The sequence below is a fragment of the Propionibacterium ruminifibrarum genome (genome assembly GCF_900289195.1).
GTDB lineage: Bacteria > Actinomycetota > Actinomycetes > Propionibacteriales > Propionibacteriaceae > Propionibacterium > Propionibacterium ruminifibrarum.
Map to the genome: position 1 here is coordinate 1 of NZ_OMOH01000008.1, position 56303 is coordinate 56303.

The following is a 56303-nucleotide window of genomic DNA, read 5'->3' on the forward strand; positions in this document are numbered from 1 at the left end:
TACCGGGTGGTGCCGGGGAGTGCCTTCAGGGCTCGGCTCCGGGCATCTGCGCCTCGGGGCTGCCACGCCCCGAGGCGCAGCGGGCGGGAAGGCACTCCCCAGCAGCACCCGGTCGTTGCAGCACCACCCGGGCACCCCGCCTCCGGCCCAGAGGCGACCGCGCGATACTGCGGGACCACAGCAGGACTTCCACCCTGGCAAGGGGGTCCGTCATGAGTGAGGTCTTCGTGGGGGCGCCGCGCATGCCCGTCAGGCGGCAGGTGCCCACCGGCCGCGCCCAGCGGCAGACCGTCGAGATGGCCTGCTCGCTGCTGCTGGACTACCCGTCCGACGAGCTCGCTGTCCAGATCGGTGCGGTCCGCGCCGAGCTGGACGGGCTGCCCGCGCCGGTCGCCGGGCACCTCGAGGCCTTCTGCGCCCGCGCCGAGGCGCTCGGGCTGCGGGCCCTGCGCGAGCACTACGTCGAGACCTTCGACCAGCGCCGCCGATGCGCGCTGTACCTGAGCTACTACGCCGAGGGCGACACCCGCGGGCGGGGCCAGGCCATCTTGGCCTTCCGCGAGATCATGCGGGCCGCCGGCTTCGAGCAGCAGCGCGAGGAGCTGACCGACTACCTGCCGGTCGTCCTCGAGTTCGCCGCTCTCGACGAGCAGGGCATGGGCGAGGAGCTGCTCCAGACCCACCGCGAGGGCCTGGAGGTCATCCGGGCCGCCCTGGTCGACGCCGGATCGCCCTACGCCGAACTGCTGGAGGCGCTCGTGGCGACCCTGCCCGAGCCCGACGCCGCGACCACCGCCGCGTACCACAAACTGATCAGTCAGGGCCCGCCGACCGAGCTCGTGGGCCTGTCCGCGGGTCCGCCGGGCGGCATCGCCGCCCCGCCCGGGCCCCGACCCGACCCGCTCGCCGCGCCTCCGGCCACCGGTGCGGGCGGCGTCCCGTCCGAGTCAGCGACGTTCCCGAAGGAGGGCTAACACCATGTCCGCCGCCTCGATCCTGGCCTGGGTCGTTCTGCCGTATCTGTCGATCATCCTGCTCGTCGTGGGGCTCGTCTGGCGTTTCCGCACCGACCAGTTCGGGTGGACGAGCAAGTCGAGCCAGTGGCAGGAGAGCGCGATCCTGCGCTGGAGCTCACCGCTGTTCCACCTGGGCATCCTGTTCGTCGCCCTCGGTCACGTCATGGGCCTGGTGGTCCCCCAGAGCCTGACCGATGCGCTGGGCGTATCGCACCACCTCTACCACCTCGTCGCGACGATCCCCGGCTCCATCGCCGGCGCCGCCACCGTCGTCGGCCTGTGCGGGCTGCTGTACCGCCGCATCGTCGTGAAGTCGGTACGCCTCAACACCTCGAGGGTCGACATCCTCACCTACGTGCTGCTGACTATCCCGATCGTGCTGGGCGCCGCGGCCACCTTCAGCACCCAGGTCTTCGGGGCTCCCGGCGGCTACAACTACCGGGAGACGATCTCGGTCTGGTTCCGTTCCATCCCGATGCTGCACCCGCAGCCCGAGCTCATGGCCGACGTGCCGATGGTCTTCAAGCTGCACGTCATCGCCGGCATGCTGCTGTTCTGCATCTGGCCGTTCACCAAGCTCGTCCACGTCGTCTCGGCGCCGGTCGGCTACGTGACACGCCCGAACGTCGTCTACCGATCCCGCGAGGGCGGCCGGGTCGCCTCGTCCCCGGCGGCACGCGGGTGGGACCGTCCCTTCGAGAGGACCGGCACCGGCAGGAAGGGGCGCTGAACCAGCCGTCCGGTAGCGGTCGGGCCGTGCGCGTGGTACATGTCATTCACGGCCCGCTCTTACCGCCCCAATCTAGAATCGGAGCAGCCGACAGCAACGAAGGGCCCCAATCCATGGCTACTGACTATCGCGCCCCCGAGGACTGCGCGTGCGGTCATGACGAACACCAGCACGAATCGAGCATGCCCGATCTGAGCAGGACCCTCAGGATGATGGCCCAGCTGACCTCCGCCCAGCAGACCCTGCTGCGCCGCATCGCCTCCCACGCCGAACCCGTCACCGTCACCCAGCTGGCGAACGAGTCGAGGCTGCACCCGAACTCCGTGCGCGAGACACTCGACGCGCTCGTCCACCTCGGCCTGGTCACCTGCGAGCAGATGCCGATCAAGGGGCGGGGCCGCCCGGCCCTGGGCTACCAGAGCTACACCCCGGCCGACCCGGCCTTCCCCGCCCGGATGCTCGCCCAGGTCAGCCATTCGATGTTCACCTGGCTCACCGACCATGTGGACGACCCCCGCCAGGCGGCCCACGAGATGGGCCGCTACTGGGCCGACGACGCACTGGCCATGATGCACGTGCCCGACCACTCGCGCATGCGGCCCCCCAAGGACTTCACCCTGTCGGGGCACCTCAACAAGATGCGGCTGTTCCTCACCTCGCTCGGCTTCGCGGCCCAGCCGCACCCGCGGATCGACACCGGGCTGGTGCTCCTCGGCTGCCCATTCGGCTGCACCGACGAGTCGTGCCCGGACTCGCTCGCCCTCGAGATGCGCACCGGCATGGTCGAGCGGATCATCGAACGCACCGCGGGCGCCATGGCGGACGCCCAGATCATGGTCGACGTCAACCATCCGCTGCGCTGCGAGATCATCTTCACCGTCAAGGGCGAACTGGCCCGGAACGAACAACAGGCCACCGACGACGCAAAGGACGCAAAGGAACCGTCCACGAGGGCCGAGGCCTCATGACCTTGGCCGGGGCGGGGACAGTGCAGGAAGAGGACCGATGATCACGGTACGTTACTTCGGCGGCGCGGCTGAGGCGGCCGGCGCCGAGACCGAGCAGTGCCCCCAGGTGCCCCGTCTCGACGAGCTGACCGGCGCCTTGGCCGACGCACACCCCGCCCTGGGCGCCGTGCTTGCCGTGTGCAGTTTCATGGTGAACGAACAGTCCGCCACGTCCGACGCGCCACTGCCCGAGGACGCGCTCGTCGACGTCCTGCCGCCCTTCGCCGGCGGATGAGGCCGGCAAGCACCACGCATCATTTCAACCCGTCCACGTACCCGGCCCGCAGGCCCGGGTGCCCGAAGGCATGACATGAGTTCTGTTCAGTCCGGCATCACCGCCGAGGTACTCGACCCGGCCGCGCTGTGCGCGCGGGTCGGCGACGACAGGGCCGGGGCGGTCGCGAGTTTCGTCGGCGTCGTCCGCAACCACGACGCGGGAAGCCCCGTGACGGCCATCGACTACTCGGCCCACCCGGCGGCAGGCCGGATCCTCGACGGCATCTGTCGGCGCATCGGCGAACGCGAGGGCGTCCACGCGGTCGCGGCCTGGCACCGCACCGGCAGGCTCGTCGTCGGCGACGCCGCGCTGGTCGTGGCCGTCGCGGCCGAGCATCGCGGGCAGGCCTTCACGGCCGCCGGCGACCTGGTCGACCTCGTCAAGGCCGAGCTGCCGGCCTGGAAGTGCCAGTGGCTGCCCGACGGCTCTCACGTCTGGTCCGGCATCGCATGAGCGCACGCGTCGAGCTGCACAACCCGGTCGAGCCGCTCGACGACGCCGCGCTGGCCCGGCACCGCCGCACCTGGCTCGTGCAGGGCATCGGCGAGCGGGGGCAGGCCCGGCTGGCGGCGGCGCGCGTGCTCGTCATCGGCGCCGGCGGCCTGGGATCCCCCGTGCTGGCCTACCTTGCCGCGGCGGGCGTCGGGACGCTCGGCGTGTGCGACTCCGACGTCGTCGAGCTCTCCAACCTGCAACGCCAGCTGCTGCACCGCGAGGCCGACGTCGGCGTCCCCAAGCCCGCCAGTGCCGCGGCCCGGCTGGGCGAGCTCAACTCCGCGGTGCGTGTCGAGCAGTACCCGCATGCGACGAGGGGTTTCCTCGACGAGCACGGCGCCGACTGGGACGTCGTCGTGGACTGCACCGACAGCTTCACCGCCAAGTACCTGGTGGCCGACTGGGCGGCCGAGGCCGGGACCCCGCTCGTCTGGGGCACCGTGGTGGGAACGTCCTTCCAGCTGGCGGTGTTCTGGTCCAGGCCGCCGGCCGGTCTGCCGGCGACGAGCCTGCGCAGCCTGCACCCGGTGATGCCCGAACCGGGCACAACACCGACGAGCAGCAGGGTGGGTGTGCTGGGACCGGTCGTCGGACAGGCCGGCACGGCGATGGCCACCGAGGTCATCAAGCTGATCACGGGCACCGGCAGCCCGCTCATCGGGCAGGTGCTCGTCGGCGACGCAGCGCAGAATCGTTACCAGACGCTTCGTTTCGCGCGCTGACGGCACGGACGGACGGATCCACGGAAGGCAGACCATGAGCGAGCCGCTGAGCATCGACGAGCACCGGGCACTCATCGAGGCACGGATACCGGCGCCGGCCACATCCACCCGGCCCCTCGACGAGTGCCTGGGGCTGGTCCTGGCCGAAGATGTGGCCGCGCGCCTGCCCGTGCCGCCGTTCACGAACTCCGCGATGGACGGCTTCGCGGTGCGCCACGCCGACGTCGCCGGCGCCTGCGCGGAGCGCCCGGTGCGGCTGCCCGTCATCGCCGACGTGCCCGCCGGCGACCCGGCCGCGACGCCGCTGCGGGCCGGTACCGCCGAGCGCATCATGACCGGCGCGCCGATGCCACCCGGGGCCGACACCGTCGTCCGCGTCGAGGACACGGACCACCGCGTCGGCACCACCCGGGCACCGGCCGCGGTCACGGTCCATGCCGCCCCGGCACCGGGCGCGAACGTGCGGCACGCCGGTGAGGACGTCGGGGTCGGCGACCCGGTGCTGAGCGCCGGCGCCGTGCTCGACGCGGCGGGTCTCGCCGCCGCGGCCTCGGTCGGCCACGCCGCGCTACCGGTGCACCCGCGCCCCCGGGTCGGCGTGCTGGCCACCGGTTCGGAGCTGAGGGGGGCCGGTGAGCCGCTCGGCCCTGGCCAGATCCCCGACTCGAACTCGCTCCTGCTGGCCGGCCTGGTCCGCGAGGCCGGCGGCGACCCCGTCGTGACCGCCCGGGTGCCCGACGACCCGGACGGGCTGGCCGGCCTGCTCGCCGGCTGGCCGCCCCTCGACCTGGTCGTCACCGCCGGCGGGATCTCCGAGGGCGCCTACGAAGTGGTGCGCCAGGCGCTCACCGGCGCCGACGCCCGCTTCCACCACGTCGCCCAGCAGCCGGGCGGCCCGCAGGGCATCGCCACGGCGCACGTGGGCGGCCGGCCCACCCCGGTGCTGTGCCTGCCGGGCAACCCGGTGAGCGTCTGGGTCAGTTTCCACGTCTACGCCGCCGGTGTGCTGCGGGTGCTCGCCGGGCGCGCCGGCACGACCGCCCCGGCGACCAGCCGCGTCGTGGCCGACGCGCCGTGGCCGGGGCCGGCGCGGAAGGTGCAGTTCATCCCGGTCGTCCGCACCGGCGACCTGGTCCGCCCGGTGCACCCGCTCGGCTCCAAATCGCACCTGGTGGCGTCCCTGCCCCGCGCGGACGGGCTCGCCGTCGTCCCCATCGGTGTCGGCGAGGTGGGCCGCGGCATGGAGCTTGACTTCATCGCCGCCCTGGCGCATGGTGACCGCTGACCGGCGGTTCCACCCGGCCGGCGGAGCGGGAGGCAGGCATGAGTGACGAACCGGTGCGGCTGCCGCACCTGCGCGGTGACGGCACCGCCTTCATGGTCGACGTGACCGGCAAGACGCCGAGTGTGCGCGAGGCCACGGCCGTCGCCGAGGTCGGCTGCTCGGAGCGGGTCATGGCGGCGCTGCGCGAGGGCACCGTGCCGAAGGGCGACGTGCTGGCCGTGGCACGGGTCGCAGGGATCATGGCGGCCAAGCGCACGCCCGACCTGCTGCCGCTGGCGCACCGCATCGGGGTGCACGGCTGCGAGCTCGACCTGTCCCTGGCCGACGACCACGTCGCCCTCAGCGCAACGGTCCGCACCGCCGACCGCACCGGCGTCGAGATGGAGGCGCTGACCGCCGTGACGGTGGCCGCGCTGGCCGTCGTCGACATGGTCAAGGGCGTCGACCGTTCGGCCGTCATCCGCCGGGCGCGGATCACCCACAAGTCCGGCGGGCGTTCCGGCGACTGGACCCGCCCCGCCGAGACCTGACCGCTCCCGCCCGTTCCCTACCGGGGTGACCCCCACCGGCCCCTGACGGATGCGGGAGCAGCGGCCGCCGGAGGGTTTCGCCGTGCGATGGTGGTGGCCGGGAGGTTCGTTATGGGTTATGGCACGGTGGTCTTCATCGCGGTCATCGCGATCCTCCTCGGCTGGGCCCTGAGCGCGGCGGCCAAGGACCGACGCGACGAGAAGGCCGCGCAGGCCGCCGACGAGACCGGCCTGCGGTTCATCGGCGACGACCCGGAGCTCGGCGCCACGGTGGCAGAGCTGATCGGCATCTGGGAGCGGGCCAACGCCGAGCAGGTCGTCGCCCTCAGCGGCGTCCGCTACGGGAACCTGACCTGGACGACCAGCGAGCGCTCCGGGGACCAGCATTACGTCCACAACCACGTCAAGAGCTTCATGGTCCATCCGGTGCTGGCCAGTTTCCCCGCGACACGCATCCGCCGCGAGGGGCTGCTGAGCCTGCCGTTCAATGACATCAACACCGAGGACGAGGCCTTCAACCGCGAGTGGGACGTCACGGGCGACGACGAGACGTTCGCCCTGGCCCTGCTCACCCCGCAGGTGCGGGCCTGGGTCACCGCGATGCCCTTCAACCAGCTGTACCTGACGACGTCCGGGCAGGTCGTCGGCTACGACGCCGGCCGCTACGACGCCCACCGCTTCGGCGCGCTGCGCGACGCGCTGGAGGAGTTCATCTCACTCATCCCCGCCGAGCTGCTGCACCGTTGAGCAGCACCCGCCCCACGGTTCCGCCGCGGGATGCCCGACGCACCGCGGGTCGGGGCCGCGGCGGTCAGCGGGCGGGGTGGTCGCCGCCGCCGAGCTGGTCGAGGACGTGCCCGACCAGGGGCGCGAGGACGGCGACGGCGTCACGCACCCCGCCGGGCGAGCCGGGCGCGTTGACCACGAGCGCGGCGCCGGGGCCGCGCGAGGTGATGCCGACGAGTCCGCGGCTGAGGGCGGCGGCCGGGGCGGCTGCCTCGCCGCGGCGCCGGATGGCCTCGGCCAGCCCGTCGAGACGGGCGGCGAGCAGGGGCTCGGTGGCCTCGGGGGTCAGGTCGCGGGGGCCGATGCCGGTGCCCCCGGTGGTCAGGACGACGCGGCAGCCGTCGTCGAGTGCCGCCGTGATGGCGGCCCGGACCGGTTCGATGCCGTCGGGCACGACGACGGCCGGGCCGGCCGCGATGCCGGCCTCGGCGAGCAGCCGGACGGCGAGGGGGCCCGACAGGTCCTCGCGTTCACCGCTCGCGCAGCGGTCGGAGACGGTGATGACCCGGGCGGCGCAACCCTCCGGCGTGGCCCGGCCGCCGGTGGAGGAGGCGATCATCAGGCCAGCGCCGTCGAGCCGAGCTCGGCCGGTACGGCGGCGCCGTGGCCGAGGTCGCGCAGCGCGGCACGCACCTTCTCGGTGGCGGCGTCGAGTTCGGCGCCGGGCACCTCGCTCCTGGCGTTTGCGAAGCTCAGCTCGGACTCCCCCCAGGCGGGCAGGACGTGCAGGTGCAGGTGGGGGATCTCGAAGCCGGCGACGAGCAGGGCGGCCCGCGGGGAGTCGAAGGCCCGTTCGACGGCCTGGCCGACCGTCTTCGCCACGCGCATGAGGTGGGCCAGCAGTTCGTCGTCGGCGCTGGTGAACTTGGCCACCTCCGCGCGCGGCACGACGAGCATGTGGCCGTCGGTGATCGGGTTGATGGAGGCGAAGACGACGCACACATCGTCCGCCCAGGCGAAACGGCCGGGGATCTCGCCCTCAATGATCTTCGTGAAGACAGTGCTCATGGCCCCATCGTGGCACGCCGGAGCCGCGCGCGGGCCGGGCGCACCCAGACCCTTGCGCTCGGGCCCGGTCGGCGTCAGGATTGCTGGCACGGTCGGCGCATCGGCGCCACCCGCAACACCACCGCAGGAGGTCAGTCATGGTGCCGAGACGAACCGGTTGGTTCACGGCGGTCGTCGCCGCCCTGCTCGGGCTGGCCCACCTGCACCGCCAGCGCGAGGAACGACACGAGGCCGAGCTGTGGGCCGAGATCGGCCGCCGCTTCGAGCCCTGACCGGGCATCCTGGTTCCTACGGCCGCGTCACGGCGGCTGGTCCTCGCAGACGGGGCGGCGTCCTTGTGCGACCACCGGCTCAGCCGTCCCCGACCGCTCTCCCAGCCCGGTTACAGCACCCCGTTGTGCTTCATACACTTCACCCATGAGCTTCGTCCCCATGCTCCACCGCGGCACACGCCGGGAGCTCACCGCCGACGCGGCACTGGCCGCGGGGCTCACCGCGGCCACCTGCTTCTGGGGCGATGTCACCTTCCCCTACCACGATTCCCATCTGGCGACGCTGCTCACGAGCCTGCCGCTGACGGTGCCGGTCGTCCTGCGCCGCAAGCAGCCGCTCATCATGCTCGCCGTCGCCACCGTCGGCGGCCTGCTGCAGTGCGTCGTTCTCGAGGCGCCGTCGCCCTCGCTCATCGCGGTGCCGATCATCACCTACTCGGTGGCCCGCTGGGTGCCGGGCCGTGACTCGCGGCTGGCGCTGCTGGCTGGTTTCATCGGCGCGATCGTCGGCCCCTACCGCTGGTCGCACACCGCCGACCCGTGGATCGCCACACCGAACCCGCACAACGTCTTCTACCTGCTGTTCCTGATCTGCGCGGCGATGGTGCTCGTGCCCTACCAGATCGGGCGTCGCACGCGGGAGAACGACGAGGCCGAGCTGGAACGCGAGCTGGCCGCCGAGGCCCAGTACGAGGCCCAGCTCGCCGCCCAGGCCGAACGCGCGCGCAGCATCGAGGCCCGCACCCGCAACGAGATCGCCCGGGAGCTGCACGACGTCGTCGCCCACTCGCTGAGCGTCATCACCGTGCAGGCCCAGGGCGGCAAGGCCCTCGCCGCGAAGAACCCCGACGCGGCCGCCCAGGTGCTCGACACGATCGCGGACACCAGCCGCGAGGCACTCGTCGAGATGCGGCGCATCGTCGGGGTGCTGCGCGAGGGCCCGGCCGAGTATCGTCCGCAGCCGACGCTGTGCGACATCCCGGCCATGACCGAGCGTGCCGGGGAGCGCGTGCACCTGGAGGTCACCGGCACGGCGCCGATCGTGCCGCCTACGCTGGGGCTGGCCGCCTACCGCATCTGCCAGGAGGCGGTGACGAACTTCCTCAAGCACGCCGGCGACCAGGCCACGTGCTGGATGCGGCTGGACTACGAACCCGACCGCATCGTCATCGACGTCACGGACGATGGCGCGGGCGCCGCCGTGGTGGACGACGGCGCGGGCAACGGGCTCCGCGGCATGTCCGAGCGCGCCGCGGCGATGGGCGGCACGGCGCGCGCCGGACCCCGCCCCGAGGGAGGGTTCGGGGTGCACGCCGAACTCCCGCTGGCCCAGGCGGACCGGTAGACCCGCCCGGCTCAGTCCCAGGAGTGGGGCCTGCCCCGCAGCCTGGAGCCCGCCGGCCCTTCGCCGTGTGCGGCCTGTGAACGGCACGGCGCTACCCGGCGCGGCGGGCGGCGGTGGCTACCGTGGGGTTACGCCGACGCGGGACGCCCGGTACGAGCCGGGCACGAGTGCAGGAGGAATCATGGCCGAGCCCATCACGGTGCTTCTCGTCGACGACCAGGAACTGGTGCGCAGCGGGTTCCGCATGCTCATCGACGCCCAGGACGACATGCATGTCGTCGGCGAGGCCGCTGACGGTGCCGAGGGGATCGCGCAACTGGACGATCTGACCCCCGACGTGGTGCTCATGGACATCCGGATGCCGGTCATGGATGGTGTCGAGGCGACCCGACGCATCGTGGAGTCCGGCGTCGACACCCGGGTCCTGGTACTCACCACCTTCGACCTGGACGAGTACGTCTTCTCGGCCCTCAAGGCCGGGGCCTCGGGCTTCATGCTCAAGGACGCCCGCCCCGAGGAGCTGCTGTCGGCCATCCGCACCGTCGCCTCCGGTGACGCCGTCGTCGCCCCGAGCGCAACGCGCCGCCTGCTCGAACACGTCGCGCCCACGCTGCCCGACCACGTCGGTGAGGAGGACAACCGGCTGTCGGTGCTCACCGAACGCGAACTCGAGGTGCTCGGCGAGGTGGCGCGCGGTGCGACGAACGCCGAGATCGCCGAGCACCTGTTCATGGCCGAGGGCACCGTCAAGACCCACATCGGGCGGCTGCTGTCAAAGCTCGAGGCGCGTGATCGCGTCGGCCTGGTCCTCATCGCCTACGAGACCGGTCTCGTCCACCCCTGAGCCGGACCCGACCCGCGAGAAGACCCCGGTGCCCTGCCCGGTCGGCCCGCGGTTGCCACTGCTTGCCCCAATTCCCCTGGCAAACAGCGAACATGGACCTCATATGTTCTGACAAGGGAAGTCGTGTCGGATGGAACGGCACGGCGCCATGCCTTTCCGGACCGGGAGCAGCCATATTTTGGGCGCGATTGGCCCCTTAGGGGCTGTCCGTGTATAAAATTCAGGGCAGTAACAGATGCTCTGCTCATGCTGATCGCATCGCCCGATGACGCAGCCGATCGCAGACATGCAGAGCCCAGGGCATCCGCCGCATTCGCGGCCCGCAGACGCCCAGGGGGCTGTTGGGGGTGACCAGCAGCCCCCTGGTGCCCTTCAACTGCGCAACGGCGCGTATGGACCGGGTGACATTCCCTTCTCTCGACACGGCGATTCACCGCCGCCCTTCCGGCGTCGCACGGCGCCGAGCACTGGCGGCGGGGCAGCACATCCGGGCCGGTTAAACTCCGGATGACCGCGGGAGGGGGATGCGCGTGGAATTCACCCGGAGACTGAGCAGCCTGTGCAGGCATCGCAACTTCCGTCGCCTCGTGCTCGTCCGCCTGTGCGGGCAGTCCGGTGACGGCACCGCCCAGGTGGGCATGGCCTCGTACCTGCTGTTCAGCCCCCAGAGCCAGACGAGCGCGTGGGCGGTGGCCGGGGTGCTCGCCCTCACGATGCTCCCCTACTCGCTGTTCGGCCCCTTCGTCTCGGTCCTGCTCGACCGCTTCCCCCGCCAGCGCATCTCGATGGTCGTCGATGTCACGCGCACCCTCTGCAGTGCCGGGCTGGCGGCGATGATCGCCTCGCACCGGACCGGCGGTGCCGCGAACCTCGTCCTCGCGGTCCTGCTGCTGGTCATGCTGAGCCTCAACCGTTTCACCCTGGCCGGGCTCCAGGCCGGGCTGGCGAGCACCGTGGACGAGGAGGAGTACCTGGAGGCGAGTTCGGTCATGCCGATGATCGGCCCGCTGGCCACGCTCTTCGGCGGCGCGGCGGCCGGCATCATCCGCCTGGCGCTCGGCGGGCCGCTCGGCACGGATGCCGCGAACGGGCTCATCTTCGTCCTGGCGGCGCTGCTGTTCACCGGCGCCGTCGCGGTGGCCCACCGCATCCCCCGCTCGGGGCTGGGCCCGGATGCGGACGTGGCGCGGACGACCGTGGGTGAGGTGGCACGCGGCCTGGTCACCGGCCTGCGCCACCTGGCGACGCGGCGGCCCGCCTGGCTGACGCTGCTGTCCGAGGCCGTCGTGCGCATCGGCTACGGCTTCCTCATGGCCTTCGTCGTCGTGATCTACCGCCACCACTTCGCCGCCGGGGACCGCCTCGGCTCGGCGATCACCGGCACCGGCGCCTGGTTCGTCGTGAGCGGCATCGGGTTCGTCCTGTCAGGGGTCGTCTCGGTGCCCGTCGCCCACCGCATCGGCGTGCGGCGGTGCATCGGCGCGATGCTGCTCGTCATGGCCCTCTCGCAGGCCACCGTCGGCGCCGTCATGACCATACCGACCCTGCTCGTCAACTCGTTCCTCATCGGCCTGGCCGGCCAGTCGCTCAAGGTGCAGGTCGACACCGTCGTGCAAGCCCACGTGGACGACGACCACCGCGGCCGTGTCTTCACGCTCTATGACGTGCTCTACAACATTTCGACGGTGCTCGGCGCCGTCATCGCCGCCTGCGTGCTACCGGCCGACGCGGTGAGCCCACCGGCCATGGTCGGCATGGGCGCCGGTTACCTGCTCGCCGGTCTCGTCTTCTGGGCCGCCTCCCGCAGCATCGGCGACGCGGTCTTCGACAGGGGAACCCGCCGCGAGGACGAGCCGCGGCCCACCACCGCCCGCAGCTGAACCGCCGGGGCTCCCGGCCGGACAGCGTACCCGCCGGCCGGGGCTCTTCCCCGGTGAAGGAGACCCGCCCTTCCGGGGCATCCCCGCTGGTTTGCCACCCCTTGCCCTGCTCGATAACATCTTTTCCCTGAACCCGGATTCACCAAAAAGAAATCCTGGTTCTTCTGCATTGAATGAGATATTTGTCTGGTCGGGTGGTGTGGCCTCGCCAGGCACCGGGAGAAGGCTCATGACCCTCGTTCTGTCCTCCGCGCTGACGCTCTTCCTCGTCCTCGACCCGCTGGGAAACATCCCGATCTTCCTCACGGCCCTGCGCGCGGTCGATCCCGGCCGCCGCCAGCTCGTCCTGGCCCGCGAACTGTGCATCGCCCTGCTCATCATGCTGGCCTTCCTCATCGCCGGCCGGCAGCTGCTCGGCGTCCTGCACGTCACCCAGCCGGCGCTGGCCAGCGCCGGGGGACTCATCCTCATGCTCATCGCCATCCGGATGATGTTCCCCACGCCCGAGAACAGCCTGACCGAACGCACCGACAGCGAACCGTTCATCGTGCCACTCGCCGTGCCCTACACGGCCGGCCCGTCGGCCCTGGCCACCGAGATCATCATGGCGAACCAGCACCCCGACCAGATGCCCCTGCTGCTCGCCGCGGCGGCGCTCGCCTGGCTGCCGTGCGCCGTCATCCTGTTCTTCTCGGGCTACCTGAACCGCTGGCTGGGTGAACGCTTCCTCACCGCCGTCGAACGGCTCATGGGCATGATCCTGGTGATCGTCTCCACCCAGATGCTGCTCGGCGGCCTGCGGGATTTCTTCGGGCTCTGAGCAGGCCCTGGGCTCAGAAGAGCTCCCCCTGGCCCTTCGGCGGTGCGTAGGCGGGGTCGACCCCGTCGAACATCTTCGAGATCGACCTGCCGTGGTGGATACGGCCGATGGCCTCGGCGAACAGCGGGGCGACGGACAGCGTCGTGAGTTCGGGCCACCCGTCCGGCGCCGGGACGGTGTCGGTGGTGACGACCTCGCTGATGAACTCCTCGGCCCGCAGCCGCTCGACGGCCCTGCCGGCGAACAGGCCGTGGGTGCAGGCCACCGAGGCCGACAGGGCGCCCTGCTCCTTGAGCCGGCGGGTCAGCTCGATGATCGAACCGCCGGTGGCGATCTCGTCGTCGAGGACGATGCAGTGCTTGCCGACGACGTCACCGACGACCATGTCGATGACGACCTTGTCGTCGGCGAGGCGCCGCTTGCTACCCGCCGCGACGGGCAGGCCGAGCAGGCGGGCGAAGTTGGAGGCGGACTTGGCGTTGCCGAAGTCCGGGCTGACGACCACCGAGTTGTCGCAGCGGTCGCGGAAGTAGGCCGCGATGACGCCGAGTGCGGTGAGCTGGTCGACGGGCACCGAGAAGAAGGCCTGCACCTGCGGCGAGTGGAGCTGCATGGTGAGCACGCGATCGGCCCCGGCCGTGACGAGCATGTCGGCGACGAGACGACCGCCGACGCTGATGCGTGAGGCGTCCTTCTTGTCCGAGCGCGCGTACGAGTAGTGCGGGATGACCGCGGTCACCTGGCCCGCCGAGGCCGACCTGGCGGCCTGCACCATGAGCAGCAGCTCCATGAGGTGCTCCTGGGTGGGTGGCACGAGCGGCTGCACGATGTAGACGTCGCGCTGGCGGACGTTCACGAGCAGCTGCGCCTGGAGGCAGTCATTGCTGAACCGGCTGATCTCGACCGGCGAGAGATCGACCTTCGCGTGCCGGCAGATGTTCGCTGCCAGCTCGGTGTGGGCCGAACCCGAGAACACGACGATGTCTTCCACGACCGTCCTTCCCGCTGCGGATCCGTGCGGCACCAGCCTAGACCGTCGACCACCGGCCTGCGCGGTCGCTCTCACCGCGCAGGCAGCAGGCCGACCCGGCGCGGGATCTCCTGGCGCTGGCCGCCGACGTGCCGGATGTGCTGGTCGGCACCGGAGCCGACGACGGTGAGCTGGGTGCGGAAGCAGCGCAGGGCCGCGATGACGCGGGCCTCCAGCTGCGGGTCGGTGACATCGAGCCAGCCCGCCGCCGCGACGTCACCGGCGTCGGAGGCGTCCTCCTGCGAGAGCACCTGGACGAAGGGCACGCCGGCCTGCTCGCAGGCCAGGGCGGCGATCCGGTGGCAGCGCACGTGGTCGGGGTGGCCGTAGCCGCCTCCGTCGTCGTAGCTGACCACCACGTCATAGTCGCGGCTGGTCAGGCCGGCGCGCAGGTCGGCGACCTCCCGGGCCAGCGGGGCCACCGTCAGGGCGTGCTCGCCGGCATCGCCGGCGGGCCCGGCGAGAGTCGGCGTCACCCAGCGCATGCCGGAGTCCTCGTAGCGATGGTCCGCCGAACCGGCCTCGCGCCAGGGGGTGGTGCCGAGGAACCAGCGGTGCCGCACGCCGAGTTGCGCGCAGGCCGCGTCCAGCTCCCGCTCCCTGACGGCCGTCAGCTCGGCGGGCGTGATGGTCTCGGGCAGGACGCCCGCCACGACCTCGCCCCGTTCGCCGCGCGTGCAGGTGACCAGGTCGACGCAGCCACCGCGACTCGACACCCACGCCGCCAGTGGCCCGGTCGAGAGGGTGTCGTCGTCGGGGTGGGCGTGGACGAGCAGGACGCGCAGGCCCGCCGGGGTGTCGATGATCCGTCCGATCATGCCGGTGTCGTCGGTGGGCACGGTGCTCCCCTCGTCATCTCGCCCGGTGCCGGTCCATGACGCGGTGGTAGGCGTCGATGAGCCCGGCCGCCGTGCGGTCCCAGCCGTGGCCCTCGGCGAAGGCCCTGGCCGCCCCGGTCATGCGTTCGCGCAGCTCGCCGTCGTTGCGGGTGGACTGGGCCGCAGCCGCCCAGGCTGCCGGGTCGCGGCCGTCGAGCAGGATCCCGGTGACGCCGTCCTGGACCGCCTCGGGGATGCCGCCGACGCGGCTGGCGATGACCGGCACGCCGCTCGCCTCGGCCTCGAGGCAGATCAGCGAGAAGGTCTCCGAATAGCTCGGCGTGACCAGGGCGCAGGCCCCCCGCAGCATGCTGGCCAGCTCGTCGCGGTTCTGCGAGCCGAGGAAGATGACGTGCTCGTCGAGTCCCAGCTCGTGCACGAGCCGGTGCAGTTCCTGTTCGTAGTGGGCGAAGTCCTGGGAGGCCTCACCGGCGATCACCAGGTGCGGGCGGTCGAACTCGGGGATCTCGGCCATCATGCGGACGACCAGGTCGGGGCCCTTGAGCGGTTGCAGGCGCGAGGCGAACAGGAAGTAGCAGCCGCCGCCGGTCTCGCTCCAGGCCCAGTGCCGTTCGCCCGGGGCGAGCGGGCGGAACCGGTCCAGGTCGACGCCGGGGTGGACCGGGACGATGGGCGTGTCGAGGGGCCCGTAGCGGTCGATGATGGTCCGCTTCTCGGCCTCGGAGACGGCGACGATGAGGTCGGACCGGGCGGCCGCCAGCGCCTCCCCCGCCGGGCGCCCGGGTGACTCGGGCGGTTCGCCATCGGTCAGCGAGTCGGTGCCGGGCGGGGCCGAGACCGAGTGGAAGCTCTGCACGTGGGGTATTCCCCAGTGCTGCGCCAGGGGCAGGGCGGCGACACCGCTGAACCAGTGGTGGGAGTGGATGATGTCGTAGGCGGGGTCGAGGCGGCCCATGGCCTCGCGGAAGGGTTCGATGAGCGCCTCGGCGCGGCTCTTGGCGACGACGCGGGCCGGCCCGACATCGAGGTTGATGAGCCGGACACCGGGCTCGATCTCGACCAGGTCGGGCGCGTCGGGGGCGTCGCGTCGGGTGACGAGGTCGACCCGGTGCCCGGCCCTGGCCAGCGCGAGTGCGGAGTTCAACTCGACGACGTTCATGCCCCCGGCGTCCGCCGACCCGGGGGACGCGACCGGGGACGTGTGCAGCGACACGAAGGCGATGCGCGCACGCTCGGCCATCGAGTCACCTCCTCGTCCCCGCTGAATTCTCTCACACGGACCCGGCCCCCCACGCAAGCCTCCGCGGATCACTACGAGTGAACGTCCACGTCACGGCGGGGAACGGCCGTCACGCCGGTCGGGCGCCCCGTCCGCGCACCGCCAGTCGCTGCCGCCTGCGGGCCGGTGACTCACCTATCGTTGGGCCCATGAACCGCCGCATCTTCCCCGCACTCGTCGCCGCCGCGACGATGATCGCCACCGGCTGCGCCCAGAACCCCTCGGACAACCCGACCGGCTACGGACCGACGAGCAGCACCCCCAGCCCGACGAACTCCGACGAGGCCAAGGCCATCGAGAACTTCGACTTCACCAGCGCCGAGTGGTACGACGCCCGCTCGCGGCAGATGCTGGACGCCAGCGCGTCCAGTTCGCGGGACTCCTGGTGGCAGGTCGACACCGGCACCAAGGGCAACCCTGTGCAGTACGGCGACCTCAATGGCGACGGCTACGAGGACGCCGTCGCCTGGATGACGGCTGGCGAGGGCAACGGGTACTGGCACTACGCGTACGTGTGGACGTGGGATCCCGAGCAGGGCACCGCGGTGCAGTCGCCCTACCCGGTCACCGACGACGCCTCGTGCGGGAACGCGACCAAGCAGCTGGACATCGACGCCGAGAGCGGCGAGATCACCGTGGCCCGGCTGATCCGCTACGGCGAACCCTGCTCCGAACTGCCGACCCATGAAGTCACCAATACGATCAAGCTGGAGAACGGTGTGCCGATCCGCACGGCGCCGGTTCGCGCGGGCGTCGACCGGTGCATGGACCCGGCATCGGACTCCCGCAAGACCACCGATGTCCTGAGCAAGCCGCTCAAGCTCGCTCCTGATGCTGACGTCCCCGAGCTCGACCTCGACCGGGTCGAGCGGGTGGTGCTCGGCGGCGGCCGCGACCAGACGGTCAATGACTACCACCAGGTGCTCTTCCACGCCGAGGGCGACTCGGTCACCTGGTATTGCGCGTTCACCGACGAGGTCGCCATCGCAGGAGGCTGAGCGGTGTCGGGAGGACGGACCCCGCCCTTCCCGGCCAGCAGGCTCGCCGCGCGTGCGACCGCGATGGTCTCAGCCGAGGCCGGACAGGCCGTTGACCAGCTGCTCGACGCCCTGGTCGAGGAGCGCCGGGGTGGTTGCCAGGTTGAACCGGACGAAGCCCTTGGCATGGGGTGAGAACCATTCCCCGTAGTCGACGGCGAGTCCGCAGGTGTCCTGCATGAAGGACTGCATCTCGTCGGGCCGGACGTAGTCGCGCAGGTCGAGCCACAGCAGATAGGTGCCCTCGAGAGGGGGCATCTGGGCGGTCGGGGCGACCTCACGGACGCGGGCGCGGAAGGTCGCGTCGTTGCGGCGGATCACCTCGGTGAGGGCCTCGAGCCACTCGGCGCCGCCGCGCCAGGCGGCCTCGGCGGCGACGACGCCCAGGACGTTCGGCCCCAGCTCGGCATGGGACCGCGTCCAGGCGTCGTACCGGGCGCGCAGCGCGTCGTCGTGGATGATGATGTGCGAGTGGGCGAGGGCGGCCAGGTTGAAGGTCTTGGAGACGGCGCTCAGCGTGATGACGCGGTCGCGGTACCGGCCGCCCGCGACCTCGGACATCGCGACGAACGGGCGGTCGCCGGGCAGGATGTCCTGGTGGATCTCGTCGGCGACGACCGTGACGTCGTGCTTGGCGCAGATGCCCAGCACGGCGTCGAGTTCGTCCTCGGACCACACGCGGCTGACCGGGTTGTGCGGGGAGCAGGCGATCCACTGCCGGACGCCGGCGTCGACGATGGTGCGTTCGAAGTCCTCGAGATCGAAGCCGTACTCGCCGTTCTCGTCGCGGACGAGTTCGCTCGTGACGAGCCTGCGGCCGGTGTCGCGGATGGCGTTGTGCATCGGGTAGTAGACGGGGGTGGTGAGCAGGACGGCATCCCCCGGCTCGGTGAAGGCGCCGATCATCCAGTAGAAGCTCGTGACGACGCCCGGGCTGAAACGCACCCACTGTCTGCTCACCCGGGCCTGCCGGCGGGCGGCGGCCCAGGCGTCGAAGGCCTCGAAGTAGGAGTCGGGCACCATGGAGTAGCCGAAGGCGCCATGGGCGACGCGCTCGGTCATCGCGTCGAGGACGGCCTCGGGGGCGCGGAACTCGGTGTCGGCCACCCACATGGGCAGCAGGTCGGGGTTGCCGAAACGTTCGCCCAGGGCGTCCCACTTGAGGGAATCTGTGTTGCGGCGCTCCACCTGATAGCGCTCCACGAAGGTATCGGCGTCCATCGGCCCTCCCGTTGGTGAGTGAACCCGTGGATTGTCTCACCCCGACCACCGGGAACGGCGAGCAGTGTCACCATGCGCACACGACGCACCCGCCCCCAACGGGGCAGGCAGCCCGCCGTGCGGGGGCCGGCGAAAAACACCGGTGAAACCCCTCCGTTCCACGCCGGGCCCGTGACAGGCTTGGCCCGTGACGAACTCAGCCGCTCCAGCCGCGCCGGAACCCGGCGGGCACGGGTTCGTCGACGCCGCCTTCACCGAGGTGCTGGCGGGCGCCCGCGTCCTCATCACCGCGCAACGCCGCGCCGAGGACCTCGCCGCCGCCCTCAAGCGCCGCGGCGCCCACACCGTCATCGCCTCAAGCATGGGCGTGGAGCACCACATCGACGAGGCGGGCCTGCTGGGCCGGACCCGGGACCTGCTCGACTCCCCGCCCGATGCCGTCGTCGTGACGACGGGCATCGGCCTGCGCGCCTGGCTGGACGCCGCCGACACGGCCGGCCTGTCCGAGGCGCTGGCCCAGATGCTCACGACCACCTGCACGATCGCCCGCGGCCCGAAGGCGCTGGGTGCGCTGCGCGGGGCGGGCGCCGAAGCGGCATGGGTCTCGCCCCTGGCCAGTTCGTACGAGATCCTCGACCACCTGCTCGACGCCGGTGTCGAGGGCAAGCACATCGTCATCCAGTGTCACGGCGCCGGCGACGACGGCCTGTCCGAGGCGCTGTGCGAGGCGGGCGCCCGCGTGACGCCGCTGACCGTCTACCGCTGGGGCCCGCCGCCGGACCCCGACGCGGTGACGAACTCGATCGACGAGTTACGGGCGGCACGCTTCGACGCGGTGGCCTTCACCTCGTCGCCGGGCTCGGCCGCGTGGGTGCGCTCACTCTCCTCGGCCAGGGCCCTCGAGGACGTGCGCGAGCAGAATCTCGCGGGCCGGCTCGTCCTCGCCGCAGTGGGCCAGGTCGCGGCGAAACCCCTCGTGGACGCCGGGTTCGATGTGGGCCATCCCGACCGCGGCCGGATGGGGGCACTCGTCCGGCACATCTCGGCCCGGGTCACCGAATCGGCGCTGACCTGCACCATCCCCGGCGGGCTGCTGCGCGTGCACGCCACCGACGCGGCCCTCGGGCAGCGGGCGCTGGGCCTGTCCCCCGGCGGGCTCGCGGTCGCGCGGCTGCTGGCGAGCCGCCCGGGGCAGACGATCAGCCGCGAGCAGATCCTCCACGTGCTGCCCGGTGATTCGACCGACCCGCACGCCGCAGAGGTCGCCATCGCCCGCCTGCGGGAGGCGCTGGCCAGCCCGGCATCCATCCGGACCGTGGTGCGAAAGGGCTACCGGCTCATCGACGCCGGCTGAGGGCCCGCACGGGGCCGGTTCACGGACGAGCCGAAGAGCAAGCACGCCCCGCGCGGGGCCATCCCCGGTACGAACGTCGACGAGACCTGCTCGCAGTGCTCGCCACGCCGCGCACCGATCACCCAAGACTCGCTGCCGGGACCTCGATGCACCGAAACCACTCCCCAACCGTTTCCGGCTGTCTTTGTAAGCTGGCAGAAGGCTCGGGGAAGAGGAGATGTGATGGGTGCTGAGGAGAACGACCGGGATTTCAGTCCGATGCTCTACGACGTGATGCGGGAGCTGGCGACCCAGCTCAGCGGGCGTTATGTCGAGTGGATGGACCAGGCCTCCTCCGCATCGGACGAGGCCCACTGGCGGGCCGAGCACTTTCGGGTGATGCGCGAGGCCCGGGCTGTCGATCCTGACAGCCGTTCCGCCATCGAGGAGCACACGGCGAAGATTCGGGCAGAACTGGCGGACATGCCGTTGCATGCCCCGGTCCTCACATGAGTGCCGAGCCGACCGAGGAGCAGCTCAGGTCAAGGTTTGAGCAACGGGTGGTCCCGTACCTCGAGAACCTGCGAGAACAAGCAGTCGGTGGCCCGTCATGGCCACCCGTTGTCGTCTATGTGGGCGGTCAGCCGGGTGCGGGCAAGAGCCGAACGAACGAGCGTGCTGCGCAGGCCCGACCGTCGCTGGTGCCGATCATTGGTGATGATCTGCGGCAGTTCCACCCCGACTATCCCCGGTTGATGCGTGAGGATCCGCTGGCGATGCCGGAAGCAACGGCGCAGGCGTCGGGGCGCTGGATCGGCATGGCCGCGGACTATCTGCGTGAGCAGCGGGCGGACGCCCTGATCGAGACGACTCTGCGTTCGCCGGATGCCATCGCGAGGACGATCGCGTCCTTCCGAGCGGCCGGCTATGTCGTCGAGCTGCGCACGGTTGCGGTACCGCATGAGGTGTCTCGGCTGTCGACCGTTGAGCGGTACACGAGACAGGTCGACGCGGTAGGCGCGGGTCGATGGACTCCTGAGTCCGCGCATGATGAGGCGTTCGAGCGTGCGCCGGGGACGGTGCGGGAGCTGATTGCGGCGGGTTCTGTGGACCGGTTCGTGATCGAAGACTGTTCGGGCCGGATCGTGTTCGACAGGAGCTACTTCGGGATTCGTGACGAGGGGCTGCTGAGTGCCGGGCGAGAGGCGGAAGCGGTGCTCGACCAGGCGCGTGGCGTCGACCGGCTGACCCCGGAAGCAGCAATCGGTTGGATCGAGTTGGCTCGGGACCAGATCGAGCGTGTGCGTGGGCTGGGACACCAGCAACAGGACCCCGACCTCCTGTCGACCATTGAACGCATCGGCACGGCAGACGCCCGCGCGGTTGCGGCTCGTGCCGCGCACAAGGACGTGGCTGGGACCGGACCGGACAGCACGAACACAGTGTGACCCTCGACTCGCGCGCCGCCCGTCGGGACGACAATGGGGTGCACAAAGGCTCGACCCGACAGGAGGACCATGAACTTCACCTCGCTCTACGACCAGGGTTTCGCGCGGGTCGCGGCATGCACGGGCGTCGTCGCGATCGCCGACCCTCAGGCGAACGCCGACCGCCTGGCCGAGCAGGCCCACCGCATGGCAGGACGGGGCGCCGCCGTCGTCGCCTTCCCCGAGCTGAGCCTGACCGGCTGCGCCCTCGACGACCTGCTGCTCAACCAGCGGCTGCTCGACGCGGCGCTGGCCGCGCTCGCCCGGTTCGCCGAGGCCACCGCAGCCCTGACGCCGCTGCTCGTCGTGGGGGCGCCCCTGCGGCGCGGGAACCGCCTCTACGACTGCGCCGTGGTCGTCCACCGCGGGCGCGTGCTGGGCGTGGCACCGAAGAGTTATCCGCAGAATCACGGCGGGGCCCACGAGAAACGCCACTTCGCCTCGGGGGCGGGCCTGCGCGGTGACATCGACCTGGGCCGGCTCGGCCGCGTGCCGTTCGGCGACGATCTGCACTTCCGGGCCGCCGACGTCGAGGGACTCGACGTGCACGTCCAGGTCGGCGAGGACCTGTGGGCGCCGGTGTCGCCGGGTACGCGCGCCGCGCTCGCCGGGGCGAGCGTGATCGTCACCATCGCCGGTTCCCCGGTCACCGTCGGGCAGGCCGACGAGCGGCACCTCATGTGCCGTTCGGCCTCGGCCCGCCAGGCGTCCGCCCACGTCTACTGCGCCGCCGGTGCGGGCGAGTCCACCACCGACCTGGCCTGGGACGGCCAGACAATGATCTACGAGAACGGCGTCCTGCTGGCCGAGGGGGAGCGCTTCGCCGACGGCCCGCGCGCCTCGGTCGCCGACATCGACCTGCGGCTGTTGGCCGCCGAGCGGCTGCGCAACGGCTCCCTCGACGACAATGCGCGCGACCTGGCCCGGGCCGGCCTGGACACGGAGGTCGAGGTCATCGACGTCGTCCTCGACCCGCCGCGCACCGATCTCGGCCTGGCCCGCGAGGTCGAACGCTTCCCCTTCGTCCCCGCCGACCCGGCACGGCTGGCCCGGGACTGCTCCGAGACCTTCGCCATCCAGGTCGCCGCCCTGCGCCAGCGGCTGGCCGCCATCGGGAACCCGCGGATCGTCCTGGGGGTCTCGGGCGGGCTCGACTCGACGCTGGCCCTGCTCGTCGCGGCCAGGGTGATGGACCTGTCCGGGCGCCCGCGCACCGACATCTGCACCGTCACGATGCCCGGTTTCGCCACGAGCGGGCACACCAGGGACAACGCCACGCGCCTGGCCCGGGCCGTCGGCGCCACCTTCGAGACCCTCGACATCCGGCCGGCGGCCACCCAGATGCTCCACGACCTGGGGCACCCCGACGACGTGTACGACGTCACCTTCGAGAACGTGCAGGCCGGTCTGCGGGCCGACTACCTGTTCCGCATCGCCAACCAGCGCGGCGGCATCGTGCTGGGCACTGGTGACATGTCGGAGCTGGCGCTCGGCTGGTGCACCTACGGCGTCGGCGATCAGATGAGCCACTACGCGGTGAACGCGGGGGTGCCGAAGACCCTCATGCAGCACATGGTCCGCTGGATCATCGCCTCCGGCCAGTTCCCCGACGAGGTCGGCACGGTCCTCCAGTCGATTCTCGACACCGAGATCAGCCCGGAACTCATCCCCGCCGACGAGGGCACCGCACCGCAGTCGACGCAGGACACGATCGGCCCCTACGCGCTGCACGACTTCACCCTCCACTACTGGCTGCGCCACGGCTTCGGCCCCAGCCGGATCGCCTTCCTCGCCCAGCACGCCTGGGGCGACGCGCAGGCCGGCGACTGGCCGGCGGGCCTGCCCGACGATGAGAGGGTCTCCTACTCGCTCGGCGAGATCACGCACTGGCTGGGCGTCTTCTGCCGCCGCTTCATGCAGTCGCAGTTCAAGCGCACCGCCTCCCCGAGCGGCCCGAGGGTGCTGCCCACCGGCTCGCTGAGTCCGCGCGGGGACTGGAACGCCCCCTCCGACGCGAATGCCCGCGCCTGGCTGGCCGATCTGGACACCATCCCGCAGGGCTGAGGCGGGTCCGGCCTGGCCGGACCCGGCACAGACCCGGTGGCCGTCCCACTCACGGCGCCGGCCTCGGCCCGCCGGCACGCGGGGCCCCGCCACGTCGACCCAGCCGAGGCGGGACGGGCCCGACCCCGCGACCGGGTCAGCCGGCGGGCCCCCGTGCCCGGCCGTCATCGCCGCCGCGGTCCTGACGCACGGTCTCCTGGCGCAGCCGCGCCAGCCGCCGGAGAGGGCCCGCCGCGGTGAGCACGGCACGGCGCTCCTCGTCCCCCAGCCCCTGGAGCAGGCCGGTGATGATCCCGGCCCAGGCCTCGTCGATGTGGCGGCGGTCGGTGACGGCCTTGTCGGTGAGTTCGAGCACCCGGCGGCGACGGTCGGCCTCGTCCTGGCGGCGCGTGAGGAGCCCGGCCGCGACGAGGCCCCGCACCGTGACGCTGACATTCGACGCCTTGAGTCCGAGCCCGTGGCTGATCTCGGCTGACGTGGTGCCGGGATGATCCATCACCCAGTGCAGCACCTCGACCTCGGCGGCGGTGAGCGGATCGAGGCCGACGCCCGTGACGGCGTCGCGGCGCAGCGAGAAGACGAGGCTGTGGATCGCCTCGGCGAACTCGTTCAGCTGCCGCTCCTCACCGTCGGCCATGCCGCTCCCCACTCCGACCGCGCCCGGCGAACCGGGACGCCGACATCGGATTTTTAGTTATATTCTCATAACTAATCATGTCGTTCGTCCGCGTCCGTCCCGTTCCCGAGGTAGCCATCCACCGTGTCCCCTGACAACACCACCATCACATCAGATGTCCCGAGTCCGGCCGCGGCAGACCGCCGGGAACGCGCCCTGAGCGGCCCGCTCCTGGCGGCTCTCGGCCTGCTCGCCGCCTTCGCTCCCGTCGCGATGGACCTCTACCTGCCGGCCTTCCCGCAGATGGTCACAGCGCTGCACACGAGCGGCAGTCTCGTCCAGCTGACGATGACGGCCTTCCTGGCCGGCGGCTGCATCGGCCAGTTCCTGTTCGGTCCCCTGTCGGATCGCCTCGGACGGCGCGGGCCCCTGCTCGCCGGCTGCGTCATCGCCGTCGTGGCCAGCGTCACGGCGGCCGCCGCCCCGAGCATCGGGCTGCTCATCGTCGCGCGGGCGGTGCAGGGCTTCATGGGTGCCGCGGGCATGGTGATCGGGCGCGCGGTGATCGCGGACCGGGCCCGTGGCGTCGAGGCCGCGCGCAGCTTCACCCTCGTCATGCTCGTGAACGGCGTCGTCCCGGTGATCGCGCCCTTCCTCGGCTCGCTGCTGCTGGCGGCGGGCAGCTGGCGCGTGCCGATGTGGTTCATCGTCGTCGTCTCGCTCGTCACGCTGGCCCTCACCGCCTGGCTGGTGCCCGAGTCGCTGCCCACCGCGCGCCGCGCCGAGATCCGGGCGGAACGGGCGGCGTCCCCCGATGCCGGACCGTGCTTCGGGTCGCGGCGCTTCGTCGCCCACGCCGTCTGCTTCGTCTTCTCGTTCTCGACGCTGATGGCCTACATCTCGGGCTCCTCGTTCCTCTACCAGTCGGTGCTGGGCTTCGGCTCGCTGCAGTACGGCCTGCTGTTCGGGCTCAACGCCATGGTCCTGACCTGCTGCTCCACCTGCTCGGCGCGCCTGGTGCGCCACTACGGCCCGGGACGGCTGCTGTCCATCGGGCTGTGCCTGACGATCATCGGCGTGGCGGGCGTGCTCGCCATCGTCCTCACCGGCGCCCCGGCACGGTGGATCCTCGTGCCACTGGCCATCGCGGTGGGCAGCTGCGGCTTCAACCTGGGCAACTCGACGAGCCTCGCCATGTCGGCCGTGCCCGGCGCGAGCGGCCGGGCCAGTGCCCTGCTGGGCGGTTTCCAGTTCGGCATGGCGGCCGTCGTCTCGTCGGCGTTGAGCGTCCTTGAAGGAAGGGGAGCCTTGCCTGTAGCGGGCATCATGGTGGTCACCGGCGTGATCGCCGCCCTGGCCCGTCTCGTGGGCGCCACCGTGCCCTTCGACGATCCGGCCGGGGCCGGCACCAGTCGCGCCTGAGACATCACATCCCGACAAGGAGTGACACATGGCAACAGCACAGGCCCGGGTAGCCACCGGGCGCCCCGGACGGTATGCCAGGCAGCTGGCGAGTCACATGAGCCGCCGCTGTGAGGCGAGCTGGGACGAGGAGGCCGGCACCGGCTCGATCGCCTTCCCGGGCACCGACGCGGTCTGCACGCTCACCGGCGAGGAAGCGGCGCTCGTGCTCGACCTGACGGCCACCGACCTGGACCGCTTCGAGGAGGTCGTGGGCCGGCACCTCGGGCGTTTCGGCGCCGCCGACCGGCTCGTCGTGGCCTGGACCCGTACCGACGGTTCGCCCGGCACGACGCAGGGCCCCTACGACCCCGACGAGAGGCACCCCGGGCAGCACGGCTGAGGCCCGTCGGGCGAGAACCGGTCCCACGGACGGGGCCCCGCCGCAGACGCGGGATCGGCGGGCGACCGGGGATGCCAGGCGTCATCCCGGCGACCGCGGTTCAGTTGTCGAGCTGCTCGAACTTGCGGGCCCAGGCGGTACGCACCGGGTTCGCGTCCGCAACGAGCTTGTCGAAACGGTTCTCGGCGATGTCAACGACCTGACCCAGCGCCACCCGGCGCTCGAACTCGGGCGAGTGCTCAACCCGACGCCAGGCGTCGGCGATCATCTGCTCCCGCGAAGCAAGATTGGCCACGCACACGACCAACGGCATACCGAAACGCTCACTGTAAGCGGCCGAGGCGGCGGCGATCTCGCTGCGCTGCACGTCGTCCATGCGGTCGAGGGCGATGGATCCGGTGTCGAGCTGGGCCTGCCGGTCGCCCTGCCCCTCGTCGATGAGCTCGGCGATGTCGTAGTAGCCGCTCACGAGGGCCTTCTGATCGGCCGGGCTCGCGGTGAGGACGGCCTCCTCGAAGGCCTCGCGCAGGGCGCCGACCGAGGCGAACGGGCGGGCCTGCCCGGCGCGCTCGACGGGCCAGGTGGAGCCGCTGAACAGCGAGCCGAAGGTCGACACGAAGTCGGCCTCGCTCATCTGGTTGACGGCCTCGAGACTGATCTTGCGGCCGTCGCTGACCGCCACGTCGGGGGTGCGGTGCGGGCCGACGTGGAAGAACAGGACGTTGAGGACGATCGCGACGATGGCGCCGAGGGTGACGCCGGAGCCGAAGAAGATCTGGAGCCAGCCGGGCACCATCTCGGCGAGCTGGGGCTGCAGGGTGACCAGCAGTGCCAGGCCGATCGAGGTGGACACGATGACGGAGTTCCGGTTGTCGTGCAGGTCGACCTTCTGCAGGGTCTGGATGCCGACGACGGCGACGGAGGCGAACATGGCCAGCGAGGCGCCGCCGATGACCGGGGCGGGGATCGAGTCGACGACGGCGCCGGCCTTGGGCAGCAGGCCCAGGACGATCATGATGCCGCCGGCCGCGGTGACGACCCACCGGGACTTCACCCGCGACAGGCGTACGAGGCCGACGTTCTGCGCGAAGCAGGTGTAGGGGAACGAGTTGAGGATGCCGCCGAGCAGCGTGGACAGGCCGTCGGCGCGCAGGGCGTTGGCGATGTGCTCGGAGGTGATGCGTCGGCCCACGACCTCGCCGGTGGCGAAGACGTCCCCGGTGGTCTCGACGGCGGTGATGGCCATGACGATGACCATGGAGATGATGCCGGCCACGGTGAACCTGGGCAGGCCGAAGTAGAAGGGCGTCGTGACCCCGATGACGGCGGAGGAGCCGACGGCCGAGAAGTCGGCGTCGCCCAGCAGGAGGGCCGCCAGGGTGCCGACGACCAAGCCGATGAGCACCGAGATGGTGGCGACGAACCCCTTGAACAGCCACTGCACGGCGACGATGACGGCGAGCGTGAAGAGGGCGTAGCACAGGCCGCGGACGGTCAGGGCGGCGACGTCCTGGCCCGCGGTGGCGTTGGTGCCCCACGAGACGATGTCGGAGGCGGCGACGTTCATCAGCGTGGTGCCCATGATCGTCAGCAGGGTGCCGGTGACCACGGGCGGGAAGAAACGCAGGAGCCTGGCGAACAGCGGCGCGGCGAGGAAGGTGAGCAGGCCCGCGGCGATGATCGAGCCGTACATCGCGCCGAGCCCTGCGACACCGCCGCCGTTGGCCAGGCCGATGGCGATGAGCGGGCTCACCGCGGTGAAGGTGACGCCCTGCAGCAGGGGCAGGCGCACACCGATCCGCGGGCCGAGGCCCGCCGACTGGATGATCGAGGCGATGCCGCAGGTGAACAGGTCGGCGTTGATGAGGTGGATCGTGGTCGCCGAGTCGAGGCCGAGGCCGCTGGCGATGACCAGGGGCACGACGACCGCGCCGGCGTAGAAGGCCAGGACGTGCTGGACCCCGAGCACGGCCAGCTTGCCCACCGGGGGCACCTGGTCGACTGGGTCCTTCACCTGTGCGGTGGTGGCGGTTTCGGACATGTGGGAGAACTCCTGATGACGGCGTGCCCCCACATTGTCCCGGAGTCGGCCCGGGGCCGGATCCCCTGCCTGCCTGGTGGGCGCGAATGGGCAGGGACGGGGCGTGCAGCAAGGCGTCCGGACGGTTCAGGCGTTCCCCGAGCCGGTGCCGAGCGCCCGGGCAGTTGTCCACATTCGGCCAGAACCCTTGTGGCCCGACGGGCGTGGCGGGTTGGCTTTCGACCACGGGATCGACGGTGATCCCCGGCGAAAGGCCCACCCCATGGCTCCAGCACATCCACGGCCCGCGTTCAGGCAGCGGACGGCAAGTCCCTCGCTGCGTGCCCGCCGCAGCCCGCGGCTGATCCTCATCGGTGTTCTCTGCGCGTGTCTCGGCGGTCTGGGCTGTGCGCTCGCCTGGCAGCAGACCACCCACGCGCAGCAGGTGGTCGTCGCCGCCCGCGCACTGACCAAGGGCGAGCCCGTCGACGCCGCCGCCCTCACCACGACGAGCATCGGCGCAGCGGCGGGGGTCTCCACCGTGCCCGCCGAGAACATCGACGCCCTCATCGGGCGCACGGCACTCGTCGACCTTCCCGCGGGATCGGTCGTCGCGGCCGATTCCATCGGCGAACCGCGGATCGACGAGGCCTTCTCGGTGGTCGGCCTCCACCTGCCCGCCGGGCGCGTGCCGGGCACCCTCACGCCCGGGGCGGGCGTGATCCTGGCCACCGCCCCGGCGCCGAACGACGACCCGGACGCCGAGTTCACCAGGGAGCAGACACCCGGCACCGTCGTCGGCACCCCGACCCAGGCCAGTGACGGCTCCTGGTCGCTCGACGTGCAGGTGGCCTCCGACATCGCACTGCACCTGGCCGCCCTGGCCGCCGTGGATCGTCTTGTCGTCGTGCAGACCGGCGGTGCCTGATGGTCCTCGTCCTGCTGTGTTCGGCGACCGGCTCGCCCGGCGTCACCACCTCGGCCCTGGCCCTGGCGCTCGGCTGGCCGCGCAGCGTGCTGCTCGTCGACTGCGACCGCGACCCCGCCCAGGCGGTGCAGGCCGGCTGGCTGCACGCGGCCCCGCTCGCCTCCCGCGGGCTCGTCGACCTCGCCCAGGCGCACCGGGAGCTGCAGCCGGTGGCGCCGCTGCTGTGGAGCCGCACCGTCGACCTCCTCGGCCCCGGCCACGACGGGCCGGACGGCACGGCCCGGGATCGCGGCCCGTCCCGGCGTTTCCTGCCCGGCTTCACCCACCCGGGTTCGGCCGTCGTCTTCGAACCGGTCTGGGCAGAGCTGGCCGAGGCCCTCGCGGCGCTGTCGGGCAGCGGTGTCGACGTGGTCGTCGATGCCGGACGCATCGGACGCACCGGCCTGCCCCGCCCGCTGCTGGCCGCAGCCGACGCGGTACTCGTCGTGGTCCGCAGCACCCTGCGCTCGCTGGCCGCCGCCCGCCTGCACCTGGACGGGCTGCGTGACGCGATCGTTGACGCCGGGGCCGGAGCGCAGCCAGGTTTCCTGGTCGTCGGCCCAGGCATGCCGTATGGCAACGCCGAGATCTCCCACCAGCTCGGCCTGGCCGTCGTGGCCGACATCGGCTGGCGGCCCGAGCAGGCGGCGGTGCTGAGCGATGGCCTGCCGGCCCCCCGGCGCTTCGAGCAGCGGGGGCTGATGCGCAGCGCCCGGGCGGCGGCCTCCGCGCTCGCCTCCGCGGCCGGCCCGGCGCGTGCGCCACGACCGGGGGCCGCCGCCGGTGACACCACCGGGAGTCGCGATGAGCGCGCGTGAGACGACCCGGCCCGGCCCCGCCGACCTGCCCGGCCTCGGACTCGGTCAGGCGTTCTCGGGGCTGCGCACCACCCCTCCCCCGGCGGGCTGGGCGGCACGAGCGCTGCGCGAGCAGAGCCTCCCCCAGGACCCCGAGCGGCCTCGGGCCGCCCGAGGTCTGCCGGGGCCGGCCGGCGCACAGTCCGGACCCGGGCGAGGCGTGGACGACGACGGCCCGGGTCGGCAGGGGCCGGTCCTCGCCGAGGACGCCAAGCCCGACTGGCAGGTCGTCATCGCCCTGCGGGCCACCGCGTCCGAACTCATCACCGAGCGCCAGGGGCAGTGGGAGCAGGAGCACCGGCGCCCGATGGCGCCAGAGGACCGGCGCCTCATGGGCCGTTCGATCATCACCCGGGTCGTCCACGAGCACGCCGACGAGCTGAACCGTTCCGGTCAGGCCCTGTGGCCGCTGGCGCTCGAGAACCGCTACGCGAAGGCGGTCGAGGACGCGGTCTTCGGCTACGGGCGCATGCAGCCGGTCTTCGACATCCCCGACGCCGAGAACATCGAGATTCACGGTTTCGACAACGTCGTCGCCCAGTTCGGTGACGGGAGCCGCCGCGAGCTGGAGCCGGTGGCCGACTCGGACGAGGAACTCGTCGCGGCAGTGCGTTTCCTCGGGGAGAACGCACACCCGCCCCGGCCGTTCGACGACGCGCACCCGACGATCACCGTGGCGATCGGCGACCGCTTCAGACTGCACGCCGTCGGGTTCGGGCTGGCGGACCGGCCCTCGGTCATCATCCGCCAGCACCTGCTCACCGACATCGGTCTCGGGCAACTGGCGGCCGGCGGACTCATGCCCCGCGAGGTCGCCGACCTGCTGCGCCGTGCGGTCCTGGCCCGCCTGTCGATCGTCATCTCGGGCGACCAGGGCGCCGGGAAGACGACCCTGCTGAGGGCGCTCGTCGACGCGATCCCGGACACCGAGCGCTTCGGCACCCTCGAAACCGACTACGAGCTGCTCACCCACCTGCAGCCACGCCGGCGCAACATGGTGGCGCTCCAGGCAACGATCGGGCTCGGCGAGGTGGTCGACGGCCGCCGCATCGGCGAGTACACGGTGGCCGACCTGATCCCCGAGGCCCTGCGCCAGAACCTCACCCGGCTGGTCGTCGGCGAGGTGCGCGGCAACGAGGCGGGCGCGATGGTGCAGGCGATGCAGTCGGGTGCGGGCGCCCTCACGACGACGCACTCCCACTCGGCTGCGGCGACGATGGACCGGCTGGCGGCAAGGGTCGCCGCCGGCGGAGTGCTGCGCCTCGACGAGGCCTACCGCCAGATCGCCCACAACATCCGCCTGCTCGTTCATGTCCAGCTGCTGGACGAGAGCTGGCGCGGCGGCGGAAGGCGCCGGTTCATCAGCGAGATCCGTGCCCTGACGGGCGCGGTCGAGAACGACCGCCCGGTGACGCACCTGGTGTACCGGACCGACCGCACCGGTGTCCCCACGGTCTTCGACCCCGGTGAGGAACTGCTCGCCGAGCTGGAACCCTTCACCGACACGAGGCCCGCCGGCGACCGGGGGCTGCCATGAGCCCGCTCGCCGCGGCCTCCGCCGCACTGCTGGTCATGGGCGTGGCCACGGCCGCCCGGGGCGCCCTCCCGGCGGCTCGTGTCGGCCCGCCCGCGCAACAGAACCGCTTGTCCACAGCATTGTCAACAGGGCTGTGGACACGGTGCGTGTCATGGTGGACAACGTCCTCGCGGGCGCGCCGGCTCCAGGTGATCGCTGCCGGTGGCTGCGGGCTCGCCGGTTTCGCACTCACCCGCCAGCCGCTGGTCCTGGCCGGCCTGCCGGCCCTCGTCATCGTGCTCCCGCCGCTGCTGTCCGCCCCGGCGAACCGGGACGTCGCCGTCCTCGAGGCACTCGACCGGTGGGTCCGCCTGCTGATCGGGTCGGTGTCGACGGGCAAGTCGACGGCCGACGCGATCCGCGCCACCCGCGCCCAGCTGCCCCCGCTGCTCCGCGCGCCGGTGGACGCGGTGATCGCCAGGCTGGATGCGCGCTGGACGCTGGACGAGGCGTTGCGCGCCATGGCCGACGACCTGGACAGCCCCGACGCCGATGCCGTGGTCGCCGCCCTCATCGTCGCCGCCCGGCGCGGCGGCGTCGGCTCGACCGATGCACTGCGCGCCCTCGGCCAGCACACCCGCCGGCGCCTGGCCGCGCTGCGCGAGATCGAGGCGGAACGGGCGAAACCGCGGGTCGTCGTGCGCCAGGTCACGGCCATCACCGTGACCGTGCTGGCCGGTGTGGCGCTGGTGAACCCGGGCTACCTGGCGCCCTACGGGAGCGGAGCCGGGCAACTCGTCGGCGCGCTGCTGCTGGCCGCCTACCTGGCCTCGCTCCTCATGCTGCGCGTGGTGGCCCGTCCCCGGCGCCGTGAACGCATCCTGCAGTCGGCGGGTGGTCGCCGTGGTCGTTGAGCCCCTCGTCGTCGCCGCCATGGCCGGTCTGTTCCTCGGGGCCGGGCTCTTCTGGGTGCTGCTCGGCTCGTGCCGGCGGACCGTGCGCATGAGCGACGCCTTCGCCATTCTCGACGGGGGCGCCGAGCAGGCACCGGCCCCGGCCGACCTCGTGCACGACGCGGACAGCTCCCTGGAACGGCTGGGGGCGCGGGCCTACACGCACCTGCACATCCCGCTGGGGGCCCGGACCATCGGCCTGCTGGGGCTGCATGACCGCTCGATCGGTGACTTCGTGGCGGAGAAGATCGTGCTCGCCCTCGCCGGCCTGGCCACCCCGGCGCTGCTCGTCGCGCTCAGCGCCCTCATGGGAGCCCCCCTGCCGGCTCCGACGGGTGGGCTCTCGGTCGTCGCGGCGGTCGCCGGCTGGTACTGGCCGGACCTGGCGCTGCGCCGGGGCGCCGACCGCATCCGCTACGACGCCGACGAGGCACTGCTCACCCTGTTCGACCTGGTGCTGCTGGAACGCATGTCGAACCGTTCGGGCGCCCAGGCCCTCGAGGCCGCCGCCGCTGTCTCGGCCACACCCCTGTTCAGGCGGGTGCGCGGCGTCCTGGCGCAGGCGACCCTGGAGCAGCGGGCCCCGTGGTCGGGGCTGCGCGCCCTGGCCGGGGAGCTGAGGCTTCCGGCGCTGGGCGACCTGGCCGACATCATGCAGCTCGACGAGCAGGGCGCCGCACTCACCGAACCCCTGGCGGCCCGCGCCGAGGAGCTGCGCGACGCCCACCTGGCCGCCGAACGCACGAGGGCCCAGGAGACCAGCGAACGCATGACCGTCTGGATGGCGCTGCCGGTCATGATCTTCGGCCTGGCCTTCATCGCACCACCCCTGCTCAGGCTCGCCGGCCTGGCCTGACCCACCCGCCCGGTCCGAGCCACGACGTCCCCGGACCGTCCCACCAGAAGGAGAGCACCATGAAACAACGACTCCCGGCATCCCTGTCACGCGCCGTGATGCTGCTCGTCGGCGTCCTCACCTGCCCGGCCCCGGCCCCCGGTCGGGACGAGCGGGGCCTGTCGCAGTCCACCGAGAACGCCGTCCTGCTGGCCGGTGCGGTGGCCGTCGCCGGTGTCGTCGTGGCCGCCGTCCGCGCCTACGTCACGGCGCACATGCCCACGTGAGGCGGGCGGCCGTGAACCGCCGGACGGACCGCCACGACGAGCGGGGGCTCAGCCAGTCGGCCCAGTGGGCCGTCCTGGCCCCCGTGGTGATGCTCACGCTGCTCGGCGTCATCGACGCGGGCATCTGGCTGCACGCCCGCAGCACCGTTCAGCAGGCGGCGATGACGGCGGCCGAGAGCCAGGCCCTGGCCGGGCAGGACCTCGGCCAGGCCGAGCGGATCGCCCGGTCGATGACCGGCGAACTGGCCGAGGTGGCCGTGACGGTCGAGACCGGCACGGGCCGGGTCACCGTGAACGTCGAGGCGCGTGTGCCGCTCGCCCTCGACCTCGGACTGGCACGTGTCGGGGCGAGTGCGACGCGGGCGACGGAGCACGGCTGAGCCCACCGCGCCCACGACGAGAGCCATCGAGGGAGGAACGATGAGCCAGCAACACGCAGCAGGGGCACCGCCCCAGCGCTCGGGCGGAGCCCGGCGGCACCGCCCGAGCCGAGCGGGCGATGAGCGGGGATCGGCGAGCCTTGAGCTGGTCGTGGTCGTGCCCGCCGCCGTCCTCGTCATCGCCCTGGTCACGGCCGGATGGCGGCTGTGGTCGGTGCGCTCGCAGGTGCGTGAGGCGGCCGCCGCCGGGGCGCGCGCCGCGAGCCTGGCGCGCAGCGCGGCCGAGGCCGAGCTGTCGGCGGCAGCGGTGGTCGACTCCGACCTGGCGACCATGCGGAGCATCTGCACGAGCCCGGTGGTCCACGTCGACGCCTCGGCCTTCTCGGCCCCGACCGGCGACGGCGACGTCACCGTCGACGTCTCGTGCCAGGTGCCGTTCACCGACCTCCTGGTCCCCATGCCCGGTGCGCTGACCGTGGAGGGGCGCGCCGGCTCCCGACTCGACAGCTACAGGGGGCGGCAGCCATGAGAAGACTCCTCGCGAGGGCCACGGCACTCATCATCCTCGTCGCGCTCGTCCCGGGCGGGGCGTGGGCGCTCGCCCGATGGGGGCGGCTCGACCTGCTCGGCCGGATCCGGTGGACCCGGCTGTTCTCGCACCCCGACGACGGATCGCTCGTCCTCGTCGCCCTCACCGTGCTCGGCTGGCTGGCCTGGCTGCTCCTGCTCGCCTCCCTCGTCTCAGAGACGATCCGGGTGATCACGCGCGGCGCGGTACGGATCGACCTGCCGGGTGCCCGGCTGTTCGCGCCGCTGGCCGCCGTACTCGTCGCCTCCATCGCCGGTCTCGTCACCCTCGCGCACCCGGCGCCGGGCCATACCGGCCCAGGCGGGCCGGTGGCGGACCCGCCCGCCGCGGCGCCGGGGAACCGGCCCGCCGAATCGGGCGGGGCCCCTGCCGCAGCCGCGCCCGCCCGGGAGGCTCTGCTGCACACGGTGGCCGACGGCGACGACCTGTGGACCCTGGCCGAGCGCTACTACGGCAACGGCGCGGACTGGCGGCGCATCGTCGAGGCGAACCAGGGCACCGTCCTCACACCCCTCGACCGGCTCCAGCCGGGCACGACGCTCGAGATCCCGGACCCGGCCGACGCCGACGACCGCGCCCGGCCCGCCGTCGGGAGGACCGCCGCCCAGCAGTTCTCCCACCGCGTCGACGACCCCGACGCGGCGACGGGGGACGGCACGTACGCCGTCGAGGTGGACGAGGGCGACAGCATGTGGGCCATCGCCCGTGAGGAACTGGGTGACGGCGCCGAATGGCCGCGCATCGCCGACCTGAACCGGGCCGACGTCCCCGACCCGTCGCTCATCCACCCGGGCCAGGTGCTCGCCGTCCCCGACGACCGGGGCGGCAGCGCCCGTCCCACCCAGGGCGACCGGGGCGGACAGCCGGACGAGGACCCGGCCCGCCGGTCCGGGCAGGCACCGCCCCCCGCCCGCGGCGGCGTCCCCGATGGCACGTCGGCAGAGGGCACCCGTCCGGGCGACGGCGCCACGCCCGTCGCCCCGGCCGGTGCGACGGGCCACCAGGACGGCGCTGCCGGCGTCGACCGGCCAGACGGCGTCCCCGAGCCAGACGACCCCGCCCGACCGCTCGCCGACGAGCAGGCGGTGTCCGACCAGCTGCTGCGGACCGTCGGCCCGATCGGGGCGACGACCGCCGCCGTGGTCCTCATGACGCTGGCCGTCCGGCGTCGCTGGCAGCTCAACGCCCGACCGGTCGGCCGGCGCTGCCCCCAGATCGGTGAGCGCGGGCGCCGCGCCGAGGCTGCCCTGGCCGCTGTCGCGTCCAGGTCCGGTCCCGCGCCGGCGCCGGCCACCGACCAGGAGGACCCGGCCGGCCCCACGAGCCATGCCGCGGCCGGCCCCGGTGGCGGCTCCGTGCCGGTGCTGCTCGGCTCGGCGGACGGCACCCCGGTGCACGTCGACCTGATGGCCCGTGGCGTGCTGACCGTCGATGCCGCGCACGCCGATCTCGCGGACGGCCTGCGGGCCGGGCTGGCCATCCAGCTGGCCGACGAGTCGGCTCCCGCGGTGCAGGTGCGGGCCGGCCCCGGCTGCGCCTGGCTCTCGTGCCTGGACAGCCCGCGGATCGTGACGGCGCAGGACCGGACGCGGCTGCGACGCGACGCGGCGCGTCTCGTCGCCGAACGCACCGCGGCACTGTCCGGCGGCGAGAACGACACCGTACCCGGACCGGTGGGCGACCCCGGTACGGGCGAGGCGTGGGAGCCGGTCGTCCTGCTGCTCGACGAGCCCTGCCCGTTCGGCGCCGACGAGCTCACCCGGATCGGGGTCTGCGCCGTCGCCCCGCCCCTCCCCGGCGAGCGGGCAGCCCTCGAGCTGGGCGAGCACCGGGCCGGTCTCGACGGCCTCGAGTTCGCCCCGGAACTCGTCATGGCTCCGGCTCGCCGCGGCATCGAGGACCTCCTCGAGACGGCCGACAGCACTGATTACACGAAGGCCTGGTGGTGGACCACCGACACCGACCTCCCCGACGACATCGTGCCCCTGCGCAACAGGGGTACCGCACCCGCGCCCAGCCAGGAGTCCACCGTGCCGCCCGCCACCAGCCCGACAGCCCACACAGCCCGTACCCCGTTCCTGCGTCTGCTCGGGCCCGTCGAGCTGTCGGGCGCGCAGGGCCGGCGCCCGGCCCGGGCCGTGCGTCAGTGCCTGGAGTACTGCGCCTGGATCCTGGCGCACCCGGCCGGCACCGCGGTCCAGATGACCCGCGAGCTCCTCGTGGCCGACACGACCCGGCGCTCCAACATGTCACGCCTGCGGGCCTGGCTGGGCTCGGACGAGGACGGCGAGCCGTACCTGCCCGACGCCTACAGCGGCCACATCAGCCTGCACCCGCAGGTGACCTCGGACTGGGAGCAGCTGCAGCTGCTCGTCACGCCGGGCGTCAACCGGGTGAGCGACACGGCGCTGGAGCAGGGGCTGGCGCTGGTGCGGGGCGCCCCGCTGGCCGACGCCGCGCCGGGCGAGTGGGCGTGGGCCGAGCAGATGCGCCTCGACATGATCTCGACGATCCGTGACATCGGCGTCGAACTGGCCGGCCGCCGGCTCGGCCGCGGCGAGTACGAGCAGGCCGGCCACGCCGCACGCACGGCCCTGGCCGCAGCGCCCGGCGACGAGCAGCTCATGGGGATGCTGCTGCGCGCCGAGCACCTGGCCGGCAACCGGCCCGAGGCCGAACGCCTCGTCCTGCAGATCACCAGGACGGCCCGGCAGACCAGCACCGACCTCACCGACGAGACCGTCGCCCTGCTGCAGGAGGTGATGGAGGGCCGCCGGAGGGCCCGCCTGGCCTGAGCGCCGCCGGAGGGTGACGGCGGGGTGTCACGCCGAGGGTTCCCTGCCCACCGCGGCGACGATCGGACGCAGCTCCATCCACCACTGCTTGCGCGGCCGGCGCTTCACGGTGTTGACGTGCTCGGTCATGTGCGCCAGCGGATAGTTCTCGATCCGGCCGCCCTTCAGGCCGATGTACCGGGGCACCGGCTCCTCCTCGTCGAACTCGTCGGCGAGCACGTCGAGAGCGGCGGCGGCCATCCGCGTGGCGAGCAGCCGGTCGGCCGGGCTGGGTTCGCCGCCCTGCTGCACGTGACCGATGATGTTCGTCCGCACGTCGTACAGGCCGTGGCTCTCGCCCTCGAACAGCCGCCCCAGGAAGTCGGTGGTGTACTCGGCCGAGGCCATCTCGGAGCGCACCGCGAGGAACAGGCGGCGGCCGCGGCCGAAGGAGTCGCGCAGCCAGCGCACGTCCTGGTTGAGCTGGTCGAGGCTGATGCCGTCCTCGTTGAGGTAGATGCGCTCGGCGCCGCCGGCCAGGCCGCCCATGAGCGCCAGGTAGCCGCAGCGCCGGCCCATCGTCTCGACGACGAACGCCCTGGTCGTGGCGGCGCCGGACTGCTTGATGCGGTCGATGTCGTCGACGATCTCGTTGAGCGCCGAGTCGGCGCCGATCGTCTCCTCGCTGCCGGGCAGGTTGTTGTCGATCGTCGCGGGCACGCAGACGATCGGGATGCGGAAGGCCGGGTAGCGGTCGGTCTCGCCCTGCATGAGATAGGCCGCCTGGTAGGCGTTCCAGCCGCCGACCACCATGAGCGCGTCGACCCGGTGGTCCTCCAGCGCGCGGCTGATCGCGTAGAACTGTTCGACACTCGGCACGTCGCGGCGCAGGCCCAGCTCGGCGCCGCCGGCACCGGCCCAGCCCTCGACGTCCTCCCACTTGAGCTCGGAGATCGCGCCGCGCAGCAGCCCGGTGAAGCCGTTCTGGACACCCAGCATCGTGTAGCCGCGGGCGATGCCCAGGCGCACGGCCGCGCGGGCCGCGGTGTTCATGCCGGGGGCCAGTCCCCCGGCATGCAGGATGGCCACGCGCGGCGAGTCCTCGGTCGCCGTGACGCGGTGCGGGTGGGTCAGCTCCTCGAAGAGCCGGGCCATGTCGGTGAAGTCCTCGTTGCGCAGACCCATCGCCGCCTCGTAGTCGCCGGCGGCGATGAGCTCGGGCACGCGCCGGGTCCTGGCAACGGCCTCGGCGAGGGGCAGCCGCACGATGCCGGAGCCGCGGATGCCCAGCACCACGCCCTCCGTCGCCGGGGTCGCGGTGAGCGCCTCGAGGGCGGCCGAGTAGCCCAGCCAGGTGCTGGCCCAGCGGTCGTAGGCGCTCGGCTTGCCGCCGCGTTGCACGTGCCCCAGGTTTGTCAGGCGGGCTTCCTCGTTGTTGATGCGACTGATCGTGGCACGCACGTACTCGCTCGTTATGGGGTCGCCGTTGCGGTCCTGCGCGCCCTCGGCCACGACGACGATCGACTCGCGGCGGCCGGCCGCACGACCGCGGCGCAGCTCCGCGCACATCTGCTCCTCCCAGCCCTCGGCGGGGGGCAGCTCGGGGATGAGCACATAGTCGGCACCACCGGCGATGGCGCTCATCAAGGCCAGGTAGCCGCAGTGCCGGCCCATCACCTCGATGACGAAGCAGCGCTGGTGGCTGGCGGCGGTGGCGGTGATGGCGTCGATCGCGTCGACGATGCGGTGCAGGGCCGAGTCGGCGCCGATCGTCGAGTCGGTGCCCACCAGGTCGTTGTCGATCGAGCCGACCAGGCCGGCGATCATGAGGGCGGGGTGCCCGGCCGCCATCTCGGCGCTGATCCGTCCCGCGTCGGCGAGCTCCTCCATGATCGTCGGCCACTCGGTGCGGAAGACGTCCAGGCCGGACAGCGAACCGTCGCCGCCGATCACGACGAGACGGTCGATGCCGCGTTCCACGAGGTTCTTCGCGGCCTCGACCCGACCCTCGTGGGTGCGGAAGTCCTTCGAGCGGAACGTTCCGATGGCCGTGCCGCCCTTGCCCAGGATGTTGCCGGCGTCGTTCCACGTGAAACGCCGGATCCCGTCGCCGCCGTCGACCAGGCCCTGGTAGCCCTCGTAGACGGCGAAGACCTCGGCACCGCGGCTCATCGCGGTGCGCGTGACACCGCGTACCGCGGCATTCATGCCAGGTGCGTCACCACCCGAGGTGAGGACGGCTATCCGGACAGGGCTGGTAGCTGCGTCGGTCATGGCTCCATCCTCGCTCATGGCCCGGAGCGCCCGGCAAGAGGGTTTCTGCTCGGATGCCGCGGAACGCGACGAACATGAGAAGCCGGCGATGCCGCTCGGGACGACTTGCAGCACCATGCTGAAGCCGAGACGCACGAGGTCACAGGAGCTGGTCGTGGCTTCCGGTTCGGCTCAAGATGAGGGTTCCATCATCAGGATCGATGGTGTAAAGCAGCAGCCAGTCGGCCGTGATGTGCAATTCGCGGTAGTTCGAGAGAGGACCCGTGAACTGGTGGCCGCGATGGCTCCTCAGCCAGTCTGTCTCCTGAGCATCGACCGCTTGGATGGCGGTCTTGAGGGCGTTCATGTCGTAGTGCTTGCGCTTGAGTCGCTTCACATCACGCAGGAAGGCAGGCCGGTAGGCGATCCTACGCATGATCAATGAGATCCATCATCTCGTCGATGCCGTTGACGTCGACGACAGGCTCGGCCTCGGCCTCACGGATCGCATCCACGTACGGGAAGAGGCTGGGCTGGAAGGGCAGCCGCTGCTCGTGGACGACCTGACGGAGAAAAATGTTGATCGCCGTGGGTACGGACATGCCCATGCTCTCGAGCGTCTCCGTGGCCTGCTCCTTCAGCTCGCGGCTGGTCCGCACCTGGATCCGAGCGTCGAGATTCATGAGAATCCTCCTTACTCTGGCTCCAAATGTACCCTGTTTGTACTCTTTCTGGAGTCGATACATCTCTTGCGTGAGTACTCCCCCGGTCTTCTCGGGATTGTTCACGGGGCCCTCACCACTGGCACACCACAGCCGGACAGGGATTCCGTCGATGACGGTCGCCCCGCCGGAGGATGCCTGGCGAATTCCTCCGCGGACCCGTATGGCGACAGGCTCCCTCGGATTGTTCCCGGTGTCCGCCGATGCGCCGGCGACATCGAGTGGTCTCCGGCCCCGACCGACGACACGGAATACGTCACGCCCGCCGTGACCGGGTAACCCCGCGCCCACCCGGCACCGACCGGGTGCGTCATACTGACCGCATGCACGCACTGGTCTGGGCCGTCGTGCTCCTGGGGGTGGCCTGCGCCGGCTCGGGCGTCCTCGCCCTGGTGCTGCGCCGCCGGCTCACCCTGCTGCGCGCCGACAACGAGCAGCTGCGCAGTGTCGTCCGGCGCCGCATGGAACGCCCGCAGATCTTCTCCCACGAGGTCCGCACCCCGCTCGCCCTCATCCGGGGCGCCACCGAACTACTCCTGGAGGGCACCCCGGGCCCGCTCACCGAACGCCAGCGCGAGTTCGTCGAGACGATCGCCGACAACACCGCGCAGATGACGCAGCTGTCCGAGACGATGCTCACCGAGGCGCGCATCGAGGCCCAGCTGCTCACCCTGCGCCGCGAGCGCGTCGAGGTGCGCTCGCTGGTGCGTCAGGCGGTCTCCGAGCTGCGCCACTTCACCCGCATCCCCATCGAGCTCGACAACACCGGCGCCCGCATCAGCCTCGACGGCGACCCCGCCCTGCTGCGCCAGGCGCTGTGGAACCTCGTCAACAATGCGGTGCGCCACGCGGGCCCGGGCGCGACCATCTCGGTGCAGGTGTCGGAGGCCGACGAGACGGCCGTCATCGCCGTCACCGACGACGGGGCCGGCATGACCGACAGCGACCGGGCGAGGCTGTTCCAGCCCTTCAGCTCACCGCCCGGCGAGAACGACAGGCACGGCACCGGCCTGGGCATGCTCGTCGCCCAGCGTGTCATCGCCGCGCACGGGGGCCGCCTGCTCATCGACACCATCGACGGACGGGGCACCTCGATCCTGTGCGCTCTGCCGCTGGGGGACCCCGCCACGTCCCTCCCCCCGCCGGCAGCGGATCAGGAGACCCCATGAGCGCACCCACCGCACTGGTCGTCGACGATCAGGCCCAGATGGTCTCGATCGTCGCCTTCGCCCTGGAGACCCAGGGCTTCGCCTGCCTCACCGCGGCGACCGCCGAGCAGGCCTGGGAGATCCTCACCCGCCGGCAGGTCGACATCGTCGTCCTCGACATCATGCTGCCCGGCGCCTCGGGCATCGAACTGTGCGAGCGGATCAGGGCGACGGGCACGACACCCGTCATCCTGCTGACGGCCAAGAGCAGCACCGATGACCGCATCGCCGGGCTGCTGGCCGGCGCGGACGACTACCTCACCAAGCCGTTCAGCCCCCGCGAGCTGGCCCTGCGCGCCCAGGCCGTCCACCGCCGCACGCAGGCCGGCGCCGAGGCCGGCCTCGTCACCAACGGCCCGCTCGTCATCGACACCAGACGGCACCGCGCCACGTGGAACGGGCGGCTGCTGCGCATCTCCGACATCGAACTGCGCCTGCTCACTGCGCTGGCCAGGCACAAGGGCGAGGTCGTCACCTGGGCGGGGCTGCTCAACGAGGTCTGGTTCACCGAGTCCGACGCCGGTGGCCGCGAGATGGTCAAGACGACCGTCTACCGGCTGCGTCAGCGCCTCGACACCGATGGGCGCCCCCTCATCGTCACCGTGCGCGGCGTGGGCTATCTCATGCCTGACCAGGACGCCCCGTGACAGGCCCGTACCGCACCCGGTGGCGGGCACGGCTCGCCCGCTCCGCCGGCGCGCTCGTGATCAGCCTCGTCGTGGCGGCCTCGGCGGTCAACGTCATCGCCCACGCGCGGGGGCCCCGCCTGTCGGTGCTGTGCTCCTCGATCGAGGACCTCTGCCAGGAGTGGGGCCGCGCCTTCCGGGAGCGCACCGGTGTCAACGTGACCGTCGCCCGCCGCTCGGCGGGCGAGGCCCTCACCCTCGTCAGCCAGCACGACAACCAGTTCGACGTGTGGATGGGCGGGCCCGCCGAGATGTACGTGCTGGGTGCCGGCCGCGGGCTGTTCGCCGCCTACGTCCCGGCCGGCGCCGAGCACGTGCCCGACGACCGCAAGGACCCGTCCGGGGCCTGGACCGGTATCTACCAGGGCGTTCTCGGTTTCTGCTCGAACACCGCCGTGCTCGCCCGGGCCGGGCTCGACGCACCCACCCGGTGGGGTGACGTGCTCGACCCGCGGCTGCGCGGCCTCGTCTCGGCGCCGAACCCGAACCTGTCGGGCACCGGTTACACGATGGTGGAGACGCAGGTGGCCAGGCTCGGCACCGATGCGGCGATGGCCTGGCTGCGTCTGCTGAACCGGAACATCCTGCAGTACACGTCCTCGGGGCTGGCGCCCTCCGGGGTCGCGGCACGCGGCGAGGTGGCCGTGGCGATCGCCTTCACCCAGCACTGCGCCAAGCAGATCGACCAGGGCCACGACGAGCTGACGATCACCTACCCCGATGACGGCACGGGCCACGAGATCGGTGGCATCGCGATCCTGGCCGGCACCGACCAGCCGGAGACGGCCCGGCGTTTCGAGGACTTCATGCTCTCGGACGAGGGCCAGTCCCTCGGCGCGGGAATCGCCTCCAGCCAGCTGCCGGCCAGGGATGACCTCGCCCGCGACGAGCGACTGGTCCTGCCGCCCGGCTCGCACTTGGCCGAGTTGCCGCTGGACGAGGCGGCGGCGCGGCAGAGGGAATTGCTCGACCGCTTCAACAGGCAGGTGCTGTCATGAGACGCATCATCCCGGCGAGCCGCGTTCCCGCGCGGCACCTGGCGCGCGGCGGTGTCCTGTGGGGGCTCGCCGATGCAGTGATCGCCGTCCTGCTGTGGCCGGTTCTGTCGGTACCGCTCACCGCCGAGGGACGTGCCGCCCTGGTCGGTGTCGTGGTCAACCAGCACCGTCTGGTCACCGGGACCTTGACGCTGGCCCTCGTCACGGGCCTGGCGGGGACGATTGGCGGCGCGCTGCTGGCCGGCGTCCACCACCGCTTCAGGTTTCGCGGCCGCCGGCTGCTGCAGCTCATGGTGCTCAGCCAGCTGCTCATGCCCCCGGTGGCCCCGGCCATCGCGCTGCTCCAGCTGTGGGGCCACAACGGGCTCGCCGCACGGCTGCTGGGCTGGCACTCGGTTCCGGTGTACGGTTTCGCCGGGCTGGCCGCCGCCGAGGTGATGACGCTGCTGCCCCTCGCCCACCTCGTGATCCTGGGCGGGCTCTCGAACCTCGACCGGGCGCTCGTGGAGCAGGCCCGCGACATGGGGGCCTCTGAGACCCACGTCCTGACCCGCATCGTGCTGCCGCGCATGCGTGGGGCCCTGGCCGGCGCCTTCCTCCTGCTCGTGGCCCGCGCGGCGGTCGACATCACCAATCCGCTGGCGCTGGGCGGCAGCTACCCGGTGCTCAGCACCCGGCTGCGTGACGCCGCCGTCGGCGAGGGCGACATGCCGGGGGCCGGGGCCTGCGGACTCGTTCTCCTCGCCATCTGCGCCGTGGCGGCACTGGCCGTCCCCGGACGCGATCACCTGCCGGTTCAGGAACGACTGCGCCACCACCGCCGGGTCCGGCCGTCGGGGGTGGGGGACTGGGCGCTCGTCACGGCCGCCTGGGTCGTCGCCTCGGTCGAGGTGCTGCCGCTGGTCGTCTGCGCGGTCGCCTCGGTGCTGACGACCACGGCGGGGTTGACCGGCGGGCACTACATCGAGCTGTTCACCAGCGACACCACGCGCTTGGCCGTCTCCGACTCACTGCTCGTGTCGGCGGTGACCGTGGTGGCGGCGACGAGCATCGCCCTGGCCGTGCTGGTCATATCCCCACGCGCCGGTCCGGCCAGCATCTCCCGCGTGCTGCTGGCCTCGACCACCCCGATCCTGCCCCTGGCGCTCGGCGCTCTCCACTGGTGGCGCAGGCCGCTGTGGGGCGCGGCCTCGGGGTGGGTGGTGCTCGGGCTGGTCGCGACGATCACGACGATCGGCTCGGCGCCGATGATGATCACCCTGCTTCGTCAGCGGCTGGCCTCGATGACTCCGGGGGCCGCGGAGTCGGCCGCCGGCCTCGCCGTACGGCCCCGACAGATCATCGGCCCCCTCGCCGTTCCGCACCTGTCGGTCGTCATGCCCATGATGCTCATCGTCACGCTCGCCGAGGCCGTCACCTCACTGGCGCCGGTCGTGTTGTTCAACGGCGCCGACACCCCCTTCCTCGCGACACGGCTCATCACCGACGTCGAGTCGGGCCAGCTGGGCCGGGCCAGCGCCCTGGCGGTGACGTCTGCCGCTCTGCTGGGGACGCTCGGCGGCTGTGCCGCGGTGCTGGCCGCCCCGCTGCGCCGGGTGACCGTCACCGGGGTCGGGGCACTGGACGAGGTGCGGGCATGAAGGCGATCGGGATCACCAAGACCTTCCCGGGGATGGCACGGCCGGCCCTGCGCGATGTGACGATCGAGGCGGGCCCGGGGGAACTGCTCGACCTGATGGGCCCCTCCGGCTCGGGGAAGTCGACGCTCGTGACGGTCATCAACGGTTTGACCAGCCCCGATGCCGGCAGGGTTCTCATCGGCGGCCGGGATGTGACATCTCTCGCGCCGGCCCGTCGTCCCACCGCGACGATGTTCCAGCAGGACAACCTGTTCCCCGAACGGACGGTGGCCGACAACGTCGCCTACCCGCTGCGACTGGCCGGGGCGTCCAGGACGCATCTGCAGGACCAGACCGAGGTGATGCTGCTGCGGCTGGGACTGGCAGGTGTCGCCGACGCGCTGCCCCGCCAGTTGTCCGGTGGTCAACGCCGTCGTGTCGCCCTGGCCAGGGCACTCGTGACACGTCCCGAGGTACTGCTGCTGGACGAGCCGCTGTCGGGTCTGGAGCAGGGGCTCAAGAGCAGCCTTCTCGACCTCATCGACCAGATGCGCAGGCGCCTGGGCATGACCGTCATCCACGTGACCCACGACACGCCGCTCGCCCTCGGCACGGCCGACCGGATCGTCGTCCTGAACCGCGGCGAGGTGGTCGACGAGGGCTCGCCACGGGACATCTACCAGCGCCCGACGAGTTCCTTCGTCGCCTCGTTCATGGGGGCCTCCAGTTTCCTGGACGTGCGGGTCCTCGGTCCGGGCGAATCGGACTCGCAGCGGCGGGTGGACGTGCTCGGCACGCCGATGACGGTGGCCTGCCCGCCGACCGTTCCGGTCACGGCCGGTTCCGAGGCGGTCCTGCTCATCCGGCCCAATGCCCTGTCCGTCGTCCCGGCGTCCGGGACGGCCACGGTGATGGGCCAGCCCGAACCCCGCGGCATGCTCGGTGTCATCCAGCGCAGGTTCTACCGCGGCGAGTGGATGGAGTACCAGATCGAGACCGAGCGCGGATCGGTGCTCGGCACCGGTGAGCTGTGGGGTCCCCTGCTGGAACGCCACGATCCGGCGCGGCTGGTCTTCCACCCCGACCGGTTGTGGCTGTTCCCCCGCTGAGCCCCCGCCCCGGCGCCGGCTTATGCCGGGGCCGGGGCGCTGCATGGGGTTCGTCCCGGTGACAGGGCTGTGACCAACTGTTACCGCGAGTGATCGACTCCGGGAACGCCCGGCGATGACGATGTGAGCGAGCAGCGCCGCTCGACCGGGCGGCACCGTCCATGGGAGTCACACATGTCCGCAACATCGACAGTCCAGCCGGGCAGGAAACGGTCGTGGCTGGCCGCACCGCCCCAGGCCCCACGTCTCGGCGATGACGAGGTGAAACGCCGTTACCCACGCCTGCGTCTTCAGGTGTTCATGGGGATCTTCATCGGCTACGCCGGCTTCTACCTGATCCGCAACAACATCTCGCTGGTCTCGAAGATCCTGCTCGACGGGGGCCAGATCAACAAGACCGGCATCGGTCTCATCGCCAATGCGGTGCTCATCGCCTACGGTTTCTCGAAGTTCTTCATGGCGATGATCTCCGACCGTTCGAACGCCCGTTACTTCATGCCGCTGGGGCTCGTCCTGTCGGCCCTGGCCAATCTGGTGGTCGCCTTCGTGCCGGCGGTGTCGAGTTCCCTGGCCGTGTTCGCGACCGTCATGTTCATCAACGGCTGGTTCCAGGGCATGGGCTGGCCTCCGGCGGGCCGCGTGCTCGTGCACTGGTTCAGCACCAATGAGCGGGGCTGGAAGACCTCGATCTGGAACTGCGCCCACAACGTCGGCGGCATGGGGGTCGGCGCCGCCGCGGCGTGGGGTCTGGCGTTGACCGGCGACGACTGGCATGCGGCCTTCTGGCTGCCCGCCGTCATGGCGATCGTCGTCGCGGCCGTCGCCTTCGCCCTCATCCGCGACACGCCAGCATCGGTCGGCCTGCCCCCGATCGAGGAGTACCGCGACGACCCGGCCAAGGTCGAGTCCGACACCAGCGAACTCGAGAAGTTGAGTTACTGGCAGATCGTCGTCCAGCACGTCTTCCGGAACAAGGCGATGCTGCTCCTGGCCTTCGCCAACGTCTTCGTCTACGCCCTGCGGTACGGCGTGCTGAGCTGGGCGCCCACCTATCTGTCGCAGGTGCACGAGGTCTCGGTGGCCAAGGGCATCGCCGGGTTCTCGCTCTTCGAACTGGCCGGCATCTTCGGCACGCTGGCCTGCGGCTGGGCCTCCGACAAGATCTTCAAGGGGAACCGCACCCGCACCGGCATCACCTTCCTCACCGGTGTGGGCGTCTTCCTCATCCTCTACTGGCTGGCCCCGGTCGGTACCCCGTACTGGCTGCTCATGGTCTACCTGTTCTTCATCGGCGCCTTCATCTACGGGCCGGTCATGCTCATCGGCCTGCAGGCCATCGACATGTCGGCGGCCCACGTGGCGGGCACCTCGGCGGGCTTCACCGGCCTGTTCGGATACGTGCTCGGCGCGACGATGGCCTCGACCGGTGTCGGCTACGTCGCCGAGCACTTCGGCTGGTACATCACCTACGGCATGCTCGTGGCGTTCGTCGCGGTCGCCGTGATCCTGCTGGCCTTCATCGGCCCCGAGGAGAGGCGCCTCATCGAGGCCCACCGGGTGAGGAGCGGGCAGTAGGTCCCCTGGCCAGGGTCCCGGATTCCGGGACTGGCATCTCCCTCACGCGCCGGCCCCCGGCTCAGGCTCTGACGGTCTGGACCGGGGGCCGGCGCGTGACGCATGGTCGTCGGAACCGGGTCCGCCGGCTTCCCGTGCGCAGGCTGTGAATGCTGCCCTGTGAGCGATCAGGCTTTGCCTCGTTACTTACCGAAGCGTAGGTTTGCTGTGGCCCTGAACTTACTCGACCGTAGGTACCGAGGGGCGCCCACCGCCTCGGCTCACGTCCACCAGCCTGGAGTAGAACCCATGACGACATCACCCATCGAGGCTCCCAACACCGACTACGACACCGCAGCCCTGCGCGAGGTCGTCGAGCGACGATTCACCTGGGCCGCCGGCTTCGAACGCAACGTTCACCGTTACGCGAACCGAACCGCCATGACGGACCTGCCCAGCGGCCGCACCTGGACCTACGCCCAACTCGGCGCGGACACCGGCCGTCTCGTGGCGGGCCTGGCCGCACACGGTGTCGGGACCGGTGACATCATCGCCCACCAGCTGCTCAACTGCCCCGAGTTCTCCCTGCTGTACGTCGCGGCCCAGGGGCTGCGCGCGGTCAGCTCCCCGATGAACTTCCGCCTGTCGCCCGGCGAGACGGCCCATGCGCTCGACCAGCTGCACCCGGCCGTCTACGTCTACGACACCAGCCAGTCGGCCCAGACCGCCGACGCCCTGAGAAGGGCCGACTTCCGTCCTCCCGTACTGGTCGCCGTCGGCGACGGCGAGCCGTTGCCCGGCGCCATCGGCTTCGACGAGCTGTACGCCGCCGAGGCCCCCGGTTTCACCGCCCCGGCCGACGGCTCCACCTGGGACGAGACGAGCCGGCTGTTCACCTCCGGCACCACCGGCATGCCGAAGGCCGTGCCGTTGACCAGCTTCAACGAGGTGCTCACCGCGCACGACGTGATCATGCACTTCCCCGTCAACCCGCACGACCGCACGCTCAACATGTCGCCCTGGTTCCACCGCGGCGGCAACTACTGCGCCGGACCGAACACCATGTTCTACGTGGGCGGCGAGGTCGTCATCATGCCGAAGTTCAGCGCGGCGGCCGTCCTTGACGCCGTCGAGCAGCACCGGCTGACCTACCTGGTCGGCGCCCCGACGAACCTGGAGCGCCTGGCCGACGTGCAGGAGGCCGAGCCCCGCGATCTGTCGAGCCTGCACGGCATCGTCACGATGGGCGCCCCCCTGGAGAAGGCCGCGGCCGTGCGCTACCAGAACGTGCTCAGCCCGCGTATCGGCAACGGCTACGGCGTCACCGAGAGCTTCTGGAACACCTTCCTGCGCCCCTACGACGTGACGAACCTGCCCGGCACGGCCGGCCAGGCCTGCATCGACGACGACGTCGCCGTCGTCCGCGTCTTCGACGACCGGGTCGCCGAGCCCGACGAGCTCGCCGCCAAGGACAACACCGAGGTCGGGGAGGTCATCATGCGGTCGGTCAAGGCCGGCTACGCCTACGCCGACAACCCGGAGGAACAGGCCGCGAAGTTCCGTGACGGCTGGGTCTACCCGGGTGACCTGGCGACCTGGGACGAGAACGAGACCATCACCATCGTCGGCCGCAAGGACGACATGATCATCTCCGGCGGCGAGAACGTCCACCCGGTGCAGGTCGAGGAGATCCTCGCGACGCACCCGGATGTCGCCGCCGTGGCCGTCACCGGCCTGCCCGACACCGAGTGGGGCCAGCTCGTGGCGGCCTACGTCGTCCCGCGCCCCGGTTCCTTCACCGACGAGCAGGCAGCCGCCACCGAACTCGACAGGTTCTGCAAGGACAGCGACGACCTGGCCAACTACAAGCGCCCCCGCCGCTACGCCTTCGTCGACGAGCTGCCGATGACCGCGACCGGGAAGAAGAAGCACTTCGTCCTGAGGAACCAGGCCTCCGCGGACGACGACCAGGGCCGTTTCCTCACGCCGTGAGCCCCCACGGCCGGTTCCAGCGGCTCGTGGCGCACGAGGCGATCGGCTCGCGGTCTGCCCCCGCGCCAGCGCAGCAGGCCTGCGTCCTGCCGCCGGGGTGTCCCCCCGATGGTCGCGCGATCAGTTGAGGTGATCCGGGCCCGCAGGCCCGTTCAGCCGGGCCCCGGAGCCGGGCCGGGCACGTGGTCCCCGCCCTCGGGCGCCCGCCGGCCCTTTCCGCCCCGGGGATGATCCGTGAGGCCGGAGCGCCACACGTAGACGCCGAGGAGCACCGTGCCGGCCGCCAGGGCGACCGCCCACCAGGGGAACCTGGGGATCTCCGGCGGGGCGCCGGCCGCCGCGACGTCCTCGGCCGGGGTCGGTTCGACGCGTTCGCCGGTGACGAGGATGCGGTGGGTGTTGATGCCCAGCGGCGTGCAGGTGACGAGGGTCACGAGGTCACGGCCGGGCTGCACGCTGAGCGTCTGCGTGTCGGTGGGCTCGACCACCTGGGTGTCGCTCACCTGGTAGGTGAGCACCTCGCCGAAGACCTCGATGACGAACCGGTCGCCGACGGTCACCTTGTTCAGGTCGGTGAACATCTCGGCCTGGGCCAGGCCGCGGTGCCCGGTGATGACGGCGTGGGTGCCCTCGCCACCGATGGGCAGTGAGGTGCCCTTGAGGTGGCCGAGGCCCTTGAGCAGGGTCTCGTCGGAGGTGCCGTGGTAGACGGGCAGGTCGAGGTCGATCGCGTCGATCTTGAGCCTGGCCATGAGGCCCTCGTCGTTGGCGGTGAGCATGGCGTCGTAGTCGAGCGAGTCGTCGGTGCTCGTGCCGTCGCCGGTCGGCACGTTGAGCCCGGCCTCGAGCTGTGCGCCCGCGTTGAGGGCCTCGTTGTAGGCCCGGGCCCGGTCCAGCTGCACGGCGGCCTCGGGCTGGACGGTCGCCACGTTGTCCGTGTAGCCGGTGACGGCCTTCGACTGGTTGTACTGGGAGATCCAGCTGGCCGCCGTCGGGTAGACGAAGACGAGCATGCCGGCGAAGGCGAGGAGCGCGGCGAGCAGCGAGAACCGCGACAGGCGCCAGCCGCGCCTGCGCCCGGGCGTCTCGTCCGTACTGTCGTTGATGTCGGCCATCACCGTTCCTGTCCTCACCTGCCCCATCATGGGGATGTGGTGGGGAGACCGGGGTCTCCCCACCACATCATTGTCGCTCCGGCCGGTCCTCAATCGGCCGGGTGCTCATCGCCTCAGGCGGTCGCCGTGGCCCTGCGGGAGCGGACGGCCACCGTGGTGGCTGCGGTGAGGATGAGGACGGCGCCGATGATCATCATGAGCACCTTGCCCTGCGCACCGGTCAGCGGCAGGCCGGGGACGGCCTGCTTGCCGTTCTCGACGGTGACGTCGTAGCCGCTCGTGGTGCCGGTCTTGACGGTCACGCCGATGTCGCCGCTCTGCTTGACGAAGCCGGCTGGGGCCTCGACCTCGACGAGCACGTAGCAGCGCTGGGTCGCGTTGGCGGGGCTGTGCACGGAGTCGGACACGTACAGACCGGTGATGTTCACCAGGCCGTTGGCGCCAGAGGTGAACTGGGTCTGGCCGCCCACCCTGATGGGATCGCCGGTCTTCGTGGCGCCTGAGCAGTCCGCGGCGTAGGGATCGGTGGCATTGTACACCTCGAAGATCGCGCCGGCCAGGCCGGTGCTGGTGCTGTCGGCGTCGACCTTCTGCACCTTGAGGTCACCCCAGTTGGTCTGCACCTCGGGGGTCGACGGCGGGTTCTCCGGGTCCGGGTTGTCCGGCGGGGTGTCCGGCACGCTGCCGTACGCGGTGTCGGTGATGAGCTGGGCGGTGTTCTTGATGGCGCCGTCACCGACCGAGGTCACCTTGCCCTGGAAGACGGCCCTGACCTGCTGACCGGCAGCACTCTTCAGCTTGGTGAGGCCCGCGCTGGTGAACTTCACCGTGACGGTGTTGCCGGTGATGTCGACGGTGTAGTCGGTGTCCGCGGTCAGGGTCTCGCTGCCGAGGGTCACCTGCGTGACGGCCAGATCGGAGAACCTGGCATCCATCTGGTCCTTGATCTGGAAGTACTGGAAGTTCGAGGTGTCCTCCAGGGCCGGCACCATGGTGGTCACCGGGAACGAGACGACCGAGCCGAGGCCGTAGCCGTACTGGGCCTGGTCCTCGACGGTCTTCTCGATGGAGACCTCGGTGTTCTTCGGGTAGACGTTCACGTCGTACAGCCACGAGCCGTTGTACGGATAGGGGATCGTCACGACGAAGGGCTTGGCCTTCTGCACGATGTTGGCCGGTGCCGCGGTCTCGCACACCAGATAGGCCCGCACGGACAGGCCGCTGATCGTGGCCTGGCCATTACCACCGGTGGTGGCGCTGCCGGCCTCGCCGCCCAGCTCCTGGCCCGCCAGGGTCGGTGCAGTCGGGTTGGCGCAGGCGCTGTCGGGCACGTTGAGCCCAGACAGGGTGTCCCAGTCGCTGGACTTCGACAGATCGAGGCTGGTGATCGGGTAGGCGGCGAAGGTGACATCGCTGACCGCGGCGCCGCTCACGTTGCCCGAGCCGTCAGGATTCGCCTCGGTTCCGTCGCCATTGAGGTGCTTGTGGATGATGATCGAGCCGGTGGCGTTCTGGTCGATGTTGCCGTAGCTGGGGTCGGCGCTGGCGACGCCGGCACCGCCGATCAGGCCGGACAGGCTCAACGCCACAACCCCCACGGCGGCGGCGAGGCGCCGCCCGGCGGGATGTCTGTTCGTCTGCATGGGTTTCTGGCTTTCTCTCTCGAACCGTCCGGGCCCTCCGGTACGGCATGGGGTGGGTTCTGGGGTGAGCGGCCGGGCCGGTCCCGTCGCCGCTCTCCGGCCCAGCTCACCGGGCCGGTCGCTGTGGGCCCGCCGCCTGGTTGCGGCCGGGCTGTGGTGGGTGCGTGTGAGGCTCATGCGGCGTCACCGCCCCGGGTGCTCCGCCGGTATCTGCGGGCCGCCGCCGTCACCGAGCCGGCGACCAGCAGGACGCCGCCGATGAGCGCGAACAGCTGAGCGCTCTGCCCGCCGGTGAGCGGGACGACCAGCGGATTGTGCATGTCGTTGGTGAAGCTGCCCAGGTCGATCGTCGTCCCCGCGTTGGCGGCCTCGATCCGCACCTCATGGGTGGCCCTGGACAGGATGTACCCGGCGGGCGCCGACTTCTCCTTGAGCTCGTAGACGCCCCAGGTGAGGCCCTCGACGCGGAAGGAGCCGACGGCGGGATCCTTGTCGGGACCGGTGCAGGCCGCCGCGTCATCGGCCGCGCAGTCCTCGACGCTCACGGCCTCACCGGCCGGGTCGGTGGGGGTGAGGGTCCACTGCGAATCGCCGAGCGGCGACCCGTCGGCGGCGACCTTCGACCACGCCACCGCAGCGGTCTTGCGCTCGTTCGTGATGGGCGAGGGCAGGGCCGCGGTGAGGTTGGCGTCGTTCACCGTGGCGGTGTACTGCTGCTCGTTGAGCTCGTAGCCCTGCGGCGCCGATTTCTCGATGACGGTGTAGGTGCCCCACTTCAGGCCGGTCACCGCGAAGGAGCCGGCGGCGGGATCCTTGTCGGGACCGGTGCAGGCGGCCGCGTCATCGGCCTCGCAGTCCTCGACGTCGATACCGCCGGGGTGGCTCGGGCCGGTGAGGGTCCAGACGGTCCCGCCCAGGGGCTCGCCGTTGGCGGCGTCGGTCTTGTCCCACTCGACACCCCCCGGGCGTGCCGTGTTCGTGAGCGTGCAGGTCACCCGGTCCGAGCCGCTCATGGCGAGTGTGGCTCCGTCGTCGGTGGCGGACGTGGCGAGGGTCTCGCCCTCGGACGTCACGCACTCGGTGCCGGTCAGCTCGTAGGCCCCGGCGCGGTCACTGGTCGTGGTCTCGGTGATCGTGTACCGCCCGGTCCGGACGACCTTCTCGTCGGTGCTGCCCTGGCCGGACAGCACGCTCTGACCGCCAGTCGACCCGTCCAGGGTCCAGGACTCGGGTGCCAGGAGCCGGTCGGAGCCCACCTGACCGCCGTCGACGGCCTTCACCAGCCGCAGGGTGGGCACGCGCACGTTCACCGCGTAGTCCTCGACCTCGCCGGTGAGGGTGTTCCCGGTGGCCAGCATCGTGCCGCTGTCGTTCGTGATGCGCACCCTCATGTACGTCGTGGCGGTCTCACCGCTCACCGAGCGGACCACGTCGTCGGGCACGGTCCAGCTCAGCGTCGCGGCGCCGGACGAGGAGCAGGACGCCTCCTGGCTCTTCTCGGTGGCCTCGTCGAAGACACCGTTGCGGTTCCAGTCGACCCAGCCGGCGACCCGGCCGGGGCCGGTGCAGGAGACCTGCTGGGTGTGGGTGGCGCCCGGTTCGGTCCGGATGCCGCCGTCCGGCAGCTGGACGCCGTCCTCGTCGTCGAAGCCGCTCGTGTCGTCGCCGTCGGCACCGACGGAGAACTTCTGGTCGGCCTCGCTGTCGATGGAGGCCCCGAGGCGGGTGTTGGCGGCGCCCATGTCGGCCAGGCCTACGCCGAAGGCATCGGTGGTGCCGGTGATCTGGCCGCCGGTCCAGGTGGGCTGGAACAGGGAGCTGGCGCGGCCGTAGGACTCGGGGGCGTCCCCGAAGTCGGTACCGATGATGAGGCCGAGGGCCACCGCGCTGTAACCGCGGCCCTGCATGGCGATGCGGGCACTCGTACTGCCCGCCATGAAGAGCACGGTGCCGGGGCCTCCAACCCCCACTGGTCGCGAGTACCTGCCACCGTTCTGGTAGACGCACTCATCGCCGGTGGGCATGAGCCGAACGGTGTTGCCGCCATCAGTGACGATTGCCTCGGCGCTGGCCGGGCAATCCGGATCCCGGTAGGTGTCCAGGACACGCCAACTCGTGCCGTCGCCCTGGGGCGTGGAGGCCTGTACCCACTCGTCCCGGTAACCGCTGACGTGGTGGGCGCTTGAGGCCTCCGCGTCGGCCAACACGAGCCCGGCCAGTGGGACATCCTCTCCGTTGAGGTCGGCCGAGCACTCCATGTCGAAGCTCATCTGGGAGCCGTAGCCGGCTCCCTCGTTGCCCAGATCAGGGAAGCCGTTGGACAGCCCGATGACCATCTGGTTGTCATTGACGTAGTCGGCCGGGTAGCGCAGGGGCTCGTGCCAGCTGAGACCGCCGTCGTTCCAGTGACCCGTGCCACCGATGTTGTACAGATTGTCGAGCGAGTCCCCGGCCCACTTGCCCGGAATGCTAGCGACGAGCGGGGCCCTTGACACCGGGTCGGCATCCCCATTGGGTTCGCCCTCGTTGTCCGTGACGAGCCCGGACAGGGTGCAGTTCGTGGTCAGTTTCAGGGTCTGTGCATCGTCGAGATAGCGGTAGTTCGTGACCGTTCGCACCGCGGGCCCGTATTCGTCGCCGTAGCCGAGCACCGCATTGTTCTCGGGCAGGGGATCCAACGGGTACTCACCCCATTGGAGCCACTGGATCGAATCCGTGAAACGACCTTCACCACCAGTGGCGTACACCGCTGCCAACTCGCCCGCCGGTGGGGCGGCAGCAACCGGTTGTGCTGTGCCCAGCAGGACGATTGTCGTCACGCAAGCTCCCACTGTTCGTACAAGGGTCTTCAGCGCTGAGCCCCTCTTACCCGTGCTCGTCATGAGCCCGAGACCCCCGTGCAGTTTTCTTGCACGACGGCAGGATCGGGCATCAGCGAGTAGATCCGTGTGTCCGTCGACAGCGAAGTCAGCCGAACCACTGGCAGCATCTGGAAGAACCACTCCGTGGCCTTCCGAGAGGGCATGATCATTGCTCAGTCCTTGGCAGGGAATTGGGGATGCAGGTCCGCATGAGCTCACCGACCCTTAGGGGTTACACGTTATATGAATCGTCAAATATCTTCAAATCAGGGTTATTCAGGGGTATTGAGCCGGCGTGTCGACTCAATACCCCCGATACATCACCCAGATGCCTGTACTCCGTGGTGAGACCTCCGGTGGCGAATGGCCAGTGCACCAGCTGTTCCGAGGAGCACGATGGCGGCCAGACCGTAGAGCAGCGCCCCGTGGCCGCCGGTCAGTGGCAGGGGCACGGCGACGGCCGTGTCGTTGACGGTGATGACGTCGACGCCCTGATCGGTCCTGGACACGGTGACCGTGCCGGCCAGGGCGTCGGGGTCGAGCAGGGTGACGCCGTCAGCGGTGAGGTGGAAGCCGATGGGCCCGGGCAGTCTCTCGTGGCCGGCGGGGGCCTGGGTCTCGACCAGCCAGTAGTCGCGGTTGAGGTCCAGGGCCGCGGTGGTGAAGACCGAGCCGTCGTCCGGGTCCACTGTGACACCCTCGTCGAGGGGCGTGGCGCCCTCGGTCGACGGGTCGACCGGGTAGATCGCGAACGTGGCCCCGCTCACGCTGCCCTGGATGCCGGTCTTGTGGATCGTCACCTGACGTCGGGCGGCGTCAGGATCGACCGGGCCGCAGGCCGTGTTGTTCTCCGGGCCGTCGACGTCCTTGCCGTCCTCGGCGATCACTTCGTTGAACAGCCCGTGCCTGGCCTCGTACCCGGACTCGGTCTGGGAGCAGACCAGGTCCTGGACGGAGTAGCCGGGGGTGGACGGGTCAAGGGTCACATTGGCCCGCACGTAGAAGACCTGGCTCTGCCCGGGTTCGAGGACGACGCCCTCGGTGATCCGGTAGCTGCCGTCGCCCGAGTCCTCGACCACGGCACCGTCCTGGCCGAGTTCTGCCGGGTCCTGGCTGATCCACACCGTGTTCAGGTTCGCCCCGGCGGCGAAGTCGGGCCGGTCGACGAGCACGCCGCTGTTCTGGGTGGTGACGCCGTCATTGGTGACGGTGATCGTGTAGTCGGCGTTGAAGGTGGGCGTGCCCGCCACCGCGTCGGAGCCGGTGAAGGCCTTCTCCACCCTCAGTTGAGGGGCCGGTTCCACGTATTCGTTGTGCCAGGTGCAGGTGATGGCCATCTCGGCCGCCGTCTGGGCGAGGCCAACGGTGCTCAGGTCGAGCGTGCCCGTCTCCAGGTCGACGGCACCGGTCTGGTCGAGGACATTGCCGTCCTCGTCGAGCAGGGGCGCGCCATCGCTCTGCGTGCACGTCACCCCGGACAGCCGCCAGCCGGGCGTCTCCTCGGTCGGGGCCGGATCGGCCTGGTTCTCCTGCACCGCGCCACCGCCGTTGGGTACGAACAGCTCGTAGGACCGTGAATCGGTCGCGGCATGATCGCTGCCCCACCCGGTGGGCTGGAGCGGGTTGGGGGTCCCCCAT

52 protein-coding genes (1 of these 52 running past the window's edge) are annotated in these 56303 nt (G+C 71.4%); 37 read left to right on the forward strand and 15 right to left on the reverse strand.

What is annotated here, in order from left to right:
- Positions 1–296: 296 nt before the first annotated feature.
- The 9 genes from narJ (at position 297) to PROPJV5_RS09575 (ending at position 6809) form a co-directional block, all read left to right on the forward strand.
- The gene (gene narJ / locus PROPJV5_RS09535) at positions 297–974 is read left to right on the forward strand and encodes a nitrate reductase molybdenum cofactor assembly chaperone (RefSeq protein ID WP_220474407.1); all 678 of its coding nucleotides are present in this window, start codon (positions 297–299) and stop codon (positions 972–974) included.
- Between the two features lie 4 nt (positions 975–978).
- Complete coding sequence (narI, locus tag PROPJV5_RS09540) at positions 979–1746, forward strand: respiratory nitrate reductase subunit gamma (protein WP_119716129.1); 768 nt, start codon at positions 979–981, stop codon at positions 1744–1746.
- A gap of 113 nt (positions 1747–1859) precedes the next feature.
- On the forward strand, positions 1860–2714 hold the full coding sequence (locus PROPJV5_RS09545; protein ID WP_119716130.1) for a helix-turn-helix transcriptional regulator: 855 nt from the start codon (positions 1860–1862) through the stop codon (positions 2712–2714).
- Positions 2715–2751: 37 nt separating this feature from the next.
- Positions 2752–2988, forward strand: a complete 237-nt coding sequence (locus tag PROPJV5_RS09550) for a MoaD/ThiS family protein (protein ID WP_119716131.1) — start codon at positions 2752–2754, stop codon at positions 2986–2988.
- Positions 2989–3063: 75 nt separating this feature from the next.
- Positions 3064–3483, forward strand: coding sequence for a molybdenum cofactor biosynthesis protein MoaE (locus PROPJV5_RS09555; protein ID WP_119716132.1), 420 nt, complete (start codon positions 3064–3066; stop codon positions 3481–3483).
- Positions 3480–4247 (forward strand): HesA/MoeB/ThiF family protein, encoded by a 768-nt coding sequence (locus PROPJV5_RS09560; protein WP_119716133.1) that lies wholly within the window; start codon positions 3480–3482, stop codon positions 4245–4247. The genes PROPJV5_RS09555 and PROPJV5_RS09560 overlap by 4 nt, the downstream gene beginning before the upstream one ends.
- Before the next feature lie 34 nt (positions 4248–4281).
- Positions 4282–5532, forward strand: coding sequence for a molybdopterin molybdotransferase MoeA (locus PROPJV5_RS09565; RefSeq protein ID WP_119716134.1), 1251 nt, complete (start codon positions 4282–4284; stop codon positions 5530–5532).
- A 38-nt stretch (positions 5533–5570) separates the two neighbouring features.
- Positions 5571–6062 carry a cyclic pyranopterin monophosphate synthase MoaC gene (gene moaC, locus PROPJV5_RS09570; RefSeq protein WP_119716135.1) on the forward strand — a complete coding sequence of 164 codons (492 nt, stop codon included), beginning with the start codon at positions 5571–5573 and terminating at the stop codon, positions 6060–6062.
- Between the two features lie 111 nt (positions 6063–6173).
- Positions 6174–6809, forward strand: coding sequence for a hypothetical protein (locus PROPJV5_RS09575; protein ID WP_119716136.1), 636 nt, complete (start codon positions 6174–6176; stop codon positions 6807–6809).
- Between the two features lie 64 nt (positions 6810–6873).
- Here PROPJV5_RS09575 and PROPJV5_RS09580 read toward each other — a convergent pair whose 3' ends face one another.
- Together PROPJV5_RS09580 and PROPJV5_RS09585 are read right to left on the reverse strand one after the other, a co-directional pair.
- A complete protein-coding gene (locus tag PROPJV5_RS09580; RefSeq protein ID WP_119716137.1) occupies positions 6874–7407 on the reverse strand; it encodes a MogA/MoaB family molybdenum cofactor biosynthesis protein in 534 nt (177 codons plus the stop codon).
- Entirely contained in the window at positions 7407–7856 is a 450-nt protein-coding gene (locus PROPJV5_RS09585; RefSeq protein WP_119716138.1) for an HIT family protein, read from the reverse strand. The genes PROPJV5_RS09580 and PROPJV5_RS09585 overlap by 1 nt, the downstream gene beginning before the upstream one ends.
- Positions 7857–7993: 137 nt before the next feature.
- On the opposite strand from PROPJV5_RS09585, the gene PROPJV5_RS13050 reads away from it, so the two are divergent.
- The 5 genes from PROPJV5_RS13050 (at position 7994) to PROPJV5_RS09605 (ending at position 13017) form a co-directional block, all read left to right on the forward strand.
- Positions 7994–8128 carry a hypothetical protein gene (locus tag PROPJV5_RS13050; protein WP_275403710.1) on the forward strand — a complete coding sequence of 45 codons (135 nt, stop codon included), beginning with the start codon at positions 7994–7996 and terminating at the stop codon, positions 8126–8128.
- Positions 8129–8273: 145 nt separating this feature from the next.
- Positions 8274–9473 (forward strand): sensor histidine kinase, encoded by a 1200-nt coding sequence (locus tag PROPJV5_RS09590; protein WP_147385421.1) that lies wholly within the window; start codon positions 8274–8276, stop codon positions 9471–9473.
- Positions 9474–9654: 181 nt separating this feature from the next.
- Positions 9655–10317: a response regulator gene (locus tag PROPJV5_RS09595; protein ID WP_119716140.1), complete on the forward strand. Its 663-nt coding sequence runs from the start codon at positions 9655–9657 to the stop codon at positions 10315–10317.
- A 530-nt stretch (positions 10318–10847) separates the two neighbouring features.
- Complete coding sequence (locus PROPJV5_RS09600) at positions 10848–12197, forward strand: MFS transporter (protein ID WP_182858667.1); 1350 nt, start codon at positions 10848–10850, stop codon at positions 12195–12197.
- A 229-nt stretch (positions 12198–12426) separates the two neighbouring features.
- The gene (locus tag PROPJV5_RS09605; RefSeq protein WP_119716142.1) at positions 12427–13017 is read left to right on the forward strand and encodes a MarC family protein; all 591 of its coding nucleotides are present in this window, start codon (positions 12427–12429) and stop codon (positions 13015–13017) included.
- A 13-nt stretch (positions 13018–13030) separates the two neighbouring features.
- Here PROPJV5_RS09605 and PROPJV5_RS09610 read toward each other — a convergent pair whose 3' ends face one another.
- The 3 genes from PROPJV5_RS09610 to PROPJV5_RS09620 form a co-directional block, all read right to left on the reverse strand.
- Complete coding sequence (locus tag PROPJV5_RS09610; protein WP_119716143.1) at positions 13031–14008, reverse strand: ribose-phosphate diphosphokinase; 978 nt, start codon at positions 14006–14008, stop codon at positions 13031–13033.
- Between the two features lie 71 nt (positions 14009–14079).
- A complete protein-coding gene (locus tag PROPJV5_RS09615; RefSeq protein ID WP_220474403.1) occupies positions 14080–14886 on the reverse strand; it encodes a PIG-L deacetylase family protein in 807 nt (268 codons plus the stop codon).
- A gap of 13 nt (positions 14887–14899) precedes the next feature.
- Positions 14900–16126 (reverse strand): glycosyltransferase, encoded by a 1227-nt coding sequence (locus PROPJV5_RS09620; protein WP_119716144.1) that lies wholly within the window; start codon positions 16124–16126, stop codon positions 14900–14902.
- A 188-nt stretch (positions 16127–16314) separates the two neighbouring features.
- Here PROPJV5_RS09620 and PROPJV5_RS09625 point away from each other — a divergent pair, with 188 nt between their 5' ends.
- Positions 16315–17163 carry a hypothetical protein gene (locus PROPJV5_RS09625; RefSeq protein ID WP_119716145.1) on the forward strand — a complete coding sequence of 283 codons (849 nt, stop codon included), beginning with the start codon at positions 16315–16317 and terminating at the stop codon, positions 17161–17163.
- A 69-nt stretch (positions 17164–17232) separates the two neighbouring features.
- Here the strand turns inward: PROPJV5_RS09625 and PROPJV5_RS09630 are convergent, their stop codons facing one another.
- On the reverse strand, positions 17233–18423 hold the full coding sequence (locus PROPJV5_RS09630) for a MalY/PatB family protein (RefSeq protein WP_119716146.1): 1191 nt from the start codon (positions 18421–18423) through the stop codon (positions 17233–17235).
- Positions 18424–18610: 187 nt separating this feature from the next.
- Between PROPJV5_RS09630 and PROPJV5_RS09635 the strand changes: the two genes are divergently transcribed.
- The 4 genes from PROPJV5_RS09635 to PROPJV5_RS09650 all read left to right on the forward strand — a co-directional run bounded on the left by PROPJV5_RS09635 (position 18611) and on the right by PROPJV5_RS09650 (position 23307).
- Positions 18611–19777: a uroporphyrinogen-III synthase gene (locus PROPJV5_RS09635; RefSeq protein ID WP_119716147.1), complete on the forward strand. Its 1167-nt coding sequence runs from the start codon at positions 18611–18613 to the stop codon at positions 19775–19777.
- Between the two features lie 222 nt (positions 19778–19999).
- Positions 20000–20269, forward strand: a complete 270-nt coding sequence (locus PROPJV5_RS09640) for a hypothetical protein (RefSeq protein WP_119716148.1) — start codon at positions 20000–20002, stop codon at positions 20267–20269.
- A complete protein-coding gene (locus PROPJV5_RS09645; RefSeq protein ID WP_119716149.1) occupies positions 20266–21204 on the forward strand; it encodes a zeta toxin family protein in 939 nt (312 codons plus the stop codon). Before PROPJV5_RS09640 ends, PROPJV5_RS09645 begins: the two co-directional genes overlap by 4 nt.
- Before the next feature lie 69 nt (positions 21205–21273).
- The gene (locus tag PROPJV5_RS09650; protein ID WP_119716150.1) at positions 21274–23307 is read left to right on the forward strand and encodes an NAD(+) synthase; all 2034 of its coding nucleotides are present in this window, start codon (positions 21274–21276) and stop codon (positions 23305–23307) included.
- Between the two features lie 136 nt (positions 23308–23443).
- On the opposite strand, the gene PROPJV5_RS09655 is transcribed toward PROPJV5_RS09650, so the two are convergent.
- Positions 23444–23944, reverse strand: coding sequence for a MarR family winged helix-turn-helix transcriptional regulator (locus tag PROPJV5_RS09655; protein WP_119716151.1), 501 nt, complete (start codon positions 23942–23944; stop codon positions 23444–23446).
- Positions 23945–24067: 123 nt separating this feature from the next.
- Between PROPJV5_RS09655 and PROPJV5_RS09660 the strand changes: the two genes are divergently transcribed.
- Positions 24068–25345, forward strand: coding sequence for a multidrug effflux MFS transporter (locus PROPJV5_RS09660; protein WP_119716152.1), 1278 nt, complete (start codon positions 24068–24070; stop codon positions 25343–25345).
- A 28-nt stretch (positions 25346–25373) separates the two neighbouring features.
- A complete protein-coding gene (locus PROPJV5_RS09665) occupies positions 25374–25727 on the forward strand; it encodes a DUF2218 domain-containing protein (protein WP_119716153.1) in 354 nt (117 codons plus the stop codon).
- 100 nt (positions 25728–25827) lie between these two features.
- On the opposite strand, the gene PROPJV5_RS09670 is transcribed toward PROPJV5_RS09665, so the two are convergent.
- Positions 25828–27768, reverse strand: coding sequence for a solute carrier family 23 protein (locus PROPJV5_RS09670; protein ID WP_119716154.1), 1941 nt, complete (start codon positions 27766–27768; stop codon positions 25828–25830).
- Positions 27769–28030: 262 nt separating this feature from the next.
- Here PROPJV5_RS09670 and PROPJV5_RS09675 point away from each other — a divergent pair, with 262 nt between their 5' ends.
- The 9 genes from PROPJV5_RS09675 to PROPJV5_RS09710 all read left to right on the forward strand — a co-directional run bounded on the left by PROPJV5_RS09675 (position 28031) and on the right by PROPJV5_RS09710 (position 36926).
- Positions 28031–28675 carry an SAF domain-containing protein gene (locus PROPJV5_RS09675; RefSeq protein ID WP_119716155.1) on the forward strand — a complete coding sequence of 215 codons (645 nt, stop codon included), beginning with the start codon at positions 28031–28033 and terminating at the stop codon, positions 28673–28675.
- Positions 28675–29532, forward strand: a complete 858-nt coding sequence (locus PROPJV5_RS09680; RefSeq protein WP_119716156.1) for a hypothetical protein — start codon at positions 28675–28677, stop codon at positions 29530–29532. Before PROPJV5_RS09675 ends, PROPJV5_RS09680 begins: the two co-directional genes overlap by 1 nt.
- Positions 29519–31108 carry a TadA family conjugal transfer-associated ATPase gene (locus PROPJV5_RS09685; protein ID WP_119716157.1) on the forward strand — a complete coding sequence of 530 codons (1590 nt, stop codon included), beginning with the start codon at positions 29519–29521 and terminating at the stop codon, positions 31106–31108. The genes PROPJV5_RS09680 and PROPJV5_RS09685 overlap by 14 nt, the downstream gene beginning before the upstream one ends.
- 146 nt (positions 31109–31254) lie before the next feature.
- The gene (locus PROPJV5_RS09690; protein ID WP_182858668.1) at positions 31255–32001 is read left to right on the forward strand and encodes a type II secretion system F family protein; all 747 of its coding nucleotides are present in this window, start codon (positions 31255–31257) and stop codon (positions 31999–32001) included.
- Positions 31991–32896: a hypothetical protein gene (locus PROPJV5_RS09695; protein ID WP_147385422.1), complete on the forward strand. Its 906-nt coding sequence runs from the start codon at positions 31991–31993 to the stop codon at positions 32894–32896. Before PROPJV5_RS09690 ends, PROPJV5_RS09695 begins: the two co-directional genes overlap by 11 nt.
- A 59-nt stretch (positions 32897–32955) precedes the next feature.
- Positions 32956–33162 carry a hypothetical protein gene (locus tag PROPJV5_RS12420; RefSeq protein ID WP_147385423.1) on the forward strand — a complete coding sequence of 69 codons (207 nt, stop codon included), beginning with the start codon at positions 32956–32958 and terminating at the stop codon, positions 33160–33162.
- A gap of 11 nt (positions 33163–33173) precedes the next feature.
- On the forward strand, positions 33174–33542 hold the full coding sequence (locus PROPJV5_RS09700; protein ID WP_119716160.1) for a TadE/TadG family type IV pilus assembly protein: 369 nt from the start codon (positions 33174–33176) through the stop codon (positions 33540–33542).
- Between the two features lie 40 nt (positions 33543–33582).
- Entirely contained in the window at positions 33583–34071 is a 489-nt protein-coding gene (locus tag PROPJV5_RS09705; RefSeq protein WP_119716161.1) for a TadE/TadG family type IV pilus assembly protein, read from the forward strand.
- Entirely contained in the window at positions 34068–36926 is a 2859-nt protein-coding gene (locus PROPJV5_RS09710) for a LysM peptidoglycan-binding domain-containing protein (protein ID WP_119716162.1), read from the forward strand. Before PROPJV5_RS09705 ends, PROPJV5_RS09710 begins: the two co-directional genes overlap by 4 nt.
- 27 nt (positions 36927–36953) lie before the next feature.
- Here the strand turns inward: PROPJV5_RS09710 and PROPJV5_RS09715 are convergent, their stop codons facing one another.
- From PROPJV5_RS09715 to PROPJV5_RS09725, 3 genes are all read right to left on the reverse strand, one after another.
- Entirely contained in the window at positions 36954–39179 is a 2226-nt protein-coding gene (locus PROPJV5_RS09715) for a 6-phosphofructokinase (protein WP_119716163.1), read from the reverse strand.
- 139 nt (positions 39180–39318) lie between these two features.
- Complete coding sequence (locus tag PROPJV5_RS09720; RefSeq protein WP_119716164.1) at positions 39319–39594, reverse strand: type II toxin-antitoxin system RelE/ParE family toxin; 276 nt, start codon at positions 39592–39594, stop codon at positions 39319–39321.
- Positions 39587–39841: a type II toxin-antitoxin system RelB/DinJ family antitoxin gene (locus tag PROPJV5_RS09725; RefSeq protein ID WP_119716165.1), complete on the reverse strand. Its 255-nt coding sequence runs from the start codon at positions 39839–39841 to the stop codon at positions 39587–39589. Before PROPJV5_RS09725 ends, PROPJV5_RS09720 begins: the two co-directional genes overlap by 8 nt.
- 362 nt (positions 39842–40203) lie before the next feature.
- Here PROPJV5_RS09725 and PROPJV5_RS09730 point away from each other — a divergent pair, with 362 nt between their 5' ends.
- From PROPJV5_RS09730 to PROPJV5_RS09760, 7 genes are all read left to right on the forward strand, one after another.
- Positions 40204–41049: a sensor histidine kinase gene (locus tag PROPJV5_RS09730; protein ID WP_182858670.1), complete on the forward strand. Its 846-nt coding sequence runs from the start codon at positions 40204–40206 to the stop codon at positions 41047–41049.
- Positions 41046–41735, forward strand: a complete 690-nt coding sequence (locus PROPJV5_RS09735) for a response regulator transcription factor (RefSeq protein ID WP_119716167.1) — start codon at positions 41046–41048, stop codon at positions 41733–41735. Before PROPJV5_RS09730 ends, PROPJV5_RS09735 begins: the two co-directional genes overlap by 4 nt.
- Positions 41732–42772 carry an ABC transporter substrate-binding protein gene (locus PROPJV5_RS09740; protein ID WP_119716168.1) on the forward strand — a complete coding sequence of 347 codons (1041 nt, stop codon included), beginning with the start codon at positions 41732–41734 and terminating at the stop codon, positions 42770–42772. Before PROPJV5_RS09735 ends, PROPJV5_RS09740 begins: the two co-directional genes overlap by 4 nt.
- Positions 42769–44412 carry an ABC transporter permease gene (locus PROPJV5_RS09745; RefSeq protein WP_119716169.1) on the forward strand — a complete coding sequence of 548 codons (1644 nt, stop codon included), beginning with the start codon at positions 42769–42771 and terminating at the stop codon, positions 44410–44412. Before PROPJV5_RS09740 ends, PROPJV5_RS09745 begins: the two co-directional genes overlap by 4 nt.
- Positions 44409–45500: an ABC transporter ATP-binding protein gene (locus PROPJV5_RS09750; protein ID WP_119716170.1), complete on the forward strand. Its 1092-nt coding sequence runs from the start codon at positions 44409–44411 to the stop codon at positions 45498–45500. The genes PROPJV5_RS09745 and PROPJV5_RS09750 overlap by 4 nt, the downstream gene beginning before the upstream one ends.
- A 174-nt stretch (positions 45501–45674) precedes the next feature.
- Complete coding sequence (locus PROPJV5_RS09755; protein ID WP_119716171.1) at positions 45675–47075, forward strand: MFS transporter; 1401 nt, start codon at positions 45675–45677, stop codon at positions 47073–47075.
- Between the two features lie 288 nt (positions 47076–47363).
- Positions 47364–49046: a class I adenylate-forming enzyme family protein gene (locus PROPJV5_RS09760; protein WP_119716172.1), complete on the forward strand. Its 1683-nt coding sequence runs from the start codon at positions 47364–47366 to the stop codon at positions 49044–49046.
- Positions 49047–49198: 152 nt separating this feature from the next.
- Here the strand turns inward: PROPJV5_RS09760 and PROPJV5_RS09765 are convergent, their stop codons facing one another.
- From PROPJV5_RS09765 to PROPJV5_RS09780, 4 genes are all read right to left on the reverse strand, one after another.
- Positions 49199–50161 (reverse strand): class C sortase, encoded by a 963-nt coding sequence (locus PROPJV5_RS09765; RefSeq protein ID WP_220474404.1) that lies wholly within the window; start codon positions 50159–50161, stop codon positions 49199–49201.
- A gap of 113 nt (positions 50162–50274) precedes the next feature.
- Positions 50275–51804: a SpaH/EbpB family LPXTG-anchored major pilin gene (locus PROPJV5_RS09770; RefSeq protein WP_119716173.1), complete on the reverse strand. Its 1530-nt coding sequence runs from the start codon at positions 51802–51804 to the stop codon at positions 50275–50277.
- Between the two features lie 173 nt (positions 51805–51977).
- The gene (locus PROPJV5_RS09775; protein ID WP_147385424.1) at positions 51978–54623 is read right to left on the reverse strand and encodes a CshA/CshB family fibrillar adhesin-related protein; all 2646 of its coding nucleotides are present in this window, start codon (positions 54621–54623) and stop codon (positions 51978–51980) included.
- A gap of 362 nt (positions 54624–54985) precedes the next feature.
- Positions 54986–56303 carry the 3' portion of a SpaA isopeptide-forming pilin-related protein gene (locus tag PROPJV5_RS09780; protein WP_119716175.1) on the reverse strand. 1058 nt of this gene lie beyond the right edge of the window, so the window shows 1318 of its 2376 coding nt (coding positions 1059–2376); its start codon lies off the right edge, out of view; it ends in the stop codon at positions 54986–54988.

Bases quoted from the DNA above. Each gene is read 5' to 3' on its own strand.
- PROPJV5_RS09585 (WP_119716138.1), bottom strand. From the start codon at position 7,856: ATGAGCACTGTCTTCACGAAGATCATTGAGGGCGAGATCCCCGGCCGT.
- PROPJV5_RS09655 (WP_119716151.1), bottom strand. From the start codon at position 23,944: ATGGCCGACGGTGAGGAGCGGCAGCTGAACGAGTTCGCCGAGGCGATC.
- PROPJV5_RS09710 (WP_119716162.1), top strand. From the start codon at position 34,068: ATGAGAAGACTCCTCGCGAGGGCCACGGCACTCATCATCCTCGTCGCG.
- PROPJV5_RS09620 (WP_119716144.1), bottom strand. From the start codon at position 16,126: ATGGCCGAGCGTGCGCGCATCGCCTTCGTGTCGCTGCACACGTCCCCG.
- PROPJV5_RS09705 (WP_119716161.1), top strand. From the start codon at position 33,583: ATGAGCCAGCAACACGCAGCAGGGGCACCGCCCCAGCGCTCGGGCGGA.
- PROPJV5_RS09625 (WP_119716145.1), top strand. From the start codon at position 16,315: ATGAACCGCCGCATCTTCCCCGCACTCGTCGCCGCCGCGACGATGATC.
- PROPJV5_RS09640 (WP_119716148.1), top strand. From the start codon at position 20,000: ATGGGTGCTGAGGAGAACGACCGGGATTTCAGTCCGATGCTCTACGAC.
- PROPJV5_RS09675 (WP_119716155.1), top strand. From the start codon at position 28,031: ATGGCTCCAGCACATCCACGGCCCGCGTTCAGGCAGCGGACGGCAAGT.
- PROPJV5_RS09555 (WP_119716132.1), top strand. From the start codon at position 3,064: ATGAGTTCTGTTCAGTCCGGCATCACCGCCGAGGTACTCGACCCGGCC.
- moaC (WP_119716135.1), top strand. From the start codon at position 5,571: ATGAGTGACGAACCGGTGCGGCTGCCGCACCTGCGCGGTGACGGCACC.
- PROPJV5_RS09560 (WP_119716133.1), top strand. From the start codon at position 3,480: ATGAGCGCACGCGTCGAGCTGCACAACCCGGTCGAGCCGCTCGACGAC.
- PROPJV5_RS09755 (WP_119716171.1), top strand. From the start codon at position 45,675: ATGTCCGCAACATCGACAGTCCAGCCGGGCAGGAAACGGTCGTGGCTG.
- PROPJV5_RS09650 (WP_119716150.1), top strand. From the start codon at position 21,274: ATGAACTTCACCTCGCTCTACGACCAGGGTTTCGCGCGGGTCGCGGCA.
- PROPJV5_RS12420 (WP_147385423.1), top strand. From the start codon at position 32,956: ATGAAACAACGACTCCCGGCATCCCTGTCACGCGCCGTGATGCTGCTC.
- PROPJV5_RS09750 (WP_119716170.1), top strand. From the start codon at position 44,409: ATGAAGGCGATCGGGATCACCAAGACCTTCCCGGGGATGGCACGGCCG.
- PROPJV5_RS09575 (WP_119716136.1), top strand. From the start codon at position 6,174: ATGGGTTATGGCACGGTGGTCTTCATCGCGGTCATCGCGATCCTCCTC.
- PROPJV5_RS09770 (WP_119716173.1), bottom strand. From the start codon at position 51,804: ATGCAGACGAACAGACATCCCGCCGGGCGGCGCCTCGCCGCCGCCGTG.
- PROPJV5_RS09735 (WP_119716167.1), top strand. From the start codon at position 41,046: ATGAGCGCACCCACCGCACTGGTCGTCGACGATCAGGCCCAGATGGTC.
- PROPJV5_RS09595 (WP_119716140.1), top strand. From the start codon at position 9,655: ATGGCCGAGCCCATCACGGTGCTTCTCGTCGACGACCAGGAACTGGTG.
- PROPJV5_RS09720 (WP_119716164.1), bottom strand. From the start codon at position 39,594: ATGCGTAGGATCGCCTACCGGCCTGCCTTCCTGCGTGATGTGAAGCGA.
- PROPJV5_RS09590 (WP_147385421.1), top strand. From the start codon at position 8,274: ATGAGCTTCGTCCCCATGCTCCACCGCGGCACACGCCGGGAGCTCACC.
- PROPJV5_RS09565 (WP_119716134.1), top strand. From the start codon at position 4,282: ATGAGCGAGCCGCTGAGCATCGACGAGCACCGGGCACTCATCGAGGCA.
- PROPJV5_RS09685 (WP_119716157.1), top strand. From the start codon at position 29,519: ATGAGCGCGCGTGAGACGACCCGGCCCGGCCCCGCCGACCTGCCCGGC.
- PROPJV5_RS09580 (WP_119716137.1), bottom strand. From the start codon at position 7,407: ATGATCGCCTCCTCCACCGGCGGCCGGGCCACGCCGGAGGGTTGCGCC.
- PROPJV5_RS13050 (WP_275403710.1), top strand. From the start codon at position 7,994: ATGGTGCCGAGACGAACCGGTTGGTTCACGGCGGTCGTCGCCGCCCTG.
- PROPJV5_RS09745 (WP_119716169.1), top strand. From the start codon at position 42,769: ATGAGACGCATCATCCCGGCGAGCCGCGTTCCCGCGCGGCACCTGGCG.
- PROPJV5_RS09545 (WP_119716130.1), top strand. From the start codon at position 1,860: ATGGCTACTGACTATCGCGCCCCCGAGGACTGCGCGTGCGGTCATGAC.
- narJ (WP_220474407.1), top strand. From the start codon at position 297: ATGGCCTGCTCGCTGCTGCTGGACTACCCGTCCGACGAGCTCGCTGTC.
- PROPJV5_RS09665 (WP_119716153.1), top strand. From the start codon at position 25,374: ATGGCAACAGCACAGGCCCGGGTAGCCACCGGGCGCCCCGGACGGTAT.
- PROPJV5_RS09550 (WP_119716131.1), top strand. From the start codon at position 2,752: ATGATCACGGTACGTTACTTCGGCGGCGCGGCTGAGGCGGCCGGCGCC.
- PROPJV5_RS09645 (WP_119716149.1), top strand. From the start codon at position 20,266: ATGAGTGCCGAGCCGACCGAGGAGCAGCTCAGGTCAAGGTTTGAGCAA.
- narI (WP_119716129.1), top strand. From the start codon at position 979: ATGTCCGCCGCCTCGATCCTGGCCTGGGTCGTTCTGCCGTATCTGTCG.
- PROPJV5_RS09725 (WP_119716165.1), bottom strand. From the start codon at position 39,841: ATGAATCTCGACGCTCGGATCCAGGTGCGGACCAGCCGCGAGCTGAAG.
- PROPJV5_RS09765 (WP_220474404.1), bottom strand. From the start codon at position 50,161: ATGGCCGACATCAACGACAGTACGGACGAGACGCCCGGGCGCAGGCGC.
- PROPJV5_RS09715 (WP_119716163.1), bottom strand. From the start codon at position 39,179: ATGACCGACGCAGCTACCAGCCCTGTCCGGATAGCCGTCCTCACCTCG.
- PROPJV5_RS09670 (WP_119716154.1), bottom strand. From the start codon at position 27,768: ATGTCCGAAACCGCCACCACCGCACAGGTGAAGGACCCAGTCGACCAG.
- PROPJV5_RS09730 (WP_182858670.1), top strand. From the start codon at position 40,204: ATGCACGCACTGGTCTGGGCCGTCGTGCTCCTGGGGGTGGCCTGCGCC.
- PROPJV5_RS09680 (WP_119716156.1), top strand. From the start codon at position 28,675: ATGGTCCTCGTCCTGCTGTGTTCGGCGACCGGCTCGCCCGGCGTCACC.
- PROPJV5_RS09760 (WP_119716172.1), top strand. From the start codon at position 47,364: ATGACGACATCACCCATCGAGGCTCCCAACACCGACTACGACACCGCA.
- PROPJV5_RS09605 (WP_119716142.1), top strand. From the start codon at position 12,427: ATGACCCTCGTTCTGTCCTCCGCGCTGACGCTCTTCCTCGTCCTCGAC.
- PROPJV5_RS09630 (WP_119716146.1), bottom strand. From the start codon at position 18,423: ATGGACGCCGATACCTTCGTGGAGCGCTATCAGGTGGAGCGCCGCAAC.